The sequence below is a fragment of the Polyangium mundeleinium genome (assembly GCF_028369105.1).
GTDB lineage: Bacteria > Myxococcota_A > Polyangia > Polyangiales > Polyangiaceae > Polyangium > Polyangium mundeleinium.
The window spans coordinates 3,051,969-3,109,639 of sequence record NZ_JAQNDO010000001.1 but is presented as its reverse complement, the minus strand read 5'-3'; the positions used below and the strand labels follow the sequence as shown (position 1 = coordinate 3,109,639).

At 69.7% G+C, this 57,671-nt stretch carries 41 protein-coding genes and 1 riboswitch (2 of these 42 cut by a window edge); of the genes, 24 read left to right on the top strand and 17 right to left on the bottom strand.

What is annotated here, in order from left to right:
- Together POL67_RS12580 and POL67_RS12575 are read right to left on the bottom strand one after the other, a co-directional pair.
- Nucleotides 1–1,271: the 5' portion of a metallophosphoesterase gene (locus POL67_RS12580; RefSeq protein WP_271917526.1), read on the bottom strand. The gene continues 16 nt to the left of window position 1, outside the view; only the first 1,271 of its 1,287 coding nucleotides appear in the window; its start codon is at nt 1,269–1,271; the stop codon falls past the left edge of the window.
- 84 nt (nt 1,272–1,355) lie between these two features.
- The gene (locus POL67_RS12575; protein WP_271917525.1) at nt 1,356–3,221 is read right to left on the bottom strand and encodes a bifunctional serine/threonine-protein kinase/formylglycine-generating enzyme family protein; all 1,866 of its coding nucleotides are present in this window, start codon (nt 3,219–3,221) and stop codon (nt 1,356–1,358) included.
- A gap of 81 nt (nt 3,222–3,302) precedes the next feature.
- Here POL67_RS12575 and POL67_RS12570 point away from each other — a divergent pair, with 81 nt between their 5' ends.
- Nucleotides 3,303–4,157 (top strand): alpha/beta fold hydrolase, encoded by an 855-nt coding sequence (locus POL67_RS12570; protein ID WP_271917524.1) that lies wholly within the window; start codon nt 3,303–3,305, stop codon nt 4,155–4,157.
- Nucleotides 4,158–4,200: 43 nt separating this feature from the next.
- Here the strand turns inward: POL67_RS12570 and POL67_RS12565 are convergent, their stop codons facing one another.
- Complete coding sequence (locus POL67_RS12565) at nt 4,201–5,805, bottom strand: hypothetical protein (protein WP_271917523.1); 1,605 nt, start codon at nt 5,803–5,805, stop codon at nt 4,201–4,203.
- 445 nt (nt 5,806–6,250) lie between these two features.
- Here POL67_RS12565 and POL67_RS12560 point away from each other — a divergent pair, with 445 nt between their 5' ends.
- From POL67_RS12560 to POL67_RS12550, 3 genes are all read left to right on the top strand, one after another.
- Nucleotides 6,251–6,937, top strand: coding sequence for a hypothetical protein (locus POL67_RS12560; RefSeq protein WP_271917522.1), 687 nt, complete (start codon nt 6,251–6,253; stop codon nt 6,935–6,937).
- On the top strand, nt 6,924–8,183 hold the full coding sequence (locus POL67_RS12555) for a hypothetical protein (RefSeq protein WP_271917521.1): 1,260 nt from the start codon (nt 6,924–6,926) through the stop codon (nt 8,181–8,183). The genes POL67_RS12560 and POL67_RS12555 overlap by 14 nt, the downstream gene beginning before the upstream one ends.
- A 215-nt stretch (nt 8,184–8,398) precedes the next feature.
- The gene (locus tag POL67_RS12550) at nt 8,399–10,060 is read left to right on the top strand and encodes a PAS domain S-box protein (RefSeq protein WP_271917520.1); all 1,662 of its coding nucleotides are present in this window, start codon (nt 8,399–8,401) and stop codon (nt 10,058–10,060) included.
- On the opposite strand, the gene POL67_RS12545 is transcribed toward POL67_RS12550, so the two are convergent.
- Nucleotides 10,047–10,460, bottom strand: coding sequence for a PilZ domain-containing protein (locus tag POL67_RS12545; protein WP_271917519.1), 414 nt, complete (start codon nt 10,458–10,460; stop codon nt 10,047–10,049). The genes POL67_RS12550 and POL67_RS12545 overlap by 14 nt on opposite strands.
- Nucleotides 10,461–10,562: 102 nt before the next feature.
- Here POL67_RS12545 and POL67_RS12540 point away from each other — a divergent pair, with 102 nt between their 5' ends.
- Nucleotides 10,563–11,735, top strand: a complete 1,173-nt coding sequence (locus tag POL67_RS12540) for a Kelch repeat-containing protein (protein ID WP_271917518.1) — start codon at nt 10,563–10,565, stop codon at nt 11,733–11,735.
- A gap of 65 nt (nt 11,736–11,800) precedes the next feature.
- Here the strand turns inward: POL67_RS12540 and POL67_RS12535 are convergent, their stop codons facing one another.
- Complete coding sequence (locus POL67_RS12535; RefSeq protein ID WP_271917517.1) at nt 11,801–12,631, bottom strand: J domain-containing protein; 831 nt, start codon at nt 12,629–12,631, stop codon at nt 11,801–11,803.
- A gap of 56 nt (nt 12,632–12,687) precedes the next feature.
- Between POL67_RS12535 and POL67_RS12530 the strand changes: the two genes are divergently transcribed.
- The 7 genes from POL67_RS12530 to POL67_RS12500 all read left to right on the top strand — a co-directional run bounded on the left by POL67_RS12530 (nt 12,688) and on the right by POL67_RS12500 (nt 18,973).
- Entirely contained in the window at nt 12,688–13,500 is an 813-nt protein-coding gene (locus POL67_RS12530) for a hypothetical protein (RefSeq protein WP_271917516.1), read from the top strand.
- Nucleotides 13,497–14,330 (top strand): S8 family serine peptidase, encoded by an 834-nt coding sequence (locus POL67_RS12525; RefSeq protein ID WP_271917515.1) that lies wholly within the window; start codon nt 13,497–13,499, stop codon nt 14,328–14,330. The genes POL67_RS12530 and POL67_RS12525 overlap by 4 nt, the downstream gene beginning before the upstream one ends.
- Nucleotides 14,327–16,069 (top strand): tetratricopeptide repeat protein, encoded by a 1,743-nt coding sequence (locus POL67_RS12520; RefSeq protein WP_271917514.1) that lies wholly within the window; start codon nt 14,327–14,329, stop codon nt 16,067–16,069. Before POL67_RS12525 ends, POL67_RS12520 begins: the two co-directional genes overlap by 4 nt.
- A gap of 36 nt (nt 16,070–16,105) precedes the next feature.
- Nucleotides 16,106–16,840: a ferredoxin--NADP reductase gene (locus POL67_RS12515; RefSeq protein WP_271917513.1), complete on the top strand. Its 735-nt coding sequence runs from the start codon at nt 16,106–16,108 to the stop codon at nt 16,838–16,840.
- An 80-nt stretch (nt 16,841–16,920) separates the two neighbouring features.
- The gene (locus POL67_RS12510) at nt 16,921–17,151 is read left to right on the top strand and encodes a hypothetical protein (RefSeq protein WP_271917512.1); all 231 of its coding nucleotides are present in this window, start codon (nt 16,921–16,923) and stop codon (nt 17,149–17,151) included.
- 152 nt (nt 17,152–17,303) lie between these two features.
- The gene (locus tag POL67_RS12505) at nt 17,304–17,957 is read left to right on the top strand and encodes a hypothetical protein (RefSeq protein WP_271917511.1); all 654 of its coding nucleotides are present in this window, start codon (nt 17,304–17,306) and stop codon (nt 17,955–17,957) included.
- 155 nt (nt 17,958–18,112) lie between these two features.
- The gene (locus POL67_RS12500; RefSeq protein ID WP_271917510.1) at nt 18,113–18,973 is read left to right on the top strand and encodes an SIR2 family NAD-dependent protein deacylase; all 861 of its coding nucleotides are present in this window, start codon (nt 18,113–18,115) and stop codon (nt 18,971–18,973) included.
- A gap of 84 nt (nt 18,974–19,057) precedes the next feature.
- On the opposite strand, the gene POL67_RS12495 is transcribed toward POL67_RS12500, so the two are convergent.
- The 3 genes from POL67_RS12495 to POL67_RS12485 form a co-directional block, all read right to left on the bottom strand.
- Complete coding sequence (locus POL67_RS12495) at nt 19,058–23,512, bottom strand: VIT domain-containing protein (protein ID WP_271917509.1); 4,455 nt, start codon at nt 23,510–23,512, stop codon at nt 19,058–19,060.
- Entirely contained in the window at nt 23,509–28,146 is a 4,638-nt protein-coding gene (locus POL67_RS12490) for a VIT domain-containing protein (RefSeq protein WP_271917508.1), read from the bottom strand. Before POL67_RS12490 ends, POL67_RS12495 begins: the two co-directional genes overlap by 4 nt.
- Before the next feature lie 175 nt (nt 28,147–28,321).
- A complete protein-coding gene (locus POL67_RS12485; protein WP_271917507.1) occupies nt 28,322–30,307 on the bottom strand; it encodes an OmpA family protein in 1,986 nt (661 codons plus the stop codon).
- Between the two features lie 516 nt (nt 30,308–30,823).
- On the opposite strand from POL67_RS12485, the gene POL67_RS12480 reads away from it, so the two are divergent.
- The 3 genes from POL67_RS12480 to POL67_RS12470 all read left to right on the top strand — a co-directional run bounded on the left by POL67_RS12480 (nt 30,824) and on the right by POL67_RS12470 (nt 36,678).
- Nucleotides 30,824–32,878: a TIGR04551 family protein gene (locus POL67_RS12480; protein WP_271917506.1), complete on the top strand. Its 2,055-nt coding sequence runs from the start codon at nt 30,824–30,826 to the stop codon at nt 32,876–32,878.
- Nucleotides 32,879–32,908: 30 nt separating this feature from the next.
- Entirely contained in the window at nt 32,909–35,641 is a 2,733-nt protein-coding gene (alaS, locus tag POL67_RS12475) for an alanine--tRNA ligase (RefSeq protein WP_271917505.1), read from the top strand.
- Nucleotides 35,642–35,766: 125 nt separating this feature from the next.
- Nucleotides 35,767–36,678: a PAS domain S-box protein gene (locus tag POL67_RS12470; RefSeq protein WP_271917504.1), complete on the top strand. Its 912-nt coding sequence runs from the start codon at nt 35,767–35,769 to the stop codon at nt 36,676–36,678.
- 40 nt (nt 36,679–36,718) lie between these two features.
- On the opposite strand, the gene POL67_RS12465 is transcribed toward POL67_RS12470, so the two are convergent.
- Nucleotides 36,719–38,956 carry a S9 family peptidase gene (locus POL67_RS12465; RefSeq protein WP_271917503.1) on the bottom strand — a complete coding sequence of 746 codons (2,238 nt, stop codon included), beginning with the start codon at nt 38,954–38,956 and terminating at the stop codon, nt 36,719–36,721.
- Nucleotides 38,957–39,061: 105 nt separating this feature from the next.
- Between POL67_RS12465 and POL67_RS12460 the strand changes: the two genes are divergently transcribed.
- From POL67_RS12460 to POL67_RS12450, 3 genes are all read left to right on the top strand, one after another.
- Nucleotides 39,062–39,955, top strand: coding sequence for a serine/threonine-protein kinase (locus tag POL67_RS12460; protein ID WP_271917502.1), 894 nt, complete (start codon nt 39,062–39,064; stop codon nt 39,953–39,955).
- 31 nt (nt 39,956–39,986) lie between these two features.
- Nucleotides 39,987–41,492: a serine/threonine-protein kinase gene (locus tag POL67_RS12455; protein WP_271917501.1), complete on the top strand. Its 1,506-nt coding sequence runs from the start codon at nt 39,987–39,989 to the stop codon at nt 41,490–41,492.
- A gap of 182 nt (nt 41,493–41,674) precedes the next feature.
- Complete coding sequence (locus tag POL67_RS12450) at nt 41,675–42,040, top strand: hypothetical protein (protein WP_271917500.1); 366 nt, start codon at nt 41,675–41,677, stop codon at nt 42,038–42,040.
- 41 nt (nt 42,041–42,081) lie between these two features.
- Here POL67_RS12450 and POL67_RS12445 read toward each other — a convergent pair whose 3' ends face one another.
- The 3 genes from POL67_RS12445 to POL67_RS12435 all read right to left on the bottom strand — a co-directional run bounded on the left by POL67_RS12445 (nt 42,082) and on the right by POL67_RS12435 (nt 47,072).
- Complete coding sequence (locus POL67_RS12445) at nt 42,082–44,292, bottom strand: cyclic nucleotide-binding domain-containing protein (RefSeq protein WP_271917499.1); 2,211 nt, start codon at nt 44,290–44,292, stop codon at nt 42,082–42,084.
- Nucleotides 44,244–45,788, bottom strand: coding sequence for a flavin-containing monooxygenase (locus POL67_RS12440; protein WP_271917498.1), 1,545 nt, complete (start codon nt 45,786–45,788; stop codon nt 44,244–44,246). Before POL67_RS12440 ends, POL67_RS12445 begins: the two co-directional genes overlap by 49 nt.
- An 84-nt stretch (nt 45,789–45,872) precedes the next feature.
- Nucleotides 45,873–47,072, bottom strand: coding sequence for a cytochrome P450 (locus tag POL67_RS12435; RefSeq protein ID WP_271917497.1), 1,200 nt, complete (start codon nt 47,070–47,072; stop codon nt 45,873–45,875).
- A 150-nt stretch (nt 47,073–47,222) separates the two neighbouring features.
- Here POL67_RS12435 and POL67_RS12430 point away from each other — a divergent pair, with 150 nt between their 5' ends.
- Nucleotides 47,223–47,813 (top strand): TetR/AcrR family transcriptional regulator, encoded by a 591-nt coding sequence (locus tag POL67_RS12430; protein WP_271917496.1) that lies wholly within the window; start codon nt 47,223–47,225, stop codon nt 47,811–47,813.
- Between the two features lie 521 nt (nt 47,814–48,334).
- On the opposite strand, the gene POL67_RS12425 is transcribed toward POL67_RS12430, so the two are convergent.
- Genes POL67_RS12425 through POL67_RS12415 form a run of 3 tightly spaced genes read right to left on the bottom strand, consistent with a single transcriptional unit; the run spans nt 48,335 to nt 50,069 of the window.
- The gene (locus POL67_RS12425) at nt 48,335–48,619 is read right to left on the bottom strand and encodes a hypothetical protein (protein WP_271917495.1); all 285 of its coding nucleotides are present in this window, start codon (nt 48,617–48,619) and stop codon (nt 48,335–48,337) included.
- On the bottom strand, nt 48,616–48,894 hold the full coding sequence (locus POL67_RS12420; RefSeq protein WP_271917494.1) for a hypothetical protein: 279 nt from the start codon (nt 48,892–48,894) through the stop codon (nt 48,616–48,618). The genes POL67_RS12425 and POL67_RS12420 overlap by 4 nt, the downstream gene beginning before the upstream one ends.
- Nucleotides 48,891–50,069: an HNH endonuclease gene (locus POL67_RS12415; RefSeq protein WP_271917493.1), complete on the bottom strand. Its 1,179-nt coding sequence runs from the start codon at nt 50,067–50,069 to the stop codon at nt 48,891–48,893. Before POL67_RS12415 ends, POL67_RS12420 begins: the two co-directional genes overlap by 4 nt.
- 162 nt (nt 50,070–50,231) lie before the next feature.
- Between POL67_RS12415 and POL67_RS12410 the strand changes: the two genes are divergently transcribed.
- Nucleotides 50,232–50,981 carry a hypothetical protein gene (locus POL67_RS12410; RefSeq protein WP_271917492.1) on the top strand — a complete coding sequence of 250 codons (750 nt, stop codon included), beginning with the start codon at nt 50,232–50,234 and terminating at the stop codon, nt 50,979–50,981.
- A gap of 28 nt (nt 50,982–51,009) precedes the next feature.
- On the opposite strand, the gene thiC is transcribed toward POL67_RS12410, so the two are convergent.
- Nucleotides 51,010–52,890 carry a phosphomethylpyrimidine synthase ThiC gene (thiC, locus tag POL67_RS12405; RefSeq protein WP_271917491.1) on the bottom strand — a complete coding sequence of 627 codons (1,881 nt, stop codon included), beginning with the start codon at nt 52,888–52,890 and terminating at the stop codon, nt 51,010–51,012.
- A riboswitch (TPP riboswitch) is annotated at nt 52,879–52,992 on the bottom strand. Its footprint overlaps the gene before it by 12 nt.
- Nucleotides 52,993–53,124: 132 nt before the next feature.
- Between thiC and POL67_RS12400 the strand changes: the two genes are divergently transcribed.
- From POL67_RS12400 to POL67_RS12385, 4 genes are all read left to right on the top strand, one after another.
- Nucleotides 53,125–53,592: a nuclear transport factor 2 family protein gene (locus POL67_RS12400; RefSeq protein WP_271917490.1), complete on the top strand. Its 468-nt coding sequence runs from the start codon at nt 53,125–53,127 to the stop codon at nt 53,590–53,592.
- 132 nt (nt 53,593–53,724) lie between these two features.
- Nucleotides 53,725–55,740, top strand: a complete 2,016-nt coding sequence (locus POL67_RS12395; RefSeq protein ID WP_271917489.1) for a lysyl oxidase family protein — start codon at nt 53,725–53,727, stop codon at nt 55,738–55,740.
- 5 nt (nt 55,741–55,745) lie between these two features.
- Nucleotides 55,746–56,528, top strand: a complete 783-nt coding sequence (locus POL67_RS12390) for a glycerophosphodiester phosphodiesterase family protein (protein WP_271917487.1) — start codon at nt 55,746–55,748, stop codon at nt 56,526–56,528.
- 96 nt (nt 56,529–56,624) lie between these two features.
- A complete protein-coding gene (locus tag POL67_RS12385) occupies nt 56,625–57,026 on the top strand; it encodes a hypothetical protein (protein WP_271917486.1) in 402 nt (133 codons plus the stop codon).
- Nucleotides 57,027–57,054: 28 nt separating this feature from the next.
- Here POL67_RS12385 and POL67_RS12380 read toward each other — a convergent pair whose 3' ends face one another.
- On the bottom strand, nt 57,055–57,671 hold the 3' portion of the coding sequence (locus POL67_RS12380; protein WP_271917485.1) for a response regulator. 67 nt of this gene lie beyond the right edge of the window; 617 of the gene's 684 nt are visible here — the last part of the coding sequence; its start codon lies off the right edge, out of view; it ends in the stop codon at nt 57,055–57,057.

The following is a 57,671-nucleotide window of genomic DNA, read 5'->3' as shown; positions in this document are numbered from 1 at the left end:
ACGACGCGCGTCACCTCCGGCGGCGCGCCGACCCGCGCCGGCGGCCCCGCCGTGCCGAACCCGCGGTTCACCCACAGCCGCGATCCATTCCGCTCGTAAAGCCCTGCGACATACCCGTACGGGAGCACGAGCTTGCCCGGCTGCAATGCGCCGAGGTTCACCTGCCCGCCGTGCGTGTGCCCCGAGAGCTGCAAGGCCACCTGTCCCGCGGCCTCCGGGAAAAACACTGGATTGTGGCAAAGCAAGACCCGCGGCAGGTCCTTCGGGACCCGCGCGAGCGCGGCGTCGAGGTTCGGCCCGTTCCCCGGCGAGAGCCGCCGCGCCCACACGTCCTCCACGCCGAGCAGCGAAAACCCGTCTTTCTCGTCGCCGATCACAAAACCGTCATTGCGCAGGACCCGCGCCCCGGCCGCCTTCAAGGCCGCCACGACCTCGTCGATCCCCGCATACCAGTCGTGGTTGCCCGGAATGGCCACGACGCCGTCCCGCGCGAGCGGCGCGATGTTCCGCACGAAGCGCCCGAGCATCTCCGCGTATTTTGCGTCGTTGTCGAGGAGATCACCGGTGAGCACGATCCGATCGGGCCGCGCCTTGCGCACGAGCTCCTCGGCCGCGCGCATCTCGGCATCGCCGACGAACGTGCCGAAATGAATGTCCGAGAGCTGGACGAGCGTATATCCGTCGAGGCGCTTCGACAGCCCCGGGATCCGGACGGGCACCTCCTCGATCACGTAATCGTGCCGGCCGAAGACCGCCCCATAAAATGAGCTGCCCGAGCCCACGAGCAGCGCCGACCCCGTCACCGCCTGCGTGAGGAAGTCACGGCGCGTGGGCAGGGCGGGCGTTGCCTCAGCCTCGGCTTTCGCGGGCTCCAGGGCAGGCGGCTCCACGGGCGCGGGCGCGGGTGCTGCGGGCTCGGTCGCGAGGGCGAGCACCGGTTCGGGCGCATGCGCGGGCGTAGGCTTCGCGCGGGACGCGAGCCACTTGAAAGGCAGGGCCCCGAGCTTCGCGAGATCCACGAGCAGGAGCAGGCCCGTGCTGATGAGGAGCGCGAGCAGGAGCGTGAACGCGACCTCGCCGAGCGGGCGCAGGCCGAGGGCGCGCGCGAGGATCATCGCCACCACGGACCCGAGCACCACGACGAGGCCGGCGCGCTCGGCCCGCACGGAGAGCCCGAACGCCTGCTTCACGCGGCGGCCCATGTAAAAACTCGCCGCGAAAAGGACAAGCGAGATGACGACGAAAAAGAACGCGATCCGCGGAATTCCCATGGGATGCCGTGCCCTCGGTCGCGGAGCGTAGCGCACGCCCGGCGCCCGCGGGAGGGGGCCGCCCGAAGAGATCCGGCTCGGTGCTCAGCGAGCCGATCGCACGCAACGAAAGCCGCCACCCGCGAAGCGATAATGCGGCTCGAACCGGGTGCGCGAATACGTCTTCAGCGATTGTGCGCCGAAGAGCCAGGAGCCGCCACGCATGACGTAGAGCGGGTGCGGCGGCCGCGCCGTGTTTTTCGGATTGCGCGAGGGGCCGTCCGTGTAAAACGCCGGATCGTCGACGTCCTCGCACCACTCCCATACATTGCCGGCCATGTCGAGGACGCCGTACGGCGACTGGCCCTCGGGGTAGGAGCCGACGGGCGACGTGCCGCGGTGTTTTCCACCGTAATGGGCCCGCGAGGGCGTCGGCTCGGCCTTGCCCCAGGGATACCGACGGCCGTCCGTGCCACGCGCGGCCTTTTCCCACTCGGCCTCCGTGGGCAAACGCTTGCCGGCCCACGAGGCAAACGCGCACGCGTCGTCCCACGAGACGTTCACCACGGGGTGCTCCTCGAGCCCCCGAGGCACGGCGCCTCGCGCCCAATGCGCGAGGAATCGACCGCCGCTCTCGTCGACCGGCTTGTATCCGGTGACCTGGACGAAGAGCGCAAATTGCCGATTCGTGACGGGCGCGCGGTCGATGTAATACGCATCGAGAAAAACCTCGCGGCGATCCGGGCCCATGAGAAACGACCCCGCCGGCACGAGCACGGACTCGGCGCCGTCGGTGTCGCGTAGGACCGTGGCGAGCGGCGGAATGGAGGTGCTGGTCGGGCGCACGGCGACGGGTCCCGGCGTGGGTTCGTCGATGGCGGCGAGCAGGCGCTCGCGGAACGCCGCGCAGGTCTGCGGTCGCTCGGAGGCGTTTTTCGCGAGCGCGGAGAGGATGAGGTCTTCGAGCAGGGTCGGGATCTCGGCGCGGTGGCGCGAGGGCGGCGGGGGCTCGGCCTGGACGTGCGACATCATGAGCGCGAAATGGTTGTCCTCGGGGAAGGGCGGCCGGCCCGCCGCGAGCTCGTAGAGCGAGACGCCGAGCGAGTAGATGTCCGAGCGATGATCGGCCGTCTTGTCGCCCTTGACCTGCTCCGGCGACATGTACCGGCAGGTGCCGAGCAGCGCGCCGCTCACGGTGTACGTCGTGCCTTCGAGGATCCGCGCGATGCCGAAATCGACGACCTTGGGGACGAGCTCGCCCGCAGGCCCGCGCATGACGAGCACGTTGTCGGGCTTGAGGTCGCGATGGACGATGCCCTGCCGGTGCGCCGCGTCCATCGCGTCGAGCACGGCGGTGAAGATCTCGCGGATTTCGACGAAGGGCATGCGGCCGCGCCATTTCACGAGGTGATGCGCGAGCGTTTGCCCCTCGACGTGTTCCATCACGATGCCGAGCAGGTGGTCGTGCTCGATGAGGTCGAAGACCGAGACGACGTGCGGATGCGAGAACGTGCGGAGGACGCGGGCCTCGCGGATGAAGCGGCGCCGGATCTCGGCGTCGCCCGCGAGGTTCGAGTGCAGGCACTTGATCGCGACCGTGCGGCCGCGCGCGCCGTCGTGCGCGCGGTAGACGACGCCCATGCCGCCCTCGCCGAGCACGCCCTGCACGGCGTACACGCCCGAGAGCACGGTGCCCGACGGGATGCGCATGGGCGGCAAGCGGCTGTTCGGCTGGGCCGACGCAGGCGTCGGCTCTGGCTGGACGTTGGGGGCTCCGCTCGGACGAGCCGAGCTGTGCCCCCAAGCCCCCTGTTCGACGGGTGTCGTCGGCGCGAGCGCGCTCGGCACCTTCATGAAGAGGACCGTGGGATCGGACGCGGCCGCGACAGGAGCGCCGCAATCGGCACAAAAACGCGCCTTCTCGCCGATCACGGCGCCGCAACGCCGGCAGGAGGGCTCGCCCGAGGCCATGGGGGCGGCAGAGCTTCGCAGATCGTCGGGGCACGAGGCAAGACATCGTCGCGCCCGAACCCTGCGTGGTAAAAAGCGACCATGGTTCTTCTGTCCGTCCTCGATCACGTGACGCGTGCGATGCTCGTGCGCCGCGGCGTCGAGAGCCGCTTCCTCGAAACGCCCGTCGGGCGCGTGCACGTGTACGACGCGCGTGGCCAGGGAACGGCCCCGCCGGTCGTGTTCCTGCACGGCATCGCCGCGTCCTCCGCGGTGTTCGCGCCGACCCTCGCGAGGCTCCGGAAAAAGAGCCGTCGCGTGCTCGCCGTCGACGCGCCGGGGCACGGCCTGTCGGGCGCGCCCTTGGTCACGCTCGGGCCCGAGCGCCTGTTCGAGGCCCTGTCGTACGTGCTCGATCACGAGATCGACGCGCCATCCGTCGTCGTCGGCAACTCGCTCGGCGGCGCGATGGCACTCCGGTACGCGCTGCGGAGCCCCGAGCGCGTCGCGGGCCTCGCGCTCACGTCGCCGGGCGGCGCGCCGGTCGAGGATCCCGAGGAGCGCGAGCGCTTCCTGCGCGGGTTCGTCCTTTCGAACGTGCGCGACGCCCGCGACTTCCTCGGGCGATTGAACCACGCCGTGCCGTGGTACGGGCCGCTCGTCGCGCCGGATCTCGTGCGTATCTTCAAGAACCCGTCCGTGCGATCGATCCTCGACGGGCTCGAACCGAAACACTTCTTCTCGCCGGGCGAGCTCGCGTCGCTCTCCATGCCGATCCACGTGATCTGGGGCCAATCGGACCGCGTGATCCCGTCGTGCTGCCTCGGCTTTTTCAAGGAAAACCTGCCGCCGCACACGGTCTTCCTGGAGCCGGAGGGCATCGGGCACTCGCCGCACACCGAGGACCCGAAGGCGTTCGCGGACTTCGTGCTCCGCGCACTCGAGCGCGCCTCGTGAGCCGCCGCCGCGGCCAGGCGCGCTCGCGTGAGACGGGCGCGCTTCAGGGCGCGCCGGGGTCGATCTTCGCGAAGACCTCGTCGCGCGGCCGCGCGCGGTAAAACAGGCTGCGCTTCGGCGCCTCGGCCATGATGCCCTCCCAGGTGCGGCGGCGCGGGCGCTTCATCTGATCGGCGAGGCCAAACGGAAACCCCGTCACGGGGTCGGCGCGCTCGACGAAGATCGCATGCTGGTGGATGTGCTTGTCGCGCTTCTCGCCCTGGATGGAGATGATGTCGCCCGGACGAACCTCGTCCGCGAAATCGTGTAGCTCCGCGAAGAAACGCGACCGCTCGCCGAAGGGGATCCGTTCCTCGCCGCGGAAGCGGCGGACCTCGAAGAGCTCGGGCTTCGCCTCGGCGAACTCGCCGAACGAGATGACGCCGCGGCGGTTCTTGATGCCGGATTCGTCGAAATCGAACCGTCCCACGGCGCGGCCGGGTTTGTCGCCGCGGGCGCGGTACCAGGTGCCCGCGGCGCGCTCGTAGGTATCGAGGACGAAATCGACGCATACCTCGGGCGGGCGTGGGCGGCCGGAGGAATCGAAGACCGCGTACCGTTTTTCCTCGAACGAAAAACTCTCGCGGCCCTGGAGATAGGCCGTCATCCATTGCGGCCGGAGCGTGCCGTCACGAAAATGGTCGGGCTCGGCGTCGGGGCGATCGAAGGGGAGCGCCTCGTCGACGGCGCGGCTCACGGCTTCACGGATCGCCTGCATCGCGCGGCGTTTTTGCGCGGTCTTGTCCTGGAAGGCGCGGACGGCTTCGCGCGCGGGGGGATCCTCGGCGAGGCAATCGAACGAGAGGCGCGCGCCGTCCGCGCGGAGGAGCGCCGCGGCCCACGTCTCGCCAAAGCGGAGATCGGCGACGATCGCGGATTCCGTCGTGTGGCGGAGGCGCGCGCGCTCGAAGCCGATCTCATCGGCAAGGGCGGCGAGATCGCGGTGGAGCGGCCGTTCGAGCTCGGCCTCCGTGACGGCGACCCGATCACCGAAGAGCAGATCGGCGGGTTTGCCCGCGGCGTCCTGATAACGAACCTCGCGGCGGACCTCCACGCGATCGAGGGCACGCATCTCGTGGCCTCGGAGGAGGTGGATACGGGGTTCGTCGAAGAGGTCGGTCAGGGTGATTTGCGTGACGAGGGCGAGGGCGTCCTGCGGGTCGGATGCATACGCGTATCCCTCGCGGAGGACGAGGGCGCGGAGGGCGCGCGGATCGCCGCGGTGCCGCTTGCGCAAGCCACCGATGCGGCCGCCCGGGCGCTCCTTGGCAAACAGGCGGGCCGAGGGGACGAGGCGTGCGTCGAGGGCGTCCTCGGGCGTGGGCGCGGGCTCGCGGGCGAAGATGAGGGGTTCGCCGCGGGCGCGCCCGAGGATTTCGATCCGGGCAGCGTCGAAGGCGGGCGCGCCGGGGGCCGCGGGAGAAGCGAGCACCTCCGCGACGCGGCGGCGGCAGGCGTTTGCCTCGTCCTCGACGTTCGGGGCGGCCGGCGCGGGCGCGGAGGAGGTGGGCGCTGCCGTGCTGGCGAGCGCGGGCGCGGGGAGCGGGCCTCGGTCGCAGGCGAGGCCGAGGAGCGGAAGGACGAGGGTCGGGAGGAGTGCCCAGCGCATGGGGACCGATGGACGAACGAGGGGGCCCAGGGAATTCCCACGATCGGGGCGCGGCGTCCATCCGGCGTTGCCCCCGCGAGCGGCCGGGCGAGCGTCGTGCCCCTGGATCGGACCGATAATGTCCGTCTCGCGTGAATACGACGACGCAGTGCGCCGTGGCGCCGTGGCAGGGGGTTATGGACATTGTCAGTCCCATCGCCGGACATTCCTCTCGACAACCCCGAACGCCTCGGATCCCGCATGAAACAAGGGCTTCCGGCTTTTTTCCAGGAATTCGGTTCGCGGACGGAGAATGTCCGATCGCGGGATCGATTCCATTGCGGCGAACCCGGAGATTGCGTATGCATGGGTTCACGGCTCGCGGGACATGAGCCGGCGCTCGGGGAGGTCCGCTCGCGCAGGAAGCGCGGCGAGGGCCCTCTTTTGTGCGGAGGTGCGTCCGAACGTGGGCGCGCCCTCTCATTTCGAGCGAACGACGAACGACTCGAACCATTCCTCGGACCTGGCCATGCAAGGAATCGACGTCTTCCTGGATACTTACGTGCGAATTGACGAGGGGACGGCCGTGCTCCTCTGCTCGCATCGCTCCTCGGTGCGCACGGCAGCCTGGATCTACACCGCGCTCTGGACGCGCGGCACGGGCCCCGAGACGTATTGCTTCGAAGAGGATGACGAGGCCGGCGATGAGGCGGTGACCGCGGCGATCCAGGCGCTCCGCGCGCGGCCGGGCATCCGGCGCGTGGCCGTCATCGTATGCGAGACGGGCGGGCCGTCTCTGCAAAATGCGCTCTCCCGCGCGCAGGGGGACAAGCCCGAGCGGACGCCGATTTTCCGCATCTCGGGCCGCGGGACGGGGATCTTCGAGACGGGATTCGCCGCGGCCGAGGACGAGGCCGAACACGAGGGCCTCGGGCTCACGCCGAGCGACATCGACGATCTGCTCGCGCAGTGCGACACGGAAATGGGCGACCTCGACGATCGCGATATCGAGGAGGTCGCCGCGATGGCCCTGGAAGAGGATATCGACGCGCTGAGCGACGAGGAGCTCGCCGCGCTCGCCGAGCTCGAGGACAGCGAGCTTCTGGAGCTCGCGACGGCCTGGGGCGAGGAGGGTTTCCGTGTCCTTGCTTGAAGAGGTGCCCGTGCGACGAAATGCATTGCAATCGGCGAGCGGCCCCGCGTCGCGGCGGCGCGTGGACGGGCGGTTCATCACGGACGAGCCGCTCGCGCCCTACGACCGTCACGTGCGGCGCGAGCTCGCGAGCTGGTCGGCCGAGGCGCTGCAAAGGCTGGAAACGGCGCCCGAAGACCCGATGGAGCGCGCCGCGGCGCTCGCCCGCGCGCACCAGGACGCGGCGCTCATCGCGAGTTACCTGGGCCGCCCGAACGAGGCGCGGCTCATTTGCCACGCGGGGCTCGATTGCGTGGCGGAGCAGGCGGAGACGTCGGGCGACACGTCCGTCCTGCTCCTCGGCTTCGGCCCGCTCGTGGAGCTGTCGCGGCTCGACGCGCGGCTCGGGCGGACCGACGAGGCGCTCGGCGTGCTGGAGCGTTTGTCGGGGCTCTTGCGAGGCCAGGGGCTCGTGTTCGGGGCGCTGACGATCTCCCCCGCGACCTGGGCCCGCATCGGGCCGGGCGAAGGCGGCGCCGAGGGCGCGCTCGCGTCGATGGTGGCGATCGAGACGCTCCGGACGCTGCTCGGCTCGGGTCGTCACGAAGCCGCGCTGGAGATCGCGCGGAGCCAGGCGCCGGCGCCGGCCGATCCGGTGCTCGAAGCGATGCGGCGCGAGGCCTATCTGGTCTCGCTCTGCCGGCTCGATCGCGGCGAGCAAGCGCTGCTCGTGGCGGCGCTCTGGGCCGCGGAGGCGCACCCGATCCGGCGGCCGATCTTCGAGATCCGCCACGCCGAGGCGCTCGCCGCGTTCGGCGACCCGGTGCGGGCGCACGCGATCACGGAGGAGTGCGTGCGACGCGTGGAGTCGCGCCTCGCGGCCGGGCCCGCGACCCTGTTCGATCTGGCGATCGCAGCGCGCGTGTCGCGGCTGCTCGCGACGCTCGGAGATCCGCTCGCCGCCGAGCTCTGCCGAACGACGCTGCCCGCGGCGACGTCGCTCGGCGACGTGCCCCTCACGGCGGAGCTCGCGCTCCGGATCCTCGCCACGGATCGCCGCCCGGAAGAGCGCGCCGAGGCGCTCGAAGCGCTGCGCGCGATCGCGACGGGCAGCGGATACCGGATCCCCGCCGTGGAGCGAGCGGTCGAGGCCGAGGACGGCCCGCTGCTCGCGCGATCCTTGAAGGAGCGCGCGCCGAGTTATCCGCGGCTGTTCGAACGCTTGCTCGGCTTCCCGCCCGACGCGCTCGATCGTTCCTCGAAATGAAGCGCTAGGGCCTCGCACACGAGGCAGGGCGTACCGACGACGACCTCTTGGCTCGCGCGTCCTTCTTCCCCATTCTTTGGGTGTACCGGAAATGCGCGCTCGCGGCGCGGAGGCGGCGCCTCCAATGCCGTCGACGGGCGCGCGGGCGTCGTGCGAGGATGCGACCCCAAACAGGCGCGATCCGCGCTGGCTCATCTAAGGACACGAAGCGGGCGATGGAGCATCGGGACGAGGTGGAGGCGTTGCGCGCCGAGGTGAGCGCGCTCCGAGCAGAGCTCGCGGAGGCCCGCGCGGAGCGGGACCGAGAGAGATGGCTCGCCGCGGGCTACCACGAGCTTTTCCACGGCGTTCCGACCGCCATGAGCCTGACCGACGGCGCGGGGCGCTTCGTGGACATCAACGAGGCCTTCGTCGCCCTGCTCGGCTACACGCTCGACGATCTGCGCGGCCGCTCCCCGGACGAGATCTCCCACCCGGATGATCTGCCGGTCGAGCGGACGCTCTTCGCCTCGCTCACGCGCGGAACGCGGCCCTTCGTGGAGTTCGAGAAGCGGTACCGCCGCAAGGACGGGACCTGGATGTGGGCGCGCCTGTTCATGGGCGTGGTACGGAACGAGCAAGGCGAGATCATCGCGTCCTACGGGTCGTTGAAGGACGCGGAAGAGGAGTTCAGCACGACGGTGACGTCGGTGCGCGCGGTCGAGGCGCGCAACCGCGCGCTGCTCGACGCGGTGCCCGATCTGCTGTTCGTGATGGGCCGCGACACACGGTTCCTCGACTGCAAACCCGCGCGGGACGTGCCGCTGCTCGTCTCGCCGGCGCAGTTCCTCGGGCGGCGCCTCGTCGACGTGTTCGGCACCGACTGGTCGCGACGGCAAGCCGACATCATTCGCGACGTCGCCGAGGACGGCGAGCCGAGGATGGACGGGTATTCCGTCGAGACGCCCGACGGCCCCATGCATTTCGAGGCCATGTTCTCGCGGTCGAGCACGGGCGAGGTCGTCGTCGCGATTCGGGACATCACGAAGCGCGTGCAGGCCGAAGCCGAGCGGGATCGGCTCGCGCGCGAGGTGAGCGCGCAGGTGAACGAGCTCCGGCGCTGGAAAGCGCTCGCCGATCGCGCGCCCGACGGGATCTCGATCGTCGGCCTCGACGGGGAGCTGACGTACGCAAACGCGGCGTTCGAGGACATGCTCGGTCGGCGTCCGCTCGTCGGGACGAACGTGTCGCGCCTGCTCGCGACGGCCACGGAGGCCCGGACCATCGACACGGCGCTCCGGGCCGAAGGCCAGTACCGCGGCGATCTCGTGCTCCTGCGCGGTGATCGGACACAGATCGCCACGCAAGGCGTGCTGTTCGTCATGACGAACGAGGACGGGACGCCCGCGTCGTTCGGCAGCATCATGCGGGATCGGACCGAGGAGCGGCGCGCGGAAGAGGAGCGGCTGCTCCTGCGCGAGCAGCTCATCGAGGCACAGCAAAAGCTCATCGAGGAGCTGGAGACGCCGATCCTGCCCGTGGCGCCCGGCGTGCTCGTGATGCCGCTCGTGGGGCGGGTGGACGCGGCGCGCGCCGAGCGGCTGCTCGGATCGGTGCTCGCGGGGACCACGGCGCACGGGGCGCGCGTGGTGATCCTCGACATCACGGGCGTGCCGGTGGTCGACGCGGAGGTGGCCGAGGGCCTCGTGCGGGCCGCGCGCGCGGTGCGGTTGCTCGGCGCCGAGACGCTCCTCACGGGCGTCGGCGCCCTCGTGGCGCGGGAGCTCGTCGCCCACGCCGAGGAGATCGCGGTGCTCCGGCCTTGCAGCACGCTCGAACGCGCGGTCTCGATCGCGCTCGGGATGTCGCGGCGCGGCAGCGGTCCTAAAGCAAGCTGATCATGTCGACGGTCGCGGCGTAATCGACACGCGGCGCGCGCGACGACAAGACCGTGGGATACGCGCAGAGCGCCTCTTCGAGGGCATGGCGCGTCGCGCCCGGCGGGAGCTCGAACGCGATGCCGACGCCGCGGCTGCCCTCGTGTGCGGCAAGCTCGTCGGCGATCCGCGCGACCTTGCCGCGGGCGTCGATCCACTGCTCCCGCCCGGGGATCCGCAGCGAGATCAGGACGTCGTCGCCCACGGCGGCGGGCGCGTCCGCGACGAGGAGCATCCCGCAGGTGGACAGGTCGACACCCCGAGCGCCGAGCATGGTGAAATCGTCCTCGCGCACGACTTGACACTCGACGGTCACGGCATGGCGCGGGACGCGGCGCTCGTTGACAAGCAACATCTCCATCAGTGGCCTCCTCGCGCGGAGCCTACCGAGCCTCCCCAACGCGGCCAAGAAAGCGCCTTTCCCACGTCCCCGGAGCGCGCCGCGTTGGGATACGCTCGGGCCATGTCCCCGCGTACCTTTCTCCTCGCGCTCCTGCCTCTCGCCAGCCTCGCCTGCGGTGATCCCACCTCGAACGAGCCGCCGAACCAAGACGGGCCGCCGAAGGAGATCGTCTGGAACGCGCTGCCCACAGACAGCGCGCCCGCGCCCCGATACGCGCATTCGGCCGTGTGGACGGGCTCGAAGATGATCGTGTGGGGCGGCGATCTCGGGGGAAACCCGGCCGCGACGAACACGGGCGGCATCTACGATCCGGCCACGCGCACGTGGACAAGCATGAGCACGGCGGGCGCGCCGGCCGCGCGGTTCTCGCACACCGCGGTATGGACGGGCTCGAAGATGATCGTGTGGGGAGGCTTCGGCGCCGCGGATCTCGAAGCCGCGGGCGGAATCTACGATCCGGCGACGGACACGTGGACGCCGATGAGCACGATGGGACAACCCCCGCCGCGCTTCGCGCATACGGCGGTGTGGACGGGCTCGAAGATGATCGTGTGGGGCGGCGCGAGCGGGGCGAGCGTGCTCGGCTCGGGCGGCATCTACGATCCGGAGACCGACACGTGGACGAGCACGAACGGAGCGGGGGCCCCGAAGGCGCGCCGGTATCACGGGGCCGCGTGGTCCGGGAAGCAGATGGTGGTTTGGGGCGGGACCGACGCCTTTGATTGGCTCAACGACGGTTTGTGGTTCGATCCCACGGGCACACCGCAGGGCGTGTGGATCCGCCCGACGGGAGCGAGCAACGTGCCGGAGCGGCGTGAGCGCCATACGCTGGTCGCCACGGGTCCGTTGTTCCTCGTGTGGGGCGGATGGAACGGCGGCGTCAACTTGAACACGGGCGGCCAGCTCGACGCGGAGTCGAACGAATGGACGCCGACGACGATCAAGGGCGCTCCGGGCATCCGCGCCGATCACGCCAGCGTGTGGGCCGGCAATCACCTCGTCGTGTGGGGCGGTTGTCGGGAAACACCGTGCATGCCGAACAACATCGAAGGAGACGGGGGGCAATACGTGCCGGGCAGGGACGGCGGCACGTGGTACCCGATCGCGGCGCAGCCGAACCTGTCGGCGCGGTACGGGGCGACGATCGTGTACACGAAGAGCGCGGTGATCGCGTGGGGCGGGCGAACGGATCCGTCGACGCGGACGAATACGGGCGCCGAAGCGCCGCTTTAGTCCCGAGGGGGACGCTTTGCGAGCTCGCTACGCGATCTCGCAAAGCGCCGAAACGCCGCTTTGATTCAAGCCACGAGCACGTGATACGCCGCGCTGACCTCGGCAAACCGCGCGGCGTTCCGATCCCGCATCGCCGCAGGAGCCGTGACGTGGCGATCGGGATGCAGCTCAATCGCGAGCTTGCGAAAGGCGCGCCGCACCTCGTCTTCGCCCGCCGCTTCCGAGAGACCGAGCTTCGCCAGCGCGCGCCGCTTCGCTTCGGGGATCGGGTGACCGAACCGCGACGACGACGCGCGCGGCGGCTCCTTGCGCGGCTCCTCGTCGGCCTTCGGCGCGCCGGGGTTAAACCTTTGCGCACGTACCGGCGAGCGGCGGTAGCGGACCTCGGACACGGGGACGAGATCCCGCTGACGCGGCCGGCCCACCAGAAAATCACGCGGTTCGAGCGGGTGAATGCGGCGCGCGGCGATCTTCGCGGGCCGGGCCGTGTGAAACGCGACGGCCGCGTCCTCCAGCTCGAAGAGCGCGTCGAGCTTCATGCGGAGCTGCACGCGCAGCGCGGCTTCGACGGTCGACGGATCCGCGAGGCGCTCCGCGACGAGGATCTCCCCGCTCGGCCGCGGATCGCCGTCCCCGAGGCGGCGCAGGAGCGCGCGCAACGCTGGATCGCCGAGAAACCCTTCGCGCCGGAGCAGCTCCCCGAGCGGCGGCGCGGGCAAGCTCGTCTCCACGCCGGAGACGAGGCCCGAGGCCAGGTGGATCTTGTGCCTCGACGAGACCGCGCCGGGAGGCGCCCAGAGATCGGTGAGCTCGAGCGTGCCCGTCGTCCGCTGGCGATACAGCCTCCCGAGCAGATCCCCGAGCGTCGTCGCCGAGAGCCGGCTGGGCAGGATCATGGGCGTCGGTTACCCAAAGCCTCCGATCGTGGCCAAGTTTTTGTAGGATGCGGGCCATGACGCTTCCCGCGCCCGCCGCCGACGTCGCCCGAGCCTCGTTGCTCGGCTTCTCGAGCCGGCTGCGAGATCTGCTCGCCACGCTGGAGTCCGCCGCCCTCGTGGGTCAATCGGAGGTGCGCATGCGCGGGCTCGGCGAGCACCTGCGTTTCGCGTGCCTCGCGCTCCCCTGCGCCGAGGCGCTCGTCGCGCTCGAAGTGGAGACGCTCGGCCGGCTCAGCGTCCCCGTCGTGGCCGATACACAAGGCTATCGCCGCGCCACGCTGGAGTTTCTCCCGAGCGGGACGCCCTTCGCCTACCTGCTCGGCGGCGGCGGCGCGCACGCAGCGGAGCTCGGCCCGGACGACCCGATGATCGCCGCCTTGCGCCCCGCGCTCGCGACGAAACCCACAGCGGGTATCTTCGTCCCGATCCGCATCGGCGAGTCCACGATCGGCGGCGCCGCGCTCTTCGCGGCGGACACGCCGCTCGGCGATCACCACCTGGAGATGGCCGAGCGCCTCGCCGAGGTGCTCGCGTTGACGGTCGAGTCGTTCCGCACCGAGCAGATGATCTTCTCGCTCTTCGCGCGCGCGCTGCCGGACCTGCTCGGCGCGGACGCGCCCACGTCGCTGCGTGAGTCGCTCGCGCAATACATCCACGCGCTGCGGCTCGGGCCGACGTACAAGGAGCGGCTCCAGCTCGCGCTCGCCGTGGGCAAGCTCTGCGATCGCGGGCCGGCCGAGGCCATGCTCTGCGCCGAAGTGCTCGGCCGCATCGACGCCTACGCGGCCTCGATGGGCGGCGTTGCGTCCTACGACGGAACGCCATGACGGAGACGACCGCAAAGGCGACGAACGAGGCACGCCGCGTGCGTGTCGCCCTCGTGGACTCGGGCGTGGACACGTCGCACCCGTGGCTCGTGAATGCAGCGCTCCGCTCGCTGCGCATCGAGCGGAAGGGCGAAGGATACGCGGTCGGTCCCGACGAACCTGTCGATCGTTCAGGCCACGGGACGGCGTGCGCGGGCATCATCCACAGGCTCGCGCCGTTCGCGGAGATCACGAGCGTCTGCGTGCTCTCGCCCGAGGGCCGATGTTCGCGCGACGGGCTGCTCGCGGCAGCGCGCTTCTGCGTGCGCGAGGGATTCGACGTGGTGAACCTGAGCCTCGGCATCGACGTGCCCAAGGGCGCGCCGCTCCGGCCGACCGACTACAAATCGATCGTCGAGCTCTACGAGATCGCGGACATCGCGTACACGGCCGGCGTGGTGCTCGTGGCGTCGGGGCCAAACGCGTCGGCGTTCCGGACCTACCCGGGCCGCTTCAAATCCCTGATCGGCGTGGGACGCGCGTCGTCCGACGATCCGGAGTTCTTGCGGACCGAGATCACGGTCGACTGGGAGATCCTCGCGCCGGGCAACGACGTGCTCGCGCCCGCGCTCGGCGGCGGCGAACGGAGATGGACGGGCACCTCGTTCGCCGCGCCCCACGTGGCGGCGCACGTCGCGCGCCTCCGGCGCGACCGTTCCGATCTCTCGATCCAGGACATCAAGGCCGCGCTGCACGCGCTCGCGGCCCGGCGGCTCGAACGCGAAGCAGGCCTTCCGCGTGTCTCGTTGCCCCCCGCGCAGATCGATCACGGAGGCACGCTCTCATCATGATCCGTCCCTTGGACCCCCTGCACGAGGTCTCTTCGATCGCGCGGCTCCTGAAGAGCGCGCCCGCGGAGGAGGCGCACGCCGAGATGGCGCGCCTCGAAACCCAAGGCCTCGATCCCTTGCGCGCCGCCGCGCGCCTCTTCGCGAAGGGCGCACTCGGCCAGCGGGAAGGCTCGCTCGACGTGGCGCGGGAGAGCCTGTCCGCGGCGGCCGCGGCGTTCGCGGATCTCGGCGAGACGCGCGCCAGCAAGATCGCGCGGTGCGAGGCGATCCTGGCAGCGGTTCGGCGCGGCCCGCGCGCGGTGTACCGCGAGTCGATCGCGATGCTCGAAGCCCTCACGCGAGAAGCGGACGGCGACGCGCTCGTCGAGGTCGTCGCGACGCACTACCGCGGCACGGCGGAGCGGCTGCTCGGCGACGCGGCGGCGACGCAACGCAGCCTGCTCTGGGCGCTCGAACGATCGCAGCCGTTCCTCGACGAACGCGCGAAGATCCTGAACTCGCTCGGGACGCTCTACGTGGTCATGGGCGCGCACGGCGCGGCGCGAGAGCTGCTCGAGCACGCGGCCGAGCTGCACCACCAGCACGACGACGTGATCGGCGAGGCGATCTCCTTCGGGCAGCTCGGCTCGGCCGCGCTCGCGCTCGGCAACCTCGAACGCGCGCGGCATTTCCTGCAGCGGCAGGAGTGGCTCTGCTCGCGGGTCGGCGACGTCTTCGGCCGGGCCCGCGCCCTGAACTTCCTCGCCGACGTGGCGAGCGCGCGCGGCCGCCCCGACGACGCCCTCGCCCTCGCGACCCGCGCCCGCGAGATCGCCGCAGCCGCGCGCCCGCCGCTCCGCCTGTGGATCGCCTACGCCACGCGCGCGATCGGCCGGGCCCGGATGGACCTCGGCGATACGAACGCGCGCGAAGATCTCGAAGCCGCAGCGACGCTCTTCGGCGAGGTGGGGAACCCGCTCGGCGCCGCGCTCACGAGCTGGGATCGCGTGAGGATCGAGGCCCGCGCGAGCGCCTCCGCACCCGAGCCGCGGGCGCACGCGAGCTTCTTCGGCCCTGCTTCGCAGCTCGCCGCGCTCGGCCTCGCTGGCCGCGTCGCCGAGGTCTTGCGGGACGATCGGACGTTCTCCACGGGAGGCGCGCGCGCCTCCGAAAAGGCCATCGCGGCCGCGTCGCAGGGGTTGCCGCACCTCTCCGTGGCCCAGGAGGTGGAGCTCCTCCACGCCGCGCCCGACGAGCTCGCACGCCTGGCCGAGGCGAAGACCACCGCGCAACGCAACCTCGCCCGCCTCTCCTCGTTTTGCCTCGCGCCCCCGGGCCTCCTCGTGGCGGCCGTGGCGAGCCCGAGCGCGGGCACGGGGCGGCCCTCGTTGCCCTCCGAGCGCAGCGCGGCGGCCGCGATCGCAGACATGCCCGGGATCGTCGTGTGGGCCTGGCTCGCGAGCACGCCGATCGTCGAGGTAGGCCATGATCTCGCCTCGCTGAAGGTCGCGCTCGGCGGTGATGCGCGGGCGAGGCTCTCCCGCGTCGCGGAGGCGCGTGTGCTCTCGGCGCCGCTCGCGGGCGAGGTCGGGCCTCTCGTCGAGGCACTGGATCTCGGACCGATCGTGGCCGCGGCGCTCTCCTTGACGCCGGGGACGCTCGAGGTCGGCGCGAGCATCGCGTGGGATTCCGAAGCCGAGGGGCGCGCGGTGACGGCGGGCTTCACGGTGCGCAGGGATCCCACGGATGGGCCCGCTTGACGTAACGTCACCTCCCCCTATGTTCCGCGTCGCCGGATGAAAAAACCCGAGACGTTCGAGGTGCGGCTCGCGTCGGCGACGATGATCGCGCCGATGGTGCGGCAGCTCGTGTTCGAACGGGTCGACGATCGGCCTCTCGATCACGACCCGGGACAATGGATCAACCTCGCGTTGCCGCTCCCCGAGGGAGCGTGTCGCCGCGCGTATTCGATCGCGTCGGCGCCCGACGGCTCGAGCCGCTTCGAGATCGCCGTCACGCGTGTCCCCTGCGGCCCGGGCTCGACGTATTTGCACGATCTCGGCGAGGGCTCCGTCCTCTCGGCGATCGGCCCGCACGGCCTGTTCACGCGCGCGCCGGACGACCCGAGCCCCTCGCTCTTCGTCGGCACTGGGACGGGCGTGACACCGCTCCGCGCGATGATGCAGGCCGCGCTCGCGTCGGGTTCGAAGGCGCCGCTCTGGCTGCTCTTCGGCGCGCGTTTCGAGGAGGACATCCTCTACCGCGCCGAGATGGAGGCCTTCACCCGCGCGCACCCGCACGTGCGGTACACGATCACGCTCTCGCGCCCGGGGGAGTCCTGGGCGGGCAAGAGCGGGTATGTCCAGACGCACGTCCCTGCCCTGCTGCGCGAAATCGAAGCAGCGAGCGCGTCCGCCGCGCCGCACGTCTACGTCTGCGGCCTCGAGCGCATGGTGAAGACCGTGCGCGAGCTCTGTCGTCACGAGCTCGGCGTCGACCGCAAGCACGTGCACACCGAGCGGTACGACTGAGCGATCCCTTTCCCCGAGGGGCAAGCGATACGCACTCGACTCGAACGAGGGAGGCCCGCGCGGAAAAAATCCCGGACGACGTGAGATTGGGCGTCGCTTGCAACGCAGCGGAGCCCAATCTTCCGGGAACGACGCTCCAAGGCCGCGGCTTCATCGACATGGAGGTCCCCACGTTCCAGATCGAGCCACTGGACAGCCGTTTCCGTAGGTTGTGCATCGACGGCAAATTCGGCGCTCCCTACTGGAACGTCGACCCCGAGAACACCGCCGCAGCATGCGCGACGTTGAACATGCGCCCAAACGAGCTCTGAGGGGCGGCCCGTAGGGATCTGCGACCGCGCGTGCAGACGCGCGCCGAAATGCGGCGCGCTCGGTGGACGAAGGCTGAGCTCGAAGCTATAAAATTTCCATGTTACGTCCAATGTTGGATCTTGGAGAAGCTTTCTCTATTCGAGGAGGGGTCATGCGTTTCGTCTTGCTGGCGCAGGTGGCGGGTGCAGCGTTGTTTTTGGCTGGATGCCCGGGGGATCAGCAGGTCGAACCCACCGGCGGCGCGACTGGCTGCCCGGCCGGCCAGGTCTGTCCCCCTGGGACGGGCGGCGGCGGAGGCAACGGCGGTGACGGCGGTGACGGCGCCGGCGGCGCGGGCAACGGCTCCGCACAAGGCGGCAGCGGGCAAGGCGGCAATGGCGCGGGCGGCGCGGGCGCCGGAAATGGCTCCGGTGGCGCGGGTGGCAATGGCTCCGGCGGCGCGGGTGGCAATGGCTCCGGCGGCGCAGGCGCGGGCGGCTCGGGCGGAAGCGGCGGAAATGCGGCCGTTTGCGAGCCGCTCAAGGCCGACGTCGACCTCAAGATCGTCGAAGCGACGAAGTGTTACCCGCTGCAGCCCGAAATCCCGCAGTGCCAGGAGATCACCAAGGGCCCCTGCTGCGAGATCAGCGTGGTCGCCCTGGATCTGCCCGAGGTCGTTGCTTACAAGGAGGCGCTCGCGAAATACGAGAACGCCGGCTGCGAGGCGGCTTGCCCCCCGATTCCTTGCCCGGCAATGCCCCAGTTCAAGTGCACGGCGAACGATAACGACCCGACCACGGGCACCTGCACGCCGGTCACGCCCTGACAGCGCCGGGAACCCCCGCCGCGCTCCCCTGCCCCTTCGTCTTCGCCCCTGCTGTGCGTCGAGGAAGGGGCAGGCGTTTTTTCGCCGCCTCCGCGCCAGCCGATGATTCGATGACGAGCGCCCCTTCGCGAACGGGGGGCGAACGAGGAGCTCCCATGACCCCGCATGATTCCCTCTTCGAGCAAGCCGCTCGTGCCCTCGAAACTGCGCGCGCGCTCGTCATCACGGCAGGCGCGGGCATGGGCGTCGACTCGGGTCTGCCGGATTTCCGCGGCGACGAGGGATTCTGGCGGGCATACCCGCCGTACAAGGACCTCGGCCTCGGCTTCTCGTCCCTCGCGAATCCGCGCTGGTTCGCGAAGGATCCCTCCCTCGCCTGGGGTTTTTATGGTCACCGCCTCGAGCTCTACCGCAAGACGCGGCCGCATGACGGCTTCGGGGTGCTCGCGCGGCTCGCCCGCAGGATGGACGACGGCTGCTTCGTTTTCACCTCGAACGTCGACGGCCAGTTCCAGCGCGCGGGCTTCGATCCCGAGCGCATCGTCGAGTGCCACGGCGCCATCGATTTCATGCAATGCACACGCGCCTGCGGCGTCGGAGTCTTCCCCGCCGATCCGTACACGGTCGAGGTGGACCCAACGTCGTTTCGCGCCAAGGAGCCGCTGCCGACCTGCCCGCGTTGCGGGGCGATGGCCCGGCCCAACGTGCTCATGTTCGGCGACGGAGGCTGGGACGCGAGCCGCACCGACGCGCAGGATGAAAGGCTCGGGGCGTGGCTCGTGTCGAGCCGGGGCGAGGCGCGCGGCCGCGTGGTCGTGATCGAATGCGGCGCTGGCACGGCCATCCCCACGGTTCGTCATTTCAGCGAGCGAATCGCCACGAGCCTCGGCGGCCTGCTCGTGCGGATCAACGTCCGCGAGCCCGAGGTCCCCGCAGGGCACGTGGGCCTGCCCCTCGGGGCCCGCGCGGCGCTGACCGAGATCCAGGCGCGCATCAAGCCCCACGCGAAGGGCTGACCTGCGCGGCGCGCATTCGATGGCGCGATTGTTGGGAGCTCAAAAGAACGAGCGGCGGCATCCCGGAGGACGCCGCCGCTCGCGTCAACCCGGCGTGAACGCGCTGCCCATCCAGCGGAGCGTCACGGGTTTGCCGGTCGGCGGGAGCTCGACGTCGATCGAGACGAGCTTCGGCGGTTTGCCCTCGCCGTCGGGCACGAGCGCGTCGACGCGGACCTTCGTCGCGCGCGCGGGCGCGAGCTCCTCGGGGCGCGCGAGGCGGAGGGAGATCGGCGACTTCTCCGCGAGGCCGAAGCGGAGCGCGTAGAGGCCCACGCCCGCCGCGGCGACGTCGGGGCCGAGGGGGTCCTCGGTCTTGTCGCGCAGGAGCTTTACGTCGAGGGCGAGCGCGCCCGCAGGCGCGCGGACGAGCGCGACGACCGCGGCGTTCGGATACGGGAGCTCCAGCGAGGCGCGCGCGAGGCGATCCGTGTCCGACTCCGAGAGCCCTTGCCGTCCGCGCCCCTCGGCGAGCAGGACGTGCGCGAGGTAGCCCGCGAGCCGGCCGAGCGTCTCGTCCCCCGCGCGACCACCCGTCTGCGCGACCCGCGCGAGCATGCGGTGCGCGATGTCGAGCCGGCCCGCGCCCGCATGCGCGAGCGCGAGACGGATCACGGCCGCAGGCTCCTCGGGGACGAGCTCTTCGAGCACCGCGTACGCGAGCGAAGCGTCGTCGAAGAAGCCTTCGTTGCGAAGACGATCCCCGAGGAAGGCGCGCGCCCAGGGGTCCCGCGGCGCGCGCTCGGAGAGCTCGCCGAACGTTCGGCGCGCCTCCGCCTCGTCGCCGATGCGCAGGAGCGCCGACGCCGCGTCTGCAAGCAAGCCCGCGTCGGCGAACGGATCACGACGGGCGCGGCGGATCTCCTCGGAGAGCTCGGCCTTCATGTCGAGCGCTTCGAGCAGCGCGAAGAGCCGGCGCCGGAGCCGCGCGTCGTGCGGCGCGATGCCGAGGAAGCGACGCACGACCGCGAGCCGCCCCTTGTCCCCATCCGCCGCGCGGTACTGCTTGCGGAACGTGCCCACGGGGTACCGCTCGCTGCCGACGAGCTCGCGCTTGATCGCGTAGAGCTCCTCGGGGCTCTGCGCGCGGCGGATCGCCTCGCGCCGGAGCAGCGCAGCCGCGTCGCTCTCGCCGAGCAGCTCAAGCCGCCCCGCGACGCCGACACGCGCGAGTCCGTTTGGCTCGTTCACGAGGATGAGCTCGAGGAGCGCGCGGCGATCGGTCCACGTGGGCAGCTCGCACGACTGCTTCGCCTCGACGTACACCACGTCAGCCTGGCTGCGTTCGAGCCGCTCGCGCCACACGCCACGACGAAGCGGCATCGGCAGGAACGAGGTTGGCGAGCACTTGCGGCCCCGCAGCGTCGCGCGCGGAGGCGGCAAGCCGAGCGTGCGCGTCACCTCAATCGACACGTTGAGCCCGCTCGCGGGGAAGATCATCGCCCGCACAACGACCTCGACGCATCGGTGGAGCGCTTCGTCGTCCGCGCCGGCGACGCCCTTCACGCGGACCTTCTCGGCGCGGCCCTCGCCGTCGATCGAGAAGTTCACGTCGAGTTTGCCCGAGAGCTCGGGCCGGAGTGCTGCGCGCGAGTCGCGGCACGCGCGGACCGAGGGGCCCGCCTCGTCGAGGAGCCTCGCTGCGGCCTCGGCCACCGCGGCCTTGTAGGCGGCCTCGTCGTCCTTGTCCTCGGCCGACTCGGTCTCCTGCGGGACGTTCATGAGCGTCCCGGCCGCCGCGCGCGGCGTGGCAAACGCCGCCGAGAAGCCGGACTCGGGTCCGGCCGAGAGGTCGAGGATGCGCGTCTGCAGGAGCGACGGCGCGTAGACGCGCGGGCCGCCGATCACGAAGCCGGTCCACGGCGTGAGCAGGCCGGCGCGCAGAGCGACGTCGGTCGCGGCCTCCCGCCCCTTGCCCTTCAGCGCGATCTCCTCGACGCGCGCCGCGGCCCAGCGCCGCGCCACGTCCTGCTCGCGGAGCGCACGCTCCACGACGACAGGCCTCTTCTCCTCGTGCACGCCACGCGCGTCCCGGTACCGGAGCGTGATCGAGCGCGGTGGATCTCCGCGCACGCGGCCCACCGCGAAGACCGTCTCGCCGGCCGTGATCGCCCGAGCCGAGCGCGGGTAGATGCGATCGACCTCGGTCCCGAACACGACCTCGACGCCCGCCACCGCAGGCTGGAGCGCCTCCGAGATGAGCTCGGTCGCGACGCGCGCGGCGTCGGTCGTGTCCGCGATCTCGAGCAGCGGCCCCGAGCCGCGCACCAGGCTCGCGAGCGCGAAGCGGTTCACGAGCGGCCCGACGCCCACGGCACCCAGGCGCGGCGCCCCGCCCTGCCGGCGCGCGAGCCGCGCCTGGATCCGATCAACTGTTGGATCTCCAACGGTCGGCCAGCCGTCGCCCACGTAGATCACCATGCCCGCCGGCGCGTCGGCCGGGAGCGCGTCCGCGCCGGCTTCGAGGGCGCGGCCGAGATCCGTCGCGCCGCCCGTCGAGATCTGCCCGAGCGCCTCGCGGATCGCCTTGCGGCGCGCATCGTCCACCGGGCCGATCGCGGCCGGGCCGAGGGGGTGCACGGTCTGATCGGCGGCCAGCACGACCACCTTGTCGCGCGCCCCGAGGCCCGAGAGCACCGCGTCGACGAGCGCACGCTCGGCGTCGAGCAGCGCCGGCTCCACGCTCGACGAGACATCGAGCACGAGCGCGAGCGTGACCCCGTCCTCGGCGCGCGCCTCGGGCACCTCGGTGCGCACGAGGATCGTCGAGGCCGGATCGTCCTCGTCTCCCTCGAAGGGCGGCGCCACGAAGAGTCGCGCGGGTGACGACGAGGGCTCGATCGCGACGTCCACCACGAGGTCCGCGGTCGGCCGATAATCGGGCCGCCGCACCTCGACGGTGCTGCCCGTCACGCGCGCGCCGAGCCCTGCGCCGATCGACTTCGGGCTCGACTGCGTCGCGTCGATCTTCGCGGAAAACTCGCCGATGAGAGGAGGCGCGGCGTCCGAGACCATCGGGTAGCGGTACTGCACGACCCAGTTCCCGTCGCCCTTCGGCCGCGGCGAGAGCCACTCGACGTACCGGACGATCACCTGCACCGTCGCGCCGGGCGAGATGCTCGGGATCGTCGCGCGGACCCAGCCTTCGCCGGCCCACTCGAGCACCTCGCCGCCCGATCCGGAGTTGCCGCGCGCGTCGCGCGTGGCGAGCGCAATGTGGCCCTCGTTCGTGTTGCCGCCGCGCACCGAGGCGAAACGCGCCACGATCGCGCCCGGCGGGATCGCAAGGCGATAGTCGCCCGTCACGGAGGTGCTGCCAGCGTTGAAGAACGTCGTCCGCACCTCGGTCTCGGCGAGCTCCCGCGCGACGGTCGCTTCCACGTCGTGCGCGCGGATCGTGAGCGGCGAGCCGGCGTCTCCGGGTTTGTCCGGCCGACCCCATAGCTCACCCACGGCCCTCCGCGGCGCGCCCTTCGCGCCCCACGGCGCGGCCATCCCGCCAGTCCAGTCGTCGTAGCCGCGCTCGGGCGCGATCTCGACCTTGCTGCCGTCCACGGTGGCCGTCTCGCCCGCGCGCACCGTCTTCTCGGCGCCGCCCGCGCGCACCGTGATCTCCTCGGTCGCTGCGTAGAGCTTCGCGCTCGCCGGGCGCTCGCGCGAGCGCTCGATGCCGGTGTTCGCGCCGCTGACGATGCCCGTCGCCTCGCCGAGCTCGATCTCGGTCCGCGCGCCGAGCGCACCTTGCACGAAGATGCGCCCGTGTTCGAGCGCCACGCCCTTCTGCGTGATGCGCAGGCTCGTCGAGCGATCGAGCACGAGGCCCGTGCCGTCATCGAGGCGCAGGCGCGCGCGGCCGTCCGTGTCGGTCTTGACGACATCTCCCTCGGAGAGCCGCCGCGTCTTGTGCACGGGCGCGCCCGCGGCGGTCACCGAGGCGTGCACCGCTTGCAGATCGGCCACCGTCGGCACGAGCGGCTGGCTCGGCTTCCGCTCACCTTGGCCGCGCAGGAGGACGACGGTCACGAGGATGACCACGATCGAGCTCACGATCGCGAAGAGCGCGGGCGGGATGCTCCCACCTTGGGGCGGCAGGGGCGGAGGCGGGGTCCGCCGGATCTGCTCCTGCGCGCGTGGATCACTCACGGGCAACCACTCGGCCGTGTCGAGCTTCTCGCCGCGCGTGACTACGACGATCCGGCGCTCGTTCGCGCGCGGAGGCTCGGGCGCAGCGGCCGCGGGCGCATCGTCGTCATCATCGTCGTCGTCATCGTCGTTGTCGCTTCCGCCGCCGCTTCCGTCTCCGCCTCCACGGCCGCGATCGTCTCCGCTTCCGCTGCCGCCTGCGCTCGCGGTTTCGTCTCCGCTTTTGCTCGCGCTCGCGCTTTCCTCTGGGCCGGCCGTGGGTTCTTCGGGACGAACGGCTCCTTCTCCGGCCGTCGCGGTCGCTTCGCCTGTGGGCGTGCTCGTCACGTCTTGCTCTTCTCGTCGCTCGTCGCTCACGGCTCGACCTCCCGGGCCTCACCCTTCGAGATGGCGAACGCGCGCACCGGCTTGCCGCCGCGCGCGAAGCGGATCGATTGCTTCACGATGGTCTCGCCGTCCTCCCCTTCGTCGAAGACGATCGTCAGGATCGCCTCCGCGCCGAGCCGCGCGGCGTGCTCCACATCCTCGCCTTCGAGACGCACCTCCACGCGTGCGTCGGGGCGCATCGGCAGGAGCGCCTGCGCGATGCCCAGCGTCACATCGCCTTCCGGCGCCGGCATCTGCGTGCCGAGCCCGTTCGTCCAGAGCGACGGGTGGAACTCGGGGTGTGACCACGTCAGCGAGACCCGCGCTCCGCGCGGCGCCTTGCCGGCCGCGCGTTCGGTCGAGATCACCCGCAGGAGCCGCGCGCGCAGCGTCTGCTCCTCGTCCTTCTTGCCGTTCTTCTGCGCGAGGAGCCGGCCCCACGCGAGGTACGTCGCCGCGAACGCGCGCGCCGTCACGGCCGGGCTCTGCTCCGCGTCGGGTGCCCCGGCCGCGCCGCCCTTCTCGGACCACTTGATCGCCTCTTCGAGCTTGCCCATGCCCTCGGCGGCGGCCGCGAGCAGGAGCGAGACGCTCGTGTCGTCGGGCGCGAGCCGCGCCAGCGTCTCGTATTGCCGCGCCGCGTCCGCGTACCAACCGTGGGCCCTCAAAAGATCGCCGAGCCTGCGCCGCGCGACCGGATCATCGGGAGCAAACTCCACGATCTCGCCGAACGACCGGCGCGCCTCGGCCTCGTACGCGGCCTTCTTGCCTGCGTCGGCCTCCTTCGCCGCGAGGCGCATGTAGAGCTCGCCGACCGCGGTCCGCACCCGCGCGTCCGCGTCGGGCCTCGATCGCAAAGTCCGGCCGAGTTCACGCGCGCCCGCGTCGTCCGACGCGTCCTCCAGCATGTCGAGCAGGCGCAGCGCGAGCGCGAAATCGTCCGGCCACTGCGCCACGAGCTCCCGCACCTTCTTCACCCGCTCGTCGGGAGACTTCGTATCCTTGATGAGCTTCTCCAGGAGGCTCGGATCCATCGTCTTCAGGCCGAGCGCCGCGTGCAGCTCGCGCATCTCCTGCGCCGTGCGCACCCGCGCGAGGATCCCGCGGTAGAGCGCGTCGGCCACGCCGAGATCCGTGAACATCACGCGCCAGAGCGACACCTTCGCGGCGATCGACGGCATCGCGTCGAGCATGAGCGACACGAGCTTCGACCTCTCCCGCCACGTCGGCGCCTCGCACGCCGAAAGCGCAGCGCGGTAGACCGATCGCACGCCCTGCGCGTTGCCCGCGACGCGCCCGAACCGCTCACGCCACAAGCCCACGCGCTCCTCGAACGGAACGAGCGCGGCGCCGCTGCACGGCGACGCCTGATGCGGCACGTCGCCCACGTGCACCACGATCGTCGTGCCCGTGAGGCTGGAGGTGCGCTTGGCCTTCTCCTCGGGCTTCTGTGCCTCATCGGCCTTGGGGATGTCCTCCCCGGCGGACGCCTTGCCGCTGAGGTCGCCGCCTGCAAGCGGATCCCCCGGAGCATTCGACTGCTTCGTGAAGAACCCGGACGACGGCTTCGTCTCGGCCTGCCGTGCAGGTGCCACCGGCGCAGCCGTCGCCGCGGCGCTCGGCATTGCGATCGGCGCCTCCATGATCTTCGGCGGCGCGCTCTTGTGCTGTCCGCCGAGCCGGCCCTGCCCCGAGCCAAACCCTTGCCCCGTGCCCGTGCCAGCCCCGTGCCCGATGGTCCCGATGGAACCGAGCCCGATCCCCTCGCCTCGTCCGCCGCCACCTTCGGCGACACCCGAGAGCCCGAGGCCCCCCGCGCCGAACCCGTCGCCGATCGCGCTGCCCCACTGGTTGCCGGCTGCGGAGCTCTGATCCCTCGCGAGCGAGTCGTCGCGCCCCCACGGCGCCGTCGGCGCGTTCGGATCACCGCCCGCGCCCGTGTTCAGCATGCCGATCATCCCGAACTCGGCCGCGTCGCGCAGCGCGGCTTGTCGCGCGATGTGCGGATCGGCGTTGTCCTGCGGCCCTTGCACGCCGTAGCGGTTGCCCGTGGCGCGCGTCACCGGGTTCCCCATGGATCCCTCTTCGCCCTTCGCGCGCGTGCCCGTGCCACCTTCCTTGTTGTCGGCGTTGGGCGCGGCAGCGACCTCCACGGCTGCGATCCCGTTCTCCTCTTCTTCGTCGTCGACGTCCGCCTTGATGATCGGCGTCCAGCCCATCCGCCGCTTCGTCTCGACGAGGCTGCGCGCCATGCCCTTCTTGCGCTCGAGCTCCGCGCGCTCCTCCGGCGTCATCTCGTTCTTCGTCGGCACGTAGAGCGACGTGACCGGCGTGATGATCGCGTGCCGCGAGCCGAGATCCACCATCGCCGCGCGCCCCGTCGCCTCGGCCATCATCTGCAAGAGGCGCCCTTCCGCCCAGCGACGCCGCAGATCGCCCTCGTCCTCGATCCGCGTGACCTGCAGGTTCGTCTTGACCGTACCCGCGGGCCCCGTCAGCGAGACCGATGTCGGCAGCCCGGCCGACGTCACGCGGCCGATCACCGCGATGCTCTCGTCTGCCACAAGCGCGCCGAGATCCCGCGGGAAAATGCGCTCGACCGTCGGCCCGAGATCCACCTGCGCGCCCAGCCAAACCGGACGCTCTGCATGTTCGAGCAGCCGGAGCGCCACGCGCGCCGCCGCGTTTGCGTCGGCCACGCGCTCGGCAAACCCGCCCCGCGCGAGGCCTTCGAGCAGCGCCATGTCCGCCTCGTCGCCCACGCCCACGCCGAACATCCGCACCGGCCGCGGCAACTTCGCCATCCGATCGCGCAGCTCCTGCAGCCTGAGCTCGCCGACCGTGGGCGCGCCGTCGCCGACGTACACCACCGCGCCGCGCCGCGCCGGATCGAGCAGCGCCGCGGCCTGGCTCAACATCGACCCGAGATCCGTCGCGCCACCTCGCTCGATGCGCGACATCCGCGCCAGCACTTCGCGCCGCCCCGCCTCGTCGATCGGCGCAAGCCCCTCCCTGCCCGGCACGACCGGCACGAGCGACGTGTCCCCGCCGAACACGCCCACCCGATCGTCCTTGCCGAGGTGCGCGAGGAGCGCCGCCGTCGTCGCGCGTGCGATCGCGAGCGACGGCGCGTCCGTCGCGGCCGACGTGTCGATCACGATCGCCAGATCGAGCCCGCCCTTCGCGAGCGGCACGTCGGCGGATCGCACCGGTACGATGACGTAGTCGGCCTCCGTCTTCGCGCGTTGCATCGCGTCCGCGCGCTCCGAAGGCGGCACCGTCTCGAGATCCATCGTGTGCTGCGCCGTGTAGCCGCGCGGCGCGACGAGGCCGTCGTCGAAGAGCTCGATCGCGAGATCGGCCCTCGGCACGAAATCCTGCGCGCGCACCGTGATCGTCCCGCCCTCGCGCACGCCGCTCATGCCCGTGCGCACCTCGCGCGCGCCGGCCCGCGCGAGATCGATCGTCGCCGTCAGCTCCTCGATGTGCGGGAGCGACCCCTCGGCGCCCTCGGCCGCCATCGGGTACACGTAGAGCCGGCGTTCACCGCGCGCGCCCGTGCGTCCGAGCCACTCGGCGTAACGCACCACGACGCGACGCGATTGTCCGGGCAACAGCGGGTAGAGCCGCGCCTTGTACACGCCCGGCGCCTCCCACTCGAGCAGCGCCGGATCCTCCTTGCTACCCTCGTAGACATTCGCCTGGTACTGCGCGGCGGCGGCCTGCTTCTCCTTGACGTACCCCCAGAACACCACGCCGTCGCGATCCACGCCGAACTTGTGCAGCGTCGCGCCCGCGGGTGTGCGGAACCGATACACGCCCTCGACCGTCGCCGAGCTCGGGTTGAAGAAGACCTCGTCGACCTCGGTGATCGCGAAGTCCTCCTGGATCGACACCCGCACGTCGAGCCTCTGGATCGCGAGCGGGAAGCGCGGCGCGCCTTGCTCGCCCGGGCGACGTGCGCCCACCGTACCCACGCCGTACGGCGAAGGTTCGGCGGAGCGATCCGTCGTGGCGAGGCCGCCCGTCCAGTCCTCCCACGTGAGCACCGGCGACGTCTTCGCCGTCGGCTCTCCCTTGTGCGGTTCGAGCGTGAGCCGCTCGCCCGCCGTCGCGCGCGCCGCGCCATCCGTGCGGACCTCGCCAGCGAGCACGTACACGTCCGACGCGCCGTCCTTCTGCGCCACGTCGATGCTCGCCCGCACGTGCGCGAGGTGCAGCGGCCCGGTCGGCGTTCGCAGCTCGGTCGTGATCGTCGCGGGCGTGTCCACGAAGACGCGCCCGTGCTTGATGTCGATCACGTCGGCGTGGAGGACGAGCTCCGCAGGGCCTCGGATGAGCAGCGTCGCGCCGCCATCGCGCCGGAGCCACGCGAGCCCGTCTTGCTGCACCCGCACCACCTCGCCGTCCACGAGCCTTTCGCGTGGGTACGGAGGCCGTTCTGGCTCGCCGGGCGGCGCGACCAGGACGTCGCGGCGGACCGTCCGCAGCTCGGCCCAGGTTTGGGATCGTGGCAGGAGCGGGCGCTCCAGTTCACGACACGCGGTGAGCAGCCCCGGACAAACCAGGGCAAAAAACGCCAGCACCACGAGGGCGAGGCGCGGACGAGCGCGGTACGAGGACATCCTGGGGTGCCTCCACATCGAAAGGAATGCGAAGGCACAGGCGCGCCCCCGATCCTGTCGAGAAGACTCTACCAGGACACCCGAGCCGGGATTTGGTTCCTTTTGAGATGAGATCGCGAGGGAGGGGCGAGGAGCGAGGTGAAGACGTCGTCACCCCGCTCCTCCTCGAACCTGCTCAGGGCGGGGGGGCCGCCTGGCTCTTCTTCGCCGACTTCAGGATGTTGAACTCGACGCGGCGGTTCTTCTGGCGGCCAGCGGACTGCTTGTTGTCAGCGATCGGCTTGTCGGGCCCGTAGCCCTTCGCCTGGATCCGCGTCTTGTCGACGCCCTTGTCGATCAGGTACTTGACCACGGCATCCGCGCGCTTCTGCGACAGCGCCCGGTTCTCCTCCGTCTTGCCCACGTTGTCCGTGTGGCCCGCGACCTCCACGAGGAAGATCTCCTTGTGGATCTCGAGCACGCTCGCGACCGCGTTGAGCACGGCGAAGCTCGTCGCGCCCTGGATCTTGTCGCTGTTCGTGCCGAACTCGACGCGCTGGAGGATCTTGATGTCGTCCTCCGTGATCGTGACGAGCGACGGGCCCTTGTCCGGGCAACCGTCCGTGTCCTCGAAGCCGTTCAGGTTCTCCGGCTGCTTCGGGCACTTGTCCTTGTCGTCCGGGATGCCGTCCTTGTCCGAGTCCGGCGACTCGTCCGGGCAGCCGTCCTCGTCCTTGAAGCCGTTGTAGACCTCCGGCTGATCGATGCACTCGTCGAGATCGTCGTTGATCTTGTCACCGTCGTTGTCCGGATCCGGGCAGCCGTCGGTGTCGGCGAAGCCGTCGGTGTCTTCCGGCTGATCCGGGCAGCCGTCGGCCTTGTCGGCGACGCCGTCCTGATCCTTGTCCGGGCAGCCGTAGAACTCCTTCACGCGCATCTTGCCGAAGTCGTCGGGGCACTTGTCGTCCGCGTCCCCGATGCCGTCCTTGTCGCGATCCGGCAGCTCGTCGGGACAGCCGTCGTCGTCATTCAGGCCGTTGATCGTCTCCGGCTTGAGCGGGCACTTGTCCTTGACGTCGGGGACCTTGTCCTGGTCGTTGTCGTCTTCGAGGCAGCCGTCGTCGTCCTCGAAGCCGTCGATGTCCTCGGCGATCGACGGGCACTTGTCGTCCTTGTCGTTGATGCCGTCCCCGTCCTCGTCGCCGACCTCCGCGACGAACGCGATGCCGCCGAGCGCGCGGAAGAGCGGCACGCCCACGCCTTGCAGGACGCCGCCGCCGCCGCCGACCGTGAAGGCGAGCGGCAGGCTGAGCGGCGTGATCTGGAGGGCGCCGTCGACCTCGAGCGAGTTCGTCCCGTTCTGCGAGCTGAACTTCGTGCCGCCGAAGCCCTCGGCGATCACGCGGACCGTCGGGCTCACCCGGTAGCCGAGCGCGGCGCCGTAGCGGAACTCGAAGGGACCGACCGTCGTCGTGCCGAGCCGCGCCTCGGGGCGGTAGACGCCGCGCAGGTTCAGGCCGAACGACAGCGCGCCGAACGATCCGTCGAAGATCAGCCGGCCGCCCGCCGTGATCGGCGTGCTGTTCCCGATGTACTTGTCCTGCGCCGTGATCGTCCCGAGCGGCGCCGACACGTCCACGGCGCCGCCGAGCACCACGGCGCTGTTCTTCGGGTCGCCGTAGAAGCGGAACTTGCCTTCGAGCGTCGCGTCGCCGATGCCGAACGCCTTGAGGCCGTTCGGATCGGGCCCGCCCGTGTCGAGGTTGATGCCCGAGCCGCTCACGTACATCACGGGCAGGCGCAGGCCGATCTGCACGGCCGGCACCGGCGTCAGCGACGCGAGCACGTCGGCCGTGAACATGTCGCTGATGACCGCGACGTCCTGGATCTGCGCGTTCGGGGAGCTGCAGTCCGCCTGCGCCCTACAGCTCTTCACGACGAACGGTTTGTTCGCGTAGTTCACCATCAGGCCCGCGGTGAAGCCCATCGCGGCGTCCATGCGCGCGCCCGCGACCGTGAGGTAGTTCTTCGAGCCCGGCACGGGTTCGAACCGCTGGACGGAGAACTCTCCCTCCTTGGCGCCCCCCGCGGCGCTCTCCTGGGCCAGCGCGGCAGTCGGAACGAGCGAGACGGAGAGAAGTCCCAGAAGAGTCAGCAGCCTTGGCGATAGTCGCGTTCTCATCAACCCTCTTGGCGCGGACGGCAAACCGGCACGTTGGGAACGGCGGTACACGAGAATTGCAGGAATAGAAGACCGTCCAGAGCGCCGCAACGGGGATCCTGGATTCGGTTGAAATTTCGGGCCGTTCTGGCCGTACTGGACGCGCTTGGCGGCGGGTCTGCGCCGGCGCGGCGGTCTCGGCGGCCCGAAAAGCCCGGCGCGGAGGGGGCCGTCCACGACGCGGACGGCCCGGAGGCCAGGTTTTCCCCGAGGGACCTCGGAACCTGTCCCTTGGCCAGGCGGCCAACATCGATCCACGTTGACCACACCCGCTCGGCGTGAGACATCGCCCCTGCCCGAGCGCCCGGACGATCCGTGCGCGGGCACGGCGAGACGAACCTCGTTACGACACCCAAAGCGCGCGGCACGCGGATTCCAAGGCGGGGCCCCGTCCGGCGCGACACACGCAGCAAACGCGCCATGCGAATTTCGTCGCGGTACCTAGGCTCCTCGTACGGATCGGGAACGAGAACGGCAGTGTCGCTCGCGGCGCTCGCCTTCAGCCTCTCTGCGGCAGGGTCCGCCCTCGCCCAGCCCGCGGCGCCGCCTCCGCCCAAGCCCGCGGAGACCACGACGACGGCGCCCGCGGACGAGCCGCTCGTGCCGCCGAACGGCACGACGCCGCCGCCTGCGACGCAGCCTGCGACGCCGCCCGCGACCGCGCCCGCGCAGAAGCCCGCCGCCCCCGTCGCTGCCACGCCGGATCCGGATCGCGACGCGCGCGCGCTCACGCGCCAGGGCGCCGATCGTCCTCCGCCCACGGGCGACGTGGGCGTGCGGCCGAGCGACGTCTTCGCGGAGGACTGGTGGTCACAGGCGCGACCAAGCCTGGAGATCCACGGCCTCTTCCGCGTGCGCGCCGAGCTCTTCCATCACTTCGATCTCGGCCGTCGAGAGCTGCCCGATCGCGCGCTCTGGCCGCAGCCGCCCGACAACGCCTACTACCCCATGTCGGGCGAGGTGCAGACCGTCACCCTTTGCGGCGACGATCCCACGGGGACCACGCCTTGCGAGAACCACACGCAGGCCGGCGCGAACATGCGCTTCCGCCTCACGCCGGAGCTGCACATCAGCGACAACCTCCGGATCCTCTCGCAGATCGACATCCTCGATAACTTCGTCCTCGGCTCGACGCCTGAGGGGTACTGGAACGCGCCCTCGGCAGCCGGCGGCTACTCCGTCGGCCAGCGCGGTGGCTACGCGCCGATCGGCGCGCTCGCGACCACCTCGTGGGCGCCCGTTGCAGGACAAACGAGCACCGTCGACAGCATCATCGTCAAGCGCGCCTGGGGCGAGTACGTCACGCCCGTCGGCCTCCTCCGCTTCGGCCGCATGCCGAACCAGTGGGGCCTCGGCATCCTCAACAACGAGGGCAACGGCTACGACTCCGACTACCAGAGCACGGTCGATCGGATCATGTTCGTGACCGGCATCAAGAAGTACGACCTCTACTTCGCCGGCGCGTGGGACTTCATCAGCGAGGGGGCGACGAGCGCCGCGCTCCGCGAGCAACAGGGCCAGCCCTACGATCTCGGCCAGCTCGACGACGTGAGCCAGTACGTGTTCATGGCCGCGCGCAGGCGGGATCCCGAGCTCGCCCGGCTCGATCTCGCCAAGGGGCTGCCGGTCATCAACGGCGGCCTCTACTTCGCCTACCGCAACCAGGTCCTCGCGAACGACACCACGGATCCCGCGACGAGCGCCACGTTCGGCCAGGCCTCGAACAACGTCCGCACCGGCTACGCCCGCCGCGGCGCGCAGTTCTTCACGCCCGACCTCTGGTTCCAGTTCCTCTACAAGAAGTTCCGCTTCGAGGCCGAGGCGTCGATGACCTACGGCACCATCGACAACCTCCAGACCGCGGGCGGCACCACCGTCGAGACCAACCCGCTCGACGCCGAGGACACCGGCTGGACCGTGCGGAGCTTCATCGTCGCGGCGCAGTCCGAGTTCCGCGCCCTCGACGACAAACTCCGCCTCGACCTCGGCTTCGGCTGGGCCTCGGGTGATCCCGACGTCGAGGGCCTCGCGCCGCCGCGCGGCGGCCTCGAGCGGCAGCTCACGGCCGATCGGACGTTCTCGACGGGCCGGTTCCACCAGGACTACCGCGTCGACCTCATCCTCTGGCGCAACATCATGAGCCGCGTGCAGGGCGCGTATTACTTCCGTCCCTCCGTGCAGTACGACTTCGCGCGCGACCCGAACGGACAGCGCCTCGGCGGCAGCGCGGCGCTCATCTGGAGCCGCGCGAGCGAGTTCATTCAGACGCCCGGCAACAAGCGTGATCTCGGCGTCGAGCTCGACTTCTCGCTCTATTTCCAGGCGAAGGACGGCACGCTGAACGACCGTCCCGATCAGATGGGCGGCTTCTACACGATGCTCCAGTACGGCGTGCTCTTCCCCCTCGGCGGCTTCAACTACTTGCCCGGCGAGGCCAGCCGCTACGAGAGCGCTCCGGAGAACCGCAGCGCGCCGGCGCTCGACACCGAGACGGCGCAGACGCTCCGCTGGTACCTCGGGATCATGTTCTGAGGCGCGAAACATGGTAGATGGGCGGGCGCCATGTCCGCCTCGAGCCATCAGATCCGCCGCACCTTCCTCGATTTCTTCGCCTCTCGCGGCCACGAGGTCGTCCCGAGCGCGCCGATCGTCCCGCAGAACGACCCCACGTTGATGTTCGTCAACGCCGGGATGGTGCCGTTCAAGGACGTCTTCACGGGCAAGGACCGCCGCTCGTACACGCGCGCCGCCAGCAGCCAGAAGTGCATCCGCATCAGCGGCAAGCACAACGACCTCGAGAACGTCGGCGTCACCGCGCGCCACCACACGTTCTTCGAGATGCTCGGCAACTTCAGCTTCGGCGACTACTTCAAGGAAGAGGCCATCACGAGCGCGTGGGAGCTGCTCACGAAGGTCTACGGCGTCCCGAAGGAGCGGCTCGTCGTCACCGTGTTCAAGGGCGAGAACAACTTCCCCGCGGACGAGGAGGCGGCCGCGATCTGGCGCAAGGTCACGGGCTTCGGCGACGATCGCATCCTCCGGCTCGGCATGGCGGACAACTTCTGGAGCATGGGCGACACCGGCCCGTGTGGCCCCTGCTCGGAGATCCACTTCTTCACTGGCGACGAGGTCGACCTTTCGCGGTTCGGCGAGGAGCCCCGGCTCGACGGCTCCGGCTGGACCGAGATCTGGAACCTCGTCTTCATGCAGTACGACCGCGCGGAGAAGGACGCGCCCGTCACGCCGCTCCCGGCGCCGAGCATCGACACGGGCATGGGCCTCGAGCGCATCTCGTTCGTGCTCCAAGGGGTCACGTCGAACTACGACACCGACCTCCTGCGCCCGCTCGTCGAGCGCGCGGCCGAGATCGCCGGCAAGAAGTACGGTGCGAGCCTCGCGCCCGACGACGTCTCGATGCGCGTCATCGCCGACCACGCCCGCACCACGGCCTTCCTCGTGGCCGAGGGCGTGATGCCCGAGAAGCAGCGGCGCGAGTACGTGCTCCGCCGCGTCATGCGCCGCGCGATCCGGCACGGTTACCGGCTCGGCATCGAAAAGCCCTTCCTCCATGAGGTCGCGCTGCTCGTCGTGGATCGCATGGGTGACGTCTACCCCGAGCTTCGCGATCGGCGCGAGCTCATCGCCCGCGTCACCGAGGACGAGGAGGTACGCTTCCGCGCCACATTGAAGCGCGGCATGAAGATCCTCGACGAGCGCTTCGAGGAGATGCGCGGGAAGGGCGACAAGACCCTCGTGGCGCCCGCGGCCGCGGATCTTTTCACCACGTACGGCTTCCCCCTGGATCTCACGCAGGTCATCTGCGGCGAGCAGGGCTATGACGTGGATATCGAGGGCGCCAACAAGATCATCAAGGGCGCGGACGAAGCCGACGGGCCGATCGATCCGACCGCCGCCCTCGACCCTGCGTACCGGCAGGCGCGGGAAAAACTTGGCTCGCCCGTGACCTTCACCGGCTACGAGCGCGAAGCGGGCGAGAGCGAGGTCGTCGCGATCCTCGCGGTCGAAACGAAAGACGGCGAAGGCAAACCCACCCGCTCGCTCGTGGACCGAGTCAGCGCGGGCGCGCACGTCGAGGTCGTCGTGAAGGAGACGCCCTTCTACGCGGAGAGCGGCGGCCAGGTCGGCGACATCGGCGAGATCACGGCCGGCGACCTGCGCATCCGCGTCACGGACACGCAGCGCCCGCTCACCGGGCTCGTCGTGCACGAGGGCGTGGTCGAGGCGGGCGAGGTCAGCGTGGGCCAGAAGGTCACGCTCACCGTCGATCACGCCGCGCGCTCGGCCACGCGGCGCAACCACTCCGCGACGCACCTGCTCCACTGGGCCCTGCGCACGGTGCTCGGCGAGCACGCGCAGCAGAAGGGCTCACGCGTCGGCCCGGACATGCTCCGCTTCGACTTCGCGCACAACAAACCCCTCACGCGCGACGAGATCGAGCGCATCGAGGACCTCGTGAACGGCAAGGTCCTGGAGAACGCGCCGGTGCTCACGGAGGTCCTGCCCGTCGACGAGGCCCGCAAGCGCGGCGCCGTCGCGATCTTCGAGGAGAAGTACGGCGACGTCGTCCGCATGCTGACGATGACCCAGGACTCGATCGAGCTCTGCGGCGGCACGCACGCGCGCGCGCTCGGCGACATCGGCCTGTTCAAGATCACGGGCGAGGGCGGCGTCGCGGCGGGCGTGCGGCGCGTCTTCGCGGCGACGGGCAAGAACGCGCTCGGCTACGTGCGGGGCCTCGAAGACGACATCCAGAAGGCCCGCCAGGTCGCGAAGGCGCAGGGCGGCGACCTCGCGGACAAGATCGGCAAGATCGTCGCGCACGAGCGGGAGCTCGAGAAGAAGGTCGCCGAGCTCGAGCGCCGGCTCATCGAGGGCGGCGGTCCCGGCGGCGGCGGCGGCGGCGGGATCGACGCGATGCTCGCGGAGGCCCGCGAGATCTCGGGCATCAAGGTCCTCGCCCGGCGCATGCCCGACGGCACGCAGGCGGCGGCGCTGCGCGAGATCGCGGAAAAACTCCGGGACAAACTCGGCGAGTCGAGCCTTGTGCTCGTCGGCGCGGTGGACGCGGGCAAGGCGCAGCTCGCGGTCATGGTCTCGAAGGCCGCGACGAGCCGGGTGAAGGCCGGCGACGTCATCAAAAACGTGGCCGCCCTCGTGGGCGGGCGCGGCGGTGGCCGGCCCGACATGGCGCAGGCCGGCGGCCCTGAGGCCGGAAAGCTCGACGAGGCCATCGCGGCCACCTATGGCGAGGTCGAGCGTCTCGTGACGGCGTAACTTCCGCGCCTCCCTAGATCCCTACATCCTTTCCCCTCCCTGCCTGTCAGGAATTTCCCCCACACTGGGCTTGCCTCGACCGGGCAGGGTGCCTTAGCGTCGACCGGTTTCAACGGGTCGAGGGGATGAACCAGGACACGGATTCGCTCGCTGCACAGGTCGCGGAACTCCAGCGTCGCAACGCGGAGCTCCAGCGAGAGCTGCGCCTGAAGACGCAGATGTACGCCACGCTCGTGGAGGACCAGCGCGAGCTCATCTGCAGGTTCAACCTGGACAGCACGCTCTCCTTCGTCAACGACGCGTATTGCCGCTTCTTCGGCAAGACACGCGAGGAGCTCGTCGGTCACCATTTCACACCCCTCATCCCGGAGGAGGATCGGGTCCTCATCGCCGACGTGCTCGCCCGGCTCGGGCCGAAGGAGCCGGTCATCGAGCTCGAGCACCGCGTGCTGACGCCCGGGGGCGAGGTGCGCTGGCTCAACTGGATCGATCGCGCCATCCTCGACGAAGCGGGCAACATTGCGGCGCTTCAGGCTGTCGGGATTGACGTCACCGATCGGCGGCGCGCCGAAGAGCACGCGGAGAGGAACGAGGTGCTGCGCGCGGAGCTCATTCACGCGCAGGAGCAGGCGCTCCGGGAGCTCTCGGCGCCGCTCATCCCCATCGCCGACGACGTGCTCGCCATGCCGCTCGTTGGGCGTATCGACGAGAAACGCGCGCAGCTCGTGCTGGAGACGTTGCTCGAAGGGGTCGTGCGAATGGCCGCCGAGACGGTCCTGCTCGACGTGACAGGCATCACGACGGTCGACACCCAGGTCGCCGAGGCGCTCGTGCGCACGGCGCATGCGGTCAAGCTCCTCGGCGCCAAGGCCGTATTGACCGGCATTCAGCCCCACGTCGCGCAGACGCTGATCACAATGGGTATCGAGGTGCACGGCGTGATCTCGGTGCGCAGCCTGAAGGACGGAATCGCGTGGGCGATGCAGGAGCGCGGCAAGAATCGGAAGCCCGCGCGGTCCCAGCCCCGCCGCGGCTGAGGCTCCCGCCGGGACGGGCCCATCCACGATTTCGGATCCCTTACTTCCCGTCCATCACGCCGAGCCTGTCGAGGATCCACGCGTACTTGAACGCCATCTCCTGCATCCGCTCGTAACGCCCGGATTGGCCCCTGTGGCCGGCCGGCTCGAGGTGAATGCGCAGGAGGAGCGGGTTCTGGTCCGTCTTCATCGCGCGGAGCTTGGCCACCCATTTCGCGGGCTCCCAGTACATCACCTGGCTGTCGTTGTACGACGTGTTCACGAGGATCGACGGGTACGCCTTCTTCGCGACGTTCTCATAGGGGCTGTAGCGGAGGATGTACTCGAATTCGTCCTTCTTCTTCGGATTGCCCCACTCCTCGAATTCCTCCACGGTGAGCGGGAGGGATTCGTCGAGCATCGTGTTGATCACGTCGACGAACGGCACGTCGGCGATCACCGCGCGATAAAGGTCCGGGCGCATGTTCAGGACCGCGCCCATGAGCAGCCCGCCCGCGCTCCCGCCCTGGATCGCGATGCGATCCTTCGCGGCCCAGCCCATTTGCACGAGCCCCTCGGTCACGTCCACGAAATCGGTGAACGTGTTCATCTTGGTCTTCATCCGCCCGGCCTCGTGCCAGGTCTCGCCGAGCTCGCCGCCGCCGCGGATATGCGCGATCGCGCAGACCACACCGCGATCCACGAGCGAGAACGTCGGGGCCGAGAACGTCGGGAAAAGGGGAAATCCGTACGAGCCGTACCCATACAGGAACAGCGGGTTCTTCCCGTCCGGGTTCGTCCCCTTCTTGTAGAGCAGCGAGACCGGGATCTTCGTGCCGTCCTTGGCCGTCGCGTGCACCCGCTTCGATTCGTACCGGCTGGGGTCGTAATTCGGGACCTCCGTGCGCTTCTTCAGCACGAGCGCGCGTTTCTTCGGCTCGTAGTCGTACACCGTGGAGGGCGTCGTCGGTGATTCGAAGCGGAACCTATAAAAAGACGCGTCGAATTCACGGTTCTCCCCTGACCGCAGCGTGAAGATCGGCTCGGGCAGCGTGATTCGGTGGGATCCGTCGAGCGCGAGTTTCTTCGGGTCGAGCACCCGGATCTGGCGCAGGCCGTCTTCCCGCTCGAAGGCGACGGCGAACGTCGAGAAGAGCTGGATCGACTCGATCATCACGTCCTTGCGGTGTGGGATCGTCTCCTTCCACGAGGCGCGCCCCGGGGACGCGACCTTCGCCACCACGAGCCGAAAATTCGTCGATTTCGCTTCGCCCGGCTTCGCGGGGCTGTTCGTGCGGATCACGAGCTCGTCGCCGTGATGATCCACCTCGTATTCGTGGTCCTGCTCCCGCGGCTCCACGAGCGTGAGCGGCGCCTGGGGTTTGTCCGCAGGCAGGAAACGAACCTCGCTCGTCGTCATGCTGTTCGACTGGACGAAGATGAGCTTCTTGCTGCTGGAGCGTTCCGAAAACAGGCGGAACCGCTCGTCCTTCTCCTCGTAGAGCAGCACGTCCTTGGCCGCCTCGTCGCCGAGGTTGTGCCGAAAAAACTTGTGCGAGCGCTTCGTGACCGGATCCTCGACCGTATACAAGAGCGTCTTGCCATCCTTGGCGAACACGACCGACGTGACACGCTCGACCTTATCCGCGAGATCCTTGCCCGTCCGGAGGTCCCGCACGTGCAGCACGAATTGCTGGAAGCCGGTGGTATCGAGGCCGTACGCGAGAAGATGGCCGTCCTCGGAGACAGCCAGCGGGCCGAGGCCCACGAATTTCTCGGTCTTCGCGATCTCGTTCAGATCGATGAGGATCTCCTCGGGCGCCTTGTCCCCGCCCTTCACGGCCTTGCGGCAGTAAAAGGGGTATTGTTTCCCTTTTTCGGTGCGCGTGTAATAAAGATACGCGCCCTCCCGGAAAGGGACCTCCTCGTCGGACTCCTTCAGCCGGCCCAGCATCTCGCCGTAGATGCGCTCCTTCGTCGGCGTAAGCGCGGCCGTCATGGCCTCGGTGTACGCGTTCTCCGCGCGCAGGTACGCGAGCACCTCGGGCGTGTCCTTCTTGCGCAGCCACGCATAGTCGTCGACGAGCTGGACGCCGTGGATCTCGGTGACGCGCGGCTCCTTCTTCGCGATCGGCGCGACGGGGCCCTTCGGCGCCGGCGTCTCCGCGGCGGCGCTCGTCGCGGCCGGGGGCGAAGCGGGCGGTAGGCTCGTGGTCGGCGCTGGCGCCGGAGGCAGGCCCTCACCCGAGCAGCCGAGGACGACGAGGAGCACGGAAATGAACGGCGTTCGGCGGAGCATCGCGGTAACCATAGCCCAGGTTCGCCTGCCCGTTGCGGCCCTCGGGGCCCCTTCGGTATCGTACGGGCCAGCCGCGACGGAAGACGCGGCCAGACGAGGAGCGCCATGTCGTATCGAGCGGGTGATGTCATCGACGGTCGGTACAAGCTCCTCGACCTCATCGGCAGCGGCGGCCACGGCTACGTGTTCCGCGCGGAGGACATGGATCTCAGCGCGCCCGTCGCCGTGAAGTGCCTCTTGCCGAACATCACGAGCGAGCCGATCTTCACGACGCGCATCGCCCGCGAGGCCCGCGCCATGGGCCTGCTCAGCGGCACGGCCGCGACGCAGATCCTCGCCTTCAACCGCTCGGACAACGGCACGCTCTACATCGTGATGGAGCTGCTCGAAGGCAAGGATCTCGAAGCCTACGTGCGCGGCGTCGAGGCGAAAGGCGGGCCCATGCCGATCGACAGCGCGCTCGAGATCATGCGGCCCGTCGCCGAGACGCTCTCCGCTGCGCACGCGCGCGGCATCGTGCACCGCGACGTCAAACCCGCGAACATCTTCGTCCTGCGCACGCGGGCGCGGGGCCGCGTGCGGCTGCTCGATTTCGGCCTCGCCAAGGAGGTCGGAGGCTTCACGGTCACGCGCGATGGCACCATCGCCGGTTCCCCGACGTACATGGCGCCCGAGATCTGGGCCGGCAAACCCAAGGACCTCGATCATCGCGCCGACGTCTACTCGTTCGGCGCCGTCGTCTTCCGCATGATCGGCGGCAGGCTCCCGTTCCCAGCGCGAAAGATGGTCGAGCTGCTCCGCGCGGTCTCGACCGACCCGCGCCCGAGCCTGCGCGCGCTCCGCCCCGATCTGCCGGAGGCCGTGGATCCGTGGGTCGCGCGGGTGCTCGCGAGCCAGCCTGCGCACCGCTACCCGTCGATGCAGGAGGCGTGGATCGAGCTCTGCAAGGCGCTCGGGCGCCCCGCGGAGATGGAAGACGACGACCTCGGCGCGCCTTGAATCGTCGTTTGTCTGCCTTTACGCTCCCGGCATGTCGGGTCCCGGCGCGAACGCAGTCCCGATCTTCCTTCTCGCCCCGTCGCAGCTCTTTCACGAGCGGTACCGCATCGTACGCACGATCCGCACAGGCGGGATGGGCGCGGTCTACGAGGCCATGGATGAGCGCACGGCCGGTCGCCGCGCGCTGAAGATCATCCACTCGACGCTGCTCGACGAGCACACGGACTTCAAAGCACGCTTCGAACGCGAGGCGCGGATCCTCGGAGAGCTCGAGAGCGACCACATCGTGCGCGTCATCGATGCCGGCGTGGACGCGCCCACGGGGCTGCCGTTCCTCGTGATGGAACTCTTGCGCGGGCGGGATCTCGGCATGATCGTCACCGAGCGCGGCGCCCTGCCCTCGGGCGAGGTGCGCACCTACCTCGCGCAGGCCGCGTTCGCGCTCGACAAGACCCACGCCGCGGGCATCGTTCACCGCGACATCAAGCCCGACAACCTCTTCCTCACGCACCGCGACGACGGCTCGCCGTGCATCAAGCTGCTCGACTTCGGCATCGCCAAGGCCGACGGTCACCTCGGCATCGGGATGCAGACGAAGACCATCCTCGGCAGCCCCTACTTCATGGCGCCCGAGCAGATCTTCATGGACCAGCCCATCGGCCCCGCCGTCGACGTCTACGCGCTCGGGCACACGGCGTTCATGTTGCTCGCCGGGGGTCCGTACTGGGCCGAGGAGTTCGAGAAAGCGCCGTCGATCATCACGCTCGCGCGTTGCCTCGACAGCCCGCTGCCCGAGGCGACCTCGGCGCGGGCGCGGCGGCGCCACGGCGTCGAGCTGCCCGCGGCGATCGACGCCTGGTTCGGCCAGTGCGTCGCGCGAAACCCCGACGATCGATTCCCGAGCGCCTCCGCCGCGCTCGTCGCCCTCTCCGACGCCCTCTTCCCCGCGGACGCCTTGACCGCGCGCCAGACCACGCCCCCTCCCCGCGAGCCCTACATTTCGGTGTCGTACGAGTCGACGCCGATCCCCGCGGCCCGCAGCTCCCGCCCCTCGACGCCGCCGGCGAGCGAACCGACGAAGCACCCGACGCCGTCGCGCACGGGCCGGCACTCGACGCCGCCGACCTCGCTCGACCGGATGAAGCCGTCGGCCTCGCGGCCACGGAGCGGCCACGTGGTCCGCGTGGAGCGCGAGCGCAGGCTCGTACGTCTGGAGGTGTGGGGCTTCTGGACGGTCGAGCAGGCGCGGGCCTACTACGAGGAGTTCGCGCGCGTGACGCAGCCGCTCTGGGGCAAACGCTGGCGCGTCCTCGCGAACACCGCGGAGTTCGCGGCCCAGAAGCCCGACGTGAGCGCGTTCGTGGAGCGGACGATGGAGGTCGCCCAGAAAAACGGCTGCGTGCGGGCCGCGAACATCGTGTCGAGCACGCTCACGAAGATGCAGCTCGCCCGCATGTCGGCCGAACAAGGCCTGGCTTCGTTCGCGTTCTTCCAGGACGAGGCCGAGGCCCTAAGGTGGTTGCTCGACGGGACGTGAGGCGGCGCCGAGAGGCGTCATCATCGTTCCTACGCACGCGAAACGAAGCCACGGTCGAGAGTGGACGTTCGCCGGCCGTCCCTTACGTATTCGCGTGAGGGCTCGTCACTGAACCGCGTTCGGTGAGAGGGGGTTTTTCCCTGTCGGCGAGGCGCGGCGCGGGCCCTCGGGGAGGGGGACCTATGAAGAAGCTACAAGGGTTGGCTGCGCTGCTGTTCATCTCGACCGGGGCCGTGCTTCTCGGCGCTGGCTGCATGGCGACGGTGGAAGACCCCACGGAAGACGGAATCCAGGCCGGTGGTGGAGAGGAAACCGCCTCGGCAGGGCAGGAACAGCGGCGGGGTCGCCGGATCGTTCGCTGGGGCGGCGGGGGCAGTGGCCCCTGCGCCTGGCTCGAAAATGGCGCTTATTGCGGCGGCAACATGTATGTGCCCGGCAATCCCAACCGGCTCTACAGGTGCTATCAAGGCAGCCTCATCAGCAGCGAGTGGTGCGGCGTCGGTCAGTGCGTGAAGAGGCCCCCGGGCCAACCCGATTTCTGCATCTGAGTCACGTGAAGTGCCCCCTCTCCGCGCGTCGGAGAGGGGGTTTACCCGAGCAGAAACTTCCGGATCCGGCTCGCGACCCCCTCCGTGCCCGACTGCCGCATGCGGCCCTCGCGATCGAGCTGACGCGTGGCGATGAGCAGGCCGAGCTCGACCACGAGCTGCGGGCGCGACTCGATGATCGGCGCGAGCGCCTGCTTGCTGATCTCGTAGAGCGTCGACTCGCACGTCGTGCGCACGGTCGCGATGCGCTCGCTGCCCGTGAGCAGCGCGACCTCGCCGAAGACCGCGCCGCGCTCCAGCGTGGCGACGGCGACGTCCTGGCCGCTCTGCTGGCGCACGAGGACCTCGACCGTGCCCGAGGCCAGCACGAAGAGCGACGAGCCCCGCTCCCCCTCGCGCACCACTCGATCGTGCGGGCCATAGACGACGGGGCGTGTCTTCTGCGCGAGCCGCTCGACCTCGCGATCCGTCAGCGGCTTGAAGACCGGCACACGCCGGAGGAGCGCCGCAATGTCGGCGTGCGTGGGCTCGGGGCCGAGGGAGAGCGGCTCGGCCGCGTCGAGCCCGCCGCCGTAGCCGTCGCGCCGCTGCAGGGCGTCGACGAGGGAGCTGTCGCCGCGCATGTACGCCTCGAAGAGGCTCGCGGTGCGCGGGATGCACTCGTCGCCCGTGTGATCCATGAGACCACGCTCGCGGGCGAACCGCGCGACCTCGTTCATCGACTGGCGGTACTGCCGGCACGCCGAGGGGAAGACGCCGTCCTGATCGCCGAAGGCCCCCGTCACCGACTCGGGCAGCGCGTAGCTGCCGAAGACGCCGCGCTGGTGCCACATGGCGAAGTCGCGCGTGCGTTTGTCCAGCCACCCTAGCTCGGGGAACGCGGCGAGGCCGTTCTTGAGGACCGCGCGCTCGGCGTCGCGGAAGACGCGGTGCCAGGTCTCCTGCGCGTTCTCGACGTTCGGGCCGGCGAGGGCGATCGCGTGCTTGAGGTCCTCGTGGTGCGCGTGCAGGAACGCGAGCGTCGCCTTCTGCTTGCGCAGAAGGTTCGCGAAGCTCACGGGCCCCGCGGCGAGCAGGTCCGACGTGCGCGGGACGATCTCGCGCGTGGCCCAGACCCGCCTCCACGCCGCGACGTCGATCCGCTCGCGGATCTTGGCGAAGACAGGGCTCTTTTCGAACACCTGGCGCTCGGCCGGCGAGAGCAGATCCGGGTGCTCGGCCCGCACCGCCTCGAAGATGCCGAGGCACGTGAGCAGCTCCAGGTAGAGGCCCACCCGCAAGAGCCACGCGGGATCGGGGAGGTTTCGCCGCTGCTCGCCGAGGTCCTGCCGGATGGCGTGCAGGTAGAGCATCGCCTTGTCGGTCCCGATCGTGAGGACCGGGAACCACGGGTGGTAACCGACGTGCAGATCCGGGATGTCCAGCGTGTCGGCTTGCAGCCTGGTGTCGGCCGGGATGAGCCGCTCGAGCAGCCGCGCGTAGAGCGATCCGAAGCGGCCCGTGTCGTAGATCTCGGCCTCGATCGTGTCTTCGGCGACGTACTTGCTGCCGTCCGTGTGCAGGGCCAGCGTGACGCGGATCTTCTGGTGGAAAAGGTTCGCGAAGGTGAAGGGATCGGCGCCGTCGGGCGTGCGCGCGCGCAGGGACGCGTCGACCTCGGACCAGTCGTAGCCGCGCCCCTCGGCGCTGCCTTCACGGCGCGGCAGGAGGCCCTCGGGGCTCAACGTCGCCGCGTAGACGGTCTTGTAGAACTCGGACCACGACGCGTCCGCGATCGCGGGGAACGGGTACGCGGCCGCGGAGACGACCCGCGGTTCGAGGACGACGCCCTGGAGCCCCGGGACGGGGCAAGGCGCGCCGTGGCCCTCCACGTGGGGCAGGAACGCGACCGACATGCGGACCTCGAACGTTCGATGGAACGGCGCGACGTACGCGTAGAGATCCTTCACCTGGTAGAGCAGGCAGAGATCGTCGGTGGGCGCGCCCTCGGCCGCGGTCGACACGAGGCCGGCGTGCTCGCTCGCGCCGAGCCCGGGGCCGAGCGCCTCGTCCAGGGGCCTTCGGCCGGCCTCGAACGGGACGATCTCGATCGCCGGCTCGAGCTCGGCGGACTCCTCCATCGGGTCCTTGCGCGACTCGAGCTCGCGCATGTACGCGCGCACGAACGCGAGTTTGTCCTCCCAGGACATACCCGCGACGGGGCTCAGGAGAAGGCGTTTGAAGAGCTTCTTGAAGTCTCGGGGGTTGTGCATGCTTCGTCGCGATCACGCGCCTCGCGGGCGCGCGTATCGAGCTCCTCCTCGAGGTCCGCGTAGAGCGAAGGATCCACCGGAAGGAGGAACTCGCGGAAGGGATTTTGCGGGAGCCTCCGCGCCCGCGCTCCCATGTCCCGGCAGAGGTCGTCGATGTAGTGGAAGTTCCACGGCACGACGCACGCTCCCCCCGTGAACGCGTCCGGCCGCTCGTTCTTGCGGAAGGCGATCCACTCGTCGATGCGGGCGATCACCTCCTCTCGCGGCGGCAACTTCATCCGGCCCCGGAAGAGCTCGCAGAGCCACCGCGCCCCGACCTCCGAGGTGAGCTGGCTGTAGAGGCTGTTCACGAAGCCGCAAAAGCCGAGTCCCGGGGCGTCGGGGTGGTAGAGGCCGCGGTAGAGCCGGAACGTGCCGTCCTCGTCCTGCACGACGCGCCGGAGCGAGGGTTCGAGGAACGGGAACTCCTGGCGGAAGCCCGTCCCGAAGAGCACGACGTCGGCCGGGATGCGCTGGCCCTTCGAGGTCTCCACGGCGCCCTCGTGGAAGCGGGCGATCTCGCCCCGCGCGAGCTTCAGCGTCCCGCGCTGCGCGGCCTCGTAAAAGCCCGCGGGCGTCATGTTCAGCGAGCAACCGACGCCGCTCAGCGGCATTTCGGGCCGGAGGCCGGTCTTGCTGAGCCCGAGGTCCATGTCGAGGGCGGCCATGACCCCGCCCCAGTACCGGGCGACGAACCCGCTGGCTTTTTCGTGCAGCGCACGCTCGAAGCCCTCGGCGCCCGGGTACGGGAAAAACATCTCGGTGAAGCGGTTCAAGAGCAGGTACTTCGTGGGCACGACCCCGAAGAGGAACCGCGGCGCCTTCCAGCCGACGCTCCGGTGGACGAGCGTCACCTCGCGGGCGTGCTCCACCGCGAGGGCGGCCACGTCGCACGCCGACTTCGAGAACCCCACGACGACCACACGTTTGCCCCGGAGGAAGCTCGTGTCGTGGAACGCCGTCGTGTGCAGCACGACGCCCCCGCTCGCCTCGAACGCCTCGCGCCCGGGGGCCTCGGGGATGTGCGGCTGGCTGAACAGGCCGCTGGAGAGGATCACCTGGTCGAAAGCGTGGGTTTTCTGCTCGGATTCGGCGGCGCCTACAGGCCGCGTGTCCACGGAGAACCCGCCTCCGTCGCGCCGACGAATCTGATCGACCTGGGTGCGCAGGCGGACGTGCCGTGTCACGCCGAAATGGTCGGCGTAACTCGAAAGATAGGCCTGGACCTGGGCGCCCGTGGGCCACTCGGGGTAGTGGCGGGGCATGGGGAAATCGGAAAATGCGTAGGTGTCGCGGGCGTTTTGCGTCTGGAGGCCGGGGTAGCGGCGCGAGCGCGTCCACACGCCGCCGACCTCGTCCTCCTTCTCGAACACCGTGACGTCGAAGCCGCCCCGCAGGAACGTCTTCGCCGCCACGAGCCCACTCAATCCGCCCCCGATGATCCCCACCGATGCCATACGCCCCTCCGTGGTCGAAGAAAGAACCCGGATGCTACGGCAAAGGCGGGCCGGGGGCTAGAGCGGCTGCCCCCCGCGTCATGCTCACCAGGTGACCGGGAACTCGTTCATGCCGTAGACGGTGGAGCTGTCCTTGAACGAGAGCTCCTCGAAAGGCACGGCGGACTTGAGGCCGGGGATGCGCTTGAACAGCGTGTCGATGACGATCTGGAGCTCCAGCCGGGCGAGGTTCTGCCCGAGGCATTGGTGCGGGCCGAAGCCGAACGCAAGGTGGTTGCGGGAGCCCCGATCGAGGTTGAGCTCGTCGGCATTCTCGAACACCTCCGGATCGCGGTTCGCCATGTTTGCCAAGGCGAACACGCCTTCGCCGGCCTTGATGGTCACGCCGCCGATTTCCACATCCGCCTTCGCGACCCGGCCGAGCGCGGACTCCGCAATGGTGAAGTACCGCAAGAGCTCCTCGACGGCGCCGATGGTCTTCGACGGGTCCTCTTGGATGGCGGCGAGCTTCTCCGGGTGCTGCGTCAGCACCAGCGTGCTCAGCGAGATCATGTTCGCGGTGGTCTCGTGCCCGGCGATGAGGAGCAGGAACGCCATGCTGACCAGGCCCTCGAAGTCGACGGCGCCCGTTTCGAGCTGCTTCTGGATCTGGCGGCTGAGCAAATCGTCGGTGGGGTTCTGCACCTTGGCGCCCACGAGCTGGCCGAGATAGGTCATCAGCGCGATGACCGAGCGCATGATCACATCGGCCGGCGCCTTCTGACTGATGATCTGCGAAGAGTGCGTCTGGAAGAACTCGTGGTCGGCGTAGGGCACACCGAGCAGCTCGCAAATGACGAGCGAAGGCACCGGCAGGGAGAGCGCCTGCACGAGGTCGACCGGGCGTGGACCGGCGAGCATGGCGTCGATGTGCTCGTCCACGATTTGCTGAATGCGCGGCGTGAGCGCGTTCATCCGCTGGAGCGTGAACTCACCGAGCACGGCCCTTCGCGCAGGCCCGTGCTCGGGCGAGTCCAATTCGATCAGCATCGGCCTGAGGTTGCTCGAAGGCGGGCGCTCGTACGCCAGCGTGGGGAAATTGGGGTCGCGCCGGTTGGAGCTGAACCGCGGGTCGGACAGGATCGCCCGGATGTCCTTGTGGCTCGTGGCGACCCACACGACCCTCCCATTGGGGAGTTTTACCTTGGAGATCGGCGCCTCTTCACGGAGCTTGCGATGCTCCGCATGCGGCGTGAACGGGCAGGTTCGGGTGATGGGAAGCGTGGGGACGGCATCGGCGGACATGGTTCACCTCGATTCGGGCGACCAGGCTAGCCGTTCGGCAAGCACAGCACAAGCCGATCGGCTAGGACGAGGACGTGCTCCGCGCGCCGCTCGGAAAGCGTGCCGGAGGGCGAGGAGCCGGGTACTGTCCGGCGTCCGCGAGGAGAGCGCATGACTGCCGGCACCGCCGCCACCGACACCCGATCCCGACTGCTCGACGCCGCGCTGAGGCTGTTCAGTGAACACGGGGTGGAGGGCACGTCGTTGCAGATGATCGCCGACGAGCTCGGCGTCACGAAGGCCGCCGTCTACTACCACTTCAAGACGAAGGACGAGATCACCGAGGCCGTCGCCGCGCCCGCGCTCCAGGAGCTCGACCAGATCATCGAGGAGGCGCGGACGAAGCGGAGCCGAAGCGCTCAGGTCGATCACGCGCTGACCGGATTCGTCGAGCTCATCGTCCGCCAGCGCCCGCTGCTCGGTCTGTACAACAGCGACCCCGGGATGCAGCGGGTTGTGAACAGGACGTTCCAGGCGCCCCGAGGCGCGGACCTCAAGACGCGAATGAAAACGGTCCTCGCCGGCGAGGCCCCGAGCCTCTCGGACGCGATCATGGTGCACGTCGTGTTCACGGGGCTGACGATGGCCGGCGGCGCGCCCCAGTACGCGGACATCGACGACGACACGCTGCGCGAGCACCTGCTCGACGCAGGCAGGCGCCTGCTCGGGCGCCCCCGCAAGCGCCCGGGCGGCGCCGGCTAGGGGGCGCAAGGCAAGACGAAGCGGGCGTCGGGCCCTTCGGGGGGGTCGTCCGCGGGGTCGAGCGTGGGAGAGGCCCGGCGGGGTGTCGGGGAACGGAGGGCGATGCGGGCGGCGAGGCTTCCGAGGGGTCGTTCGGCGCTTCGTCGAGCGAGGATCGGCACCTGGGGAGGGGCGTCGAGCGCTCGGCTTTGCGGGGATCGTGGCGCGGGAAGGCTCTCGGGACGCTTGGCTTTGCGAGGAGCGTGGCTCGGCGGGGCTCGGGGGCCGAAACGGGGAGCGGCGGAAGGTGCCTCGGAGGCGTCGAGGTGCGCATCACGGAGGGGTACCTGGGCCTCCGGGGGGTCTTTTACCGCTCGGCCTTGCGTTGCTCGACCCAGGAGGGGCGATTTGGGACGCAATCGGGAGCGGAGCGGGGGGGTTCCGGGGGTTGGGGGGTGTCGGGGGTTGGGTGGAGTCGGGGTGCCGGCTATCCCGGCTCTCTGCGATGGGCCCTGTTGGCGGTGACCCACGGCGGGGCTCCGTCACTCATTCTTCTTCCTGTTCCATGGCGCGCCCACGTGGTCTCTCCATGCGCACCACCCCAGTGGCAAGTCGGCAAGCGAGGCAAGGGTCGGGTCTGCGTCGACGATCGACCGAAGGCTCACCACCGCTGCTTCCGCCTCGGGTACCGGGCCATTCGACGCGTGGAATTGCCATGCTCCGTCGTCCTCGTCGTGGCTGACATACGCTATCCACGCCTCCCCGGACAATATCCTCTTGCTCGTGAAGACCGCGACGTTGGGAGGATCTGCAAAAGGCCATTTCATGCGGGTTCTCGCGTCCATTCAGCTCCTATGGCACCGCGAAAGGCGACCCAACCCAACGGGAGATCGGCCACTTCAACCACGGTCGGATCCGTCGTGAGGATCTCGCGCACGTGGACGACGCGCCCGTCCGCAGGGTCGCTGGTTGTTCCACACAAAAACTGCCAGCCCCCGTCATCGGCATCGTGGGAAACCAGCAAGATGGGGGCACCCGCGAGGACCGCAGAAGTGGTGATGACTCCAAGATTCATCTCCTCCTCCGCTTGGAAAGGTTTCATTTGTCCCTCTTTTTAGCGTTGCAATCGCGACATAGAACCTGCCCGTTCTCAGGCGTACCCGACCCTCCGTTCGCTCGGGCTGCTTTGTGATCAACATGCCCCTCGTTAGCGGGTGGAGTTACACCTCGGGTATGTCTCTGTGGTTTGGCAACCTCCACGAGACAAGTGTCGCACTTGTTTTTCCCCCCGTGCTTGGCTGCGTTCCGATTCCATACCTCCTCCTTCCCTGCCTTCGTAAATGGTTGGCCCGGTCGACTTGCTGGTTGGCTGCCCCTTGTCGCTTCCTTCGGCGTGACCGCCTGGTGGTCGCTCTGTCCCTTTACGTTGTGCGGACGCGTCGTCGTCTTGACCGTCGTCTTCGCGCCACCTCCCCCACCGCTCCCCGTTGACAACGATTGCCCGTTGTGCCCCTCCGCGGGCTTCTTCTTCCCCTTCGGGATGAAGTTCTGGTGGCGGGCATGGCAGATCCTTTCGAGGCACTCCCGGCCTCGTTCCTCCGCGAGCGCGGAGACGTCCGCGGGCGTAAGCCCCCAATCCTCATACTCCCGCGCCGCGCCCTCGGACAACCTCACCGACGCGGGCGGCTCGACCTCGCGCGGGCTCTCCGCGACGACGGGCTCTGTGCGGGCCCGCTGGACGAGGACCCTCGTGCAGGTCCGCCCGCCCGAGCCGCTGCGCCTTCGCGTCTGGCCCGGCTCTTCGTACGCCGTGCACCTTTGCGCCTCGACGCGCCTCTCCACCGCGGACGTTTCGCGCGGAATCGGTCGCAGCAGCGGCTTCGGCCGCTCGGCCTTCTTGCTCTCCTCCTTCTTCCCGGCCTCGATCTTCGCCGCGGCCACGCGGGGCTTCGGCGGCGCCGGGCATTCGAGCCGATGGTACGGAATCGGGAGGAGCTTCGCGCTCTCGCGAGGCGCCCCCTGATCGAAGATGTATACGCCCAGGCCGGCGCGCCTCGCGAAATCCACCTCCCGGGCCCCGAAGACGGGCGCGCCGGAGGCGTCGAGCGCCCACATTCCCTTGTCTTTCGGCACGTTCGGCGGGCGTACGCAAACGTGGATGACGTTCGGCGCCTCGAAGATACGCGCCATGATGGGGTCGCGCGACGAGGCGCACCCGAACAATACGAGCGATAGCGCGACGAGCAGGGCGACATAACCCCGAATTCCCCTCTGCATGGACCTTCCTCCCGCCCGGGAATGGCGCAGCCCTCGCCTCCATCAGCGGGGCAGCCCACCCGGAGCCATGGCGGACGGTAAGGCGGCGTGGGGACGCCATGGAAGCAGGGACGCAAAAACGGTCTAGACGTGCCGCGCGGACGGATGGTAGCGTCCAACCCCATGACACGAACGCTCGAATCAACTTCGGTGATCGCCCTGCCGCGCCTCGACGCGAACCAGGCCGTCGTCCTCGCGCAGCAGATCGAAGCCGCGACGCTCGATGAAAACGGCAATGCGCGCGCCTTGCCGGAGGCGGTGACCGAGGCCCTCGGTGACGTGAAATCGGATCGCGTGACGTTGCAAGACGTCCTCGGTCCGGAGGCGCCGACGGGCGAGATTCGGGCCCTCGACAAGCTGGAGGACAATGCCATCGCGGCGCTGATCCTGATCCTCGCAGGATGGTCGCGGGTGCGTGGCCAGTTCGAGCTCGGGGACGTCGCCGCGGAGCTCGGCGCGCACCTCGGCGTCGAGGAGGGCCTCGGCTTCATCAACATGCGGCCGCGGGACGAGTATGGGGTCGTCGACACGAAGCTGAAGACGATCGCGCGGGAGAACCTCGAGCCGAAGCTCGCGCAGATCGGCCTCGCCCCGCTGCTCTACCACCTGCGCGAGGTGCACGAGCACTATGGGAAGGCGCTGGGCATGGTCCATTCCGTGCCCGCGGAGGAGCGCGCGGCCGTACGCCCGCGGCTCGACGCTCTCACGGATTCACTGCGGCATTACGTGGCCGCCGTGCTGGGCTCCGTGCAGCGGAAGAAGCCGGCGACGAAGGAGCTCGCGGACGCGCTCCTGCGCCCGCTCACGACGTGGCAAGCGACCCCGGTGAAGAAGGCGGCCAAGGAGAGCGCTGCGGGGGGCGTCGGGCCTTGACCACCCCCCTCACCTCCCCATTCGAACCTCAGACCTTCCGGTAGATCTCGCTCCCGCCCTCGACGAACTCGGCGCTCTTCTCCTTCATGCCGCGAACGAGCGCCGTCTCCGGCAACACCTCGCCCTTTTCGGCGGCGTATTTGCGCACGTCCTCGGTGATCTTCATCGAGCAGAAATGGGGGCCGCACATCGAGCAGAAATGGGCGACCTTGGCGTTTTCGCTCGGGAGCGTCTCGTCGTGGAAGGCGCGGGCCCGCTCCGGATCGAGGCCGAGGTTGAACTGGTCCTCCCAGCGGAACTCGAAGCGCGCCTTGCTCATCGCGTCGTCGCGCGCCTGCGCGCCGGGGTGGCCCTTCGCGAGATCGGCCGCGTGCGCCGCGATCTTGTAGGTGATCACGCCCTCCTTCACGTCGTCGCGGTTCGGGAGGCCGAGGTGCTCCTTCGGCGTGACGTAACAGAGCATCGCCGTGCCGAACCAGCCGATCATGGCGGCGCCGATGCCGCTCGTGAAATGGTCGTAGCCGGGCGCGATGTCGGTCGTGAGCGGGCCGAGTGTATAAAACGGCGCCTCGTGGCAGATGCGGAGCTGCTCGGTCATGTTGTGCTCGATCATGTGCATCGGCACGTGGCCCGGGCCCTCGATCATGACCTGCACGTCGTGCTTCCATGCGATCTGCGTGAGCTCGCCGAGCGTCGCGAGCTCGCCCATCTGCGCGTCGTCGTTCGCGTCCGCGATGCTGCCAGGCCGCAGGCCGTCGCCGAGCGAGAAGCTCACGTCGTAGGCCTTCATGATCTCGCAGATCTCCTCGAAATGCGTGTAGAGGAAGTTCTCCTCGTGGTGCGCGAGGCACCATTTCGCGAGGATCGAGCCGCCGCGCGAGACGATGCCCGTCAATCGGTTCGCCGTGAGCGGGACGTACCGAAGCAGGACGCCCGCGTGAATCGTGAAGTAATCGACGCCCTGCTCGGCCTGCTCGATCAACGTGTCGCGGTAGATCTCCCAGGTGAGCTCCTCGGCCTTGCCGCCGACCTTTTCGAGGGCCTGGTAAATCGGCACGGTGCCGATCGGGACAGGCGCATTGCGGAGGATCCACTCGCGCGTTTCATGGATGTTCCGGCCCGTGGAGAGATCCATCACGGTATCGGCGCCCCAGCGGATGGACCACACCATCTTTTCGACCTCCTCCTCGATCGAGGAGGTGACCGCGCTGTTGCCGATGTTCGCGTTGATCTTCACGAGGAAGTTCCGGCCGATGATCATCGGCTCGACCTCGGGGTGATTGACGTTCGCCGGGAGGATCGCCCGGCCGCGGGCGACCTCGTCACGGACGAATTCCGGCGTGATCCGCTCGGGGATCACCGCGCCGAACGAGCGCCCCGGGTGCTGCTTGCGGATCCGCGCCGCCGCCCGCTGTTGCTCGCGAATCGCGACGAACTCCATCTCGGGCGTGATGATCCCCCGCCGCGCATAATGCATCTGCGTGACGTTTTTGCCGGCCGCGGCGCGCAGCGGCCGGCGCGGCGCGTGAAACCGCAATGCGTCGAGCGAGCGATCGTCGAGGCGCTTCTGGCCATACGCCGAGCTCACGCGCGGGAGCTCCGTCACGTCCTCGCGCGAGCGGATCCACGCGTCGCGGAGCGGCGAGAGGCCCTTGCGGACGTCGATCTCGGCCTCGGGATCGGTGTACGGGCCGCTCGTGTCGTAGACGGCGACGGGCGGGTTCGGCACGAGGCGCACGGCGTCGCCGTGACCTTCGCGCGTCGGCGTCTGCGAGATTTCACGCAGCGGGACGCGGAGATCCGGGTAGAGGACGCCCGGCAGGTAGGTCTTCTTTGATCCGGGCAGTGGCCCGCGCGTGATGGTCTGGAGGCGGGCCTCGTCGACCCGCTGCTGTTTCACGGTGCTCATGACACTTCCCTCCGCCGGTACGAACCGGTTCAGGTTCCGAGGGTTCGGCCCGCCACAAACGCGGCGAAGCCGTCTCAGCCCGAGGCTCCCCTAGGTCGAGGTGTCGGTCTGGTCGAACCCGGGCCCGGCGTCAACGGAGGAACGACACGCGCGGGGTTCGGCGCGGCGCAGCGCCTTGACGTCCCGGCCGGCCCGTGGTCCGCTCGCCCGGCCGCTATGCACCCCAATCAAGCCTTGATCGAACAATTTTATCGGGCGTTCCAGAAACGCGACGCCGAGGGCATGATCGCCTGTTATCACCCCGACGTCGTGTTCTCGGACTCGGTCTTCGTGGGTCTGAGCGCAGCCGAGGCGCGCGGGATGTGGCGCATGCTCTGCGAGCGAGGGAAAGACCTCACGCTCGAATTCAGCGACGTGCACGCCGATGATTCCACGGGCAGCGCGCACTGGGAGGCCCGGTATTCGTTCTCGGCGACGGGCCGGCAGGTGCACAACGTGATCGACGCCTCGTTCGAGTTCCGCGACGGCAAGATCGTCCGCCACACGGATCGATTCGACCTCGGGCGCTGGACCCGCATGGCGCTCGGGCTCCCCGGGCTCGTGCTCGGCTGGACGCCATTCTTCCAGAACGCGGTGCGCAAAAAGGCGCGGAAGGGGCTCGCCGACTACATGGCGCAGAACCCCGAGCGCGCCGGGGGCTGACGCTGGGGCTGCCGGGGACGATCCCCGCGCCCCCCGCATTTCGCGCGTGGCTCGCGACGCGGGTCCGCTTATCATGCGAGCTCCGACGGCCGCGCGCGCGGCCCCTTCCGGACCCCAACGGCGAGGCTTCGCATGCGATATCGACGGCTCATCCCGCTCTGCTTTCTCCCGGCCCTTCACGTGCTCGTTCCCGGCTGCTCGGACGACGTCTCCGAGTTCGGGATCGCGGACGCGGTCGTCACGATCGACGCGCGCGTCAAGCCCGGCACCGTGGTCAACGTCAAGGTCGACGCACGAAATAGCGGGCAGGCGACGTGGGTGCCCGGCGAGGTCACGCTCGTGCTGCCGGACGGGCAGGGCTTCACGAGCGCGTCGCTCGCGCTCGCAGGCGAGGTGGATCCGGGCGGCACCGGCACGTTCCAGGGCAAGTTGACCGCGCCCGTGCGCACGGGGCTCTTCAAGCTGAACTTCGACGCGCGGTACGAGGGGGGGAAGTTCGGCTCGATCGCCTCGCCCGCGACCGAGCTCACGTGTAGCGACGGCGTCTACTGCAACGGCGCGGATCGGCTCGTCGCGGGGCAGTGTGTGACCGGGCCGAACCCGTGTGACGACGGCGCCGAATGCACGACGGACACGTGCGACGAGGCGACGGACACCTGCAACCACACGCTCGGGCCGAACTGCCAGTCCTGCACTTCGGATTGCACGCCGGACTGCACGGGCAAGGTGTGTGGCGACAACGGCTGCGGCGGGAGCTGCGGGAGCTGTCCCGCGGGCGAGGCGTGCGCGAACGCGACGAACGTGTGCAAACCCGCGAACCAGGCCGGATCCTGCGCGGCCCCGCTCGATCTGCTCCCGGCGGGCACGGCACTGCTCGGGGTCCACCCGATCACGGGAGACACGACGAACGGCCTGCACGAGGTCGTGCCGACGTGCAACTCGACGAGCACGGCGGTGGAGGCCGTCTACAAGTTCGAGTTGACCGAGAAGATGGGCATCGAGGCGCGCGTCTCGGGCTACGACACGGTGCTGCACATCCGGAAGGAAAACCCAGCGACACCCGAAAACGAATGCCTGGACGACAAACCCGCCGCGACCGTGGGTTGCAGCGACGACGCCTCGCCGCCCGGCGATTACGGCTCACGCGTGGACGCGGCGCTCGATCCGGGGACGTATTACCTCATCGTCGACGGGTTCGACGCCTCCCAGTACGGCGCGTTCGACCTGCAGGTGAAGTTCACGGCGAACGGCTGCGTCCCGCATTGCGACGGCCTGTATTGCGGCACGGACGACGGCTGCGGCGGCGACTGCGGGACATGCGACGCGGGCTTCGCCTGCTCGGCCGAGGGGCGCTGTCGGCCCGACCCGTGCGTGCCGGACTGCGCGGACAAGCAATGCGGCGACGACGGCTGCGGCGGGACGTGCGGCTCGTGCGCCGAGGGCTCGCTCTGCGTGCCGGCGACGTCGAAATGCCAGGTCTTCGCGGATTGCAACAACGAGACGCCGGTGTGCGATCCGCCCTGCGGCGCGGGCGAGTTCTGCGGGACGGACTGCGGCTGCCACGCGGCGAACGAGCCGATGGCGGACCTCGTGATCGACGAGAAGCGGCTCGCCGAGGAGATCCTCTTCGACACGCTCGACGTGAGCCCGAACTCGTGCGCGTTCATCGAGGAATGCGTGGGCGGGACGGGCCTGCGGAAGCTGCTCCGCTTCAGCGTGGAGGCGAAGAACCAGGGCATGGCGACGCTCACGGTGCCGCCGCCGTCGGAGCGGCCGGATCTGTTCCTCTTCTCGCCCTGCCACGGCCATTACCACTTCAACGGGTTCGCGACGTACGCGCTGCTCGACAAGGACGGCAAGGAGATCGTGACCGGGCGCAAGCAGGCGTATTGCATGGAGGACACGCAGCAGATCGCCCTCGGCCCGAACGTGGGCTGCAACAAGATCTACACGTGCGAGGATCAAGGCATCCAGCGCGGGTGGTCGGATCTTTATGGAAACACGCTCGATTGCCAGTGGCTCGACATCACGGGTGTGCCGGAGGGTGAGTACTTCATCCAGGTGAAGCTGAACCCGAGCCGCGAGTTCGAGGAGGTCAGCCTCGACAACAACACGGCCACGGTGCCGGTGACGATCCCGAAACAGTAATCGCCATGCATTACAAGGACGGCCCCCGCCCCCGCCTGTTCGCGCACCGCGGCGCCTCGGCCGCGGCGCCCGAGAACACGCTGCCCGCCTTCGCCGCCGCGCTCGCGGCGGGGGCGGACCGCCTGGAGCTCGACGTCCACCTCACGGCCGACGAGGAGGTGATCGTCCTGCACGACGAGGACGTGTCGCGCACGACGGACGGCGCGGGGCCGGCCTCGAAACGACGTTTCGCCGAGATTCGCGAGCTCGACGCGGGATACACGTTCACGGATCCGGATGGCGCGCATCCCTTTCGAGGCCGCGGCATCCGGATCCCGACGCTCGCCGAGGTGCTCACGTCGCTCCCGGGCGTGCCGCTGAACATCGAGCTGAAGGTCGACGACGCGGCGCTCGTCACCGCGGTGAAATGGGTGCTCGATCGGCACGACGGGCGGGAGCGGGTGCTGCTGACGGCGGAGACGGGCTCGCTCATGGAGAAGATCCGGCAGCGGATCCCGGCGGTGCTGACGGGGATGAGCTTGCCCGAGTCGCTGGAGTTTCTCTGCAATGGGGGAAACCCGGGCTACGTGGCGCGGGGGTTTGCCTTGCAGGTGCCGACGAGCCTGTCGGGGATCCCCATCGTGACGCCGTATTTCGTGGAGGTCGCGCACGCGTGCGGGCTGGAGGTGCACGCGTGGGTGATCAACGACGAGGCCGAGATGCGCGCGCTCGTCGCGATGGGCGTTGATGGGATCATGACGGACTATCCAGAGCTCGGCGCGCGGGTGCTCGGTCGCGTGGGCGGGTGATTGACGGCGGACGGACGGGCTCCATGTCCCCTTGCAGACGGGGTTGCCTGCTCGGCCATAACGGTCGATCCGGGCATCCCCTCGGGGGGAGTCACCATGAACATCAAATGGACCGCCGCCGCATTGCTGATCGCGGGCCTCTTCACGAGCGCGGCCGCCGACGCCGCCTGCACCTCGAATCCATTCCGGATGGGCTGGGACGCCGCGAAACAGGCGTGTGAGGACATCGCGCAGGGGTATACGCCCATGCCTTGGGGCTACCGGCGGTCGGCGAGCGGCGATTTCATCCCGATCCCGGAGCCGGAGCGGACGTGCTCGTGGCAAGACGTCGTGGAGTGCAAAAACGCGGCGGCCCAGTATCTCCGCCGATTCCAGAACCACGGCTGCGCCCGGCTCATCCGGCGCAACGAGCGGCTGACGAGCTCGCGCGGCACGCCCATCGGAACCGCCCAAGGGGTCTGGCGGACCTACGTGAACACGACCTGCAACATGCCGTAGGCTGCTGAGCCCGCGGATCCCGCCGATTCTAGAATTTTCCGCGCACCCAGCCGGTCGACGAGGTCACCGTCCGCTGCGAGTGCGGCGCCGCGTCGGGCGAGCGTTGCGAGAGGGGCGATGCGTCGAAGCTGCGCTGCGACAAAGGCGCGGCGTCCGAGGGGCGCGACACAGGCAGCGAGGAGGCCGACAAGGGTGGCAACGACTGGGACGAGGAGCCGGAGAGAGGCGGCACCTCCGAGGGCCGCGTCATGCGCGGCGGGACGTCGGTGCGCGGGCCGGGCGGCGCCGTGCTCGGCCGGATGCTCTCCGGAGCGCGGTCCCGCTTCTGCCACGTGCCATTCAGATACTCTTCGACGCGCGAGGCGAGCTCGTCGCCGTCGTTCGTCTTCGGGATGAACCCCGACGCGCCCGTGCTCAAAACGAGGCTCTGGAGCTCCCGCGCCGGCCGGTCGGAGTGAAAAACGATGGGGCACGAGAGGATGCCCTTCTGGAGGGCCACCTCGACCAGCTTGCCCCCGTGCAACGCCGGCATGTTGACGTCGACGAGCACGAGATCCGGCTGCTCGCGCGCCACGGCCGCGCCGAAGCCGAAGGGCGAGTCGAGCGTGATCACCTCGAAGCCACGAGATTGCAGGAGCAACTTGA

Coding starts and splice junctions, on each gene's coding strand:
- POL67_RS12410 (WP_271917492.1), top strand. CDS start 50,232: ATGACACGAACGCTCGAATCAACTTCGGTGATCGCCCTGCCGCGCCTC.
- POL67_RS12490 (WP_271917508.1), bottom strand. CDS start 28,146: ATGTCCTCGTACCGCGCTCGTCCGCGCCTCGCCCTCGTGGTGCTGGCG.
- POL67_RS12465 (WP_271917503.1), bottom strand. CDS start 38,956: ATGCTCCGCCGAACGCCGTTCATTTCCGTGCTCCTCGTCGTCCTCGGC.
- POL67_RS12485 (WP_271917507.1), bottom strand. CDS start 30,307: ATGAGAACGCGACTATCGCCAAGGCTGCTGACTCTTCTGGGACTTCTC.
- POL67_RS12540 (WP_271917518.1), top strand. CDS start 10,563: ATGTCCCCGCGTACCTTTCTCCTCGCGCTCCTGCCTCTCGCCAGCCTC.
- POL67_RS12525 (WP_271917515.1), top strand. CDS start 13,497: ATGACGGAGACGACCGCAAAGGCGACGAACGAGGCACGCCGCGTGCGT.
- POL67_RS12575 (WP_271917525.1), bottom strand. CDS start 3,221: ATGGCCTCGGGCGAGCCCTCCTGCCGGCGTTGCGGCGCCGTGATCGGC.
- POL67_RS12390 (WP_271917487.1), top strand. CDS start 55,746: ATGCATTACAAGGACGGCCCCCGCCCCCGCCTGTTCGCGCACCGCGGC.
- POL67_RS12565 (WP_271917523.1), bottom strand. CDS start 5,805: ATGCGCTGGGCACTCCTCCCGACCCTCGTCCTTCCGCTCCTCGGCCTC.
- POL67_RS12425 (WP_271917495.1), bottom strand. CDS start 48,619: ATGAAATGGCCTTTTGCAGATCCTCCCAACGTCGCGGTCTTCACGAGC.
- POL67_RS12515 (WP_271917513.1), top strand. CDS start 16,106: ATGAAAAAACCCGAGACGTTCGAGGTGCGGCTCGCGTCGGCGACGATG.
- POL67_RS12500 (WP_271917510.1), top strand. CDS start 18,113: ATGACCCCGCATGATTCCCTCTTCGAGCAAGCCGCTCGTGCCCTCGAA.
- POL67_RS12420 (WP_271917494.1), bottom strand. CDS start 48,894: ATGAAACCTTTCCAAGCGGAGGAGGAGATGAATCTTGGAGTCATCACC.
- POL67_RS12520 (WP_271917514.1), top strand. CDS start 14,327: ATGATCCGTCCCTTGGACCCCCTGCACGAGGTCTCTTCGATCGCGCGG.
- POL67_RS12470 (WP_271917504.1), top strand. CDS start 35,767: ATGAACCAGGACACGGATTCGCTCGCTGCACAGGTCGCGGAACTCCAG.
- POL67_RS12460 (WP_271917502.1), top strand. CDS start 39,062: ATGTCGTATCGAGCGGGTGATGTCATCGACGGTCGGTACAAGCTCCTC.
- POL67_RS12435 (WP_271917497.1), bottom strand. CDS start 47,072: ATGTCCGCCGATGCCGTCCCCACGCTTCCCATCACCCGAACCTGCCCG.
- POL67_RS12430 (WP_271917496.1), top strand. CDS start 47,223: ATGACTGCCGGCACCGCCGCCACCGACACCCGATCCCGACTGCTCGAC.
- POL67_RS12570 (WP_271917524.1), top strand. CDS start 3,303: ATGGTTCTTCTGTCCGTCCTCGATCACGTGACGCGTGCGATGCTCGTG.
- POL67_RS12415 (WP_271917493.1), bottom strand. CDS start 50,069: ATGCAGAGGGGAATTCGGGGTTATGTCGCCCTGCTCGTCGCGCTATCG.
- POL67_RS12440 (WP_271917498.1), bottom strand. CDS start 45,788: ATGGCATCGGTGGGGATCATCGGGGGCGGATTGAGTGGGCTCGTGGCG.
- POL67_RS12445 (WP_271917499.1), bottom strand. CDS start 44,292: ATGCACAACCCCCGAGACTTCAAGAAGCTCTTCAAACGCCTTCTCCTG.
- POL67_RS12455 (WP_271917501.1), top strand. CDS start 39,987: ATGTCGGGTCCCGGCGCGAACGCAGTCCCGATCTTCCTTCTCGCCCCG.
- POL67_RS12505 (WP_271917511.1), top strand. CDS start 17,304: ATGCGTTTCGTCTTGCTGGCGCAGGTGGCGGGTGCAGCGTTGTTTTTG.
- POL67_RS12530 (WP_271917516.1), top strand. CDS start 12,688: ATGACGCTTCCCGCGCCCGCCGCCGACGTCGCCCGAGCCTCGTTGCTC.
- thiC (WP_271917491.1), bottom strand. CDS start 52,890: ATGAGCACCGTGAAACAGCAGCGGGTCGACGAGGCCCGCCTCCAGACC.
- POL67_RS12535 (WP_271917517.1), bottom strand. CDS start 12,631: ATGATCCTGCCCAGCCGGCTCTCGGCGACGACGCTCGGGGATCTGCTC.
- POL67_RS12450 (WP_271917500.1), top strand. CDS start 41,675: ATGAAGAAGCTACAAGGGTTGGCTGCGCTGCTGTTCATCTCGACCGGG.
- alaS (WP_271917505.1), top strand. CDS start 32,909: ATGTCCGCCTCGAGCCATCAGATCCGCCGCACCTTCCTCGATTTCTTC.
- POL67_RS12545 (WP_271917519.1), bottom strand. CDS start 10,460: ATGGAGATGTTGCTTGTCAACGAGCGCCGCGTCCCGCGCCATGCCGTG.
- POL67_RS12385 (WP_271917486.1), top strand. CDS start 56,625: ATGAACATCAAATGGACCGCCGCCGCATTGCTGATCGCGGGCCTCTTC.
- POL67_RS12550 (WP_271917520.1), top strand. CDS start 8,399: ATGGAGCATCGGGACGAGGTGGAGGCGTTGCGCGCCGAGGTGAGCGCG.
- POL67_RS12395 (WP_271917489.1), top strand. CDS start 53,725: ATGCGATATCGACGGCTCATCCCGCTCTGCTTTCTCCCGGCCCTTCAC.